Below are 51,183 nucleotides of genomic sequence, written 5' to 3' on the forward strand. Positions count from 1 at the left end.
CCCTTCAGAAGAGCCGCACCCGAAGGCGTTGACCGTCCGGACGGCGGTCGACGTGTCCCGTCTCATGCGAATTGGCCCTGTCTCAGGTGGTCTGGTCCGATTCGCTCGTCGTCTCAGGCGATCTGGTCCGTTGGCGGTACTCATGTCACGCGAGACCTCGACCTGCGCGGCGATGACACCCTGGGGGGCGCTGAGCAGCACGCGCCAATAGGGTGGCCCGATGATGTCGATCAAGAAGTTCCAAGTCACCTTCGACTGCGCAGAACCTGAGCGCCTCGCTCGTTTCTGGTGCGAGGTGTTGGGGTACGTCGTACCGCCGCCACCGGAGGGGTTTGCCACTTGGGACGATTTCAAGCGCTCGCTGCCACCTGAGCAGCAGGACGCATGGTTTGCCTGCAGTGATCCCTCAGGCGTGGGCCCGCGACTGTACTTCCAGCGCGTCCCCGAAGGGAAGGCCGCCAAGAACCGGCTGCATCTTGACGTGCGGGTTGGCACCGGACTTGTGGGTGAAGAGCGCCTCGCCGCGCTTGAGGCCGAGTGCGCACGACTGGTCCCGCTCGGCGCGGTACATGTGCGAACGCTGTATGCCGATGACGACAACGAGTCGTGCATCCCGATGCAGGACATCGAGGGCAACGAGTTCTGTATCGACTGAGGGGCCGCGAACGTGTCCTCCCAGATCAACTGAGACGGCACCGGACAACCGTGCGTCCGGGACCAGGTCCACTGAGATTTCCAATCACAGTGTCTCAGTTCTTCTGGTCGCTGCAGGTCACAGGCATCACCAGGGACCAGATCATCTGAGACGGGACACGACGTGTTCCTCGACTCGCTCGGCAATCCGAACACGGTCCGGAACTACGGAATTGGGGTCGGCAAGACCGCCGAGCGGATCGGCGAGGGCCGGCCGCTGGCGTCGGTCGCGGACGACGAGATCGGCGAGGCCCTCGAACTGCTCTGGGGCCGGTCGGCGGTCAACACCTGGAACTCCCGCCGAGCCGGGGTGCTGTCCTGGCTCGGCTGGTGCCGCGAGCGCGGCTACGAGGGTCCGGCGGTCCCGGCCTGGGCGAAGCGGCTGGCGGTGCCGGACTCCGAGACCCCGGCCCGCTCGAAGATGGCCATCGACCGGCTGGTCGCCCGGCGCGAGGTCCATCTGCGGGAGAAGACGCTGTGGCGGATGCTGTACGAAACCTCGGGGCGGGCGGAGGAGATCCTAGGCGTGAACATCGAGGACCTGGACTTCGCCGGGCGCCGCTGGCCGGTGAAGGCGAAGGGCGCCCGGACCAAGGTCCGCCGTCGCGGCCAGGTCCGCGAGGACTACGTGCTGGAGACCGTGTACTGGGACGCCGGCACCGCCCGGCTCCTGCCGCGGCTGTTGAAGGGCCGTACCCGCGGGCCGGTGTTCGTCACCCACCGCCGCCCGGGGCCGGGCAAGGTCGTCAGCCCGCGCGACGTGTGCCCGGATACCGGGTTCGCCAGGCTGTCGTACGGTCAGGCACGCGCCCTGCTCGACGAGCACACCGCCGTCCGCGGGCCCGGAACGGGCTGGGACCTGCACGAGTACCGCCATTCCTCACTGACTCACCTCGGCGAGCAGGGGGCGTCGCTGTTGATGTTGATGGCGAAGTCCCGGCACAAGAAGCCGGAGAACGTCCGCCGCTATTTCAAACCGTCCCCGGAGGCGATCGCCGAGCTCACCAGCCTGCTCGCCCCGGGTGGCAGCCGCCGCTGGACGGCTCCTGCCGAGGCGGAGAGGGGCCTATCGCGAGGCGCCTCCCATGCCGGGAAACAGAGCTTGGGCGTGCTCGGGGTCCGGTGAGACGAAGACTCCTTCCGCCGCCACCAGGACCGTGGAGAGGTCGTCTTCGATGGTGATCGAACCAGTCACATACACCTTGCGGCCCTCGGTGCCTGTGACATGGGCGAGCACCCGCAGCGGGGATTCCAGCGGAACGGGGCGGTGGTAGCGCATCTGGAGGGAGACGGTCATCCCCGGCATTCCCGCGGCCGCGCACGCCCATCCCATCAGCTCGTCCAGCAGCATGGCGCTGATGCCGCCGTGCCCGTAGCCGGGCGGCCCTTCGTGTGCGATGCCGAGGACGCAGGTGCCGGCCGCGCCGCGGTCGAGCCGTGTCACGCGCAGGGGCGGCGCGAGCGGGCTGCCGGTACCGGTGACGGGGCTGTACATCCGCACTCCTCCCGGAAACTCGTCCACCGCAGGGATTTCCGCGCGTGCGCGGAGGTGCCCGGTCAACTGTGCGGCGAGGCTGCGGACGCCGTCCGCCACGCGGTGCAGGGTGTCTGGTGCGGCTGCGGTGCGGACGGCCGCATCGACCAGGACGCGCAGCTCGTGGCCGAGCGCGGCGATCGCCGTCCGCTGCAGATGCGGGTCCTCCTCGTCTGATTGCTCGGGAGCGGTACTGGCGGCGGAGTGGTGGGGCAGAGGCGTTTTCATCGGGCATCTCGCTGCAAGGCGGCGGGCCGCGGCCGGGGTGGAGTGGGTCAGCTCGGGGCCGGGGACGGGGTGAGGTCGCGTACGAAGACGGGCTTGAGGTGCTTCTGCGGCAGCGCGTCGGGCAGTTGCTCCCAGTCGAGGACGTGGGAGACGACGCGTTCGGGTGAGACCTTGCCGGAGGAGGCGAGGTCGAGGGCGTCGGGGATGTGGGCGCGTACGTTGTCCCGGGCGATGCGCAGGGTGACGCCGGTGAGGTACATGTCGAGCAGGGGGAGTTCGCCGGGGCGGAAGTGGTTGCCCGCGGACTCGCAAATGCCTTCGGGGGCGAGGGACCGTACGGCAAGGGCGAGCTGGTCGACGCGGCCGGTGGCCTCGACGGCCAGGTCGAAGCCGTGGCGGATTGGCTCGATCGTCTCGGCGGTGCGGGCGCCGTAGCTTTCGGCGAGACGGCGGTGTTCGGCGTCGGGGTCGACGTAGAGGACATCGGAGGCGCCGAGCGCGCGGGCGATGTTGCACACGTACAGGCCGATGCTGCCGCGGGCGACGACCAGGACCCGGGCGCCCGGGCGGGCCTTCAGGTGCGGGGCGACCAGGCGCCAGGCAAGGGACCAGTTGTCGCTGGCGGAGGCCATGGCGACCGGGTCGAGGCCGGTGGGCAGCGGAACCAGCATGGCGTCCGCGTACGGGACGCGGACCAGGTCGGAGAAGAGCCCGCCCCAGCTGCCGCCGATCGGCGCGCCGAACATGGCCATGTGCGGGACCGAGGTGCAGTGGGCGGTGAGCCCGCCGCGGCAAGGGGCGCAGGTACCGCAGTTGATGGACCAGGGCACCACGACCAGGTCGCCGGGGGCCACGCTGGTCACGTGGTCGCCGATGTCGGTGACGCGGGCCACGCATTCGTGGCCGAGGGCGAACGGCGGGTCGATGAAGCCGTGCCCGGCGAGGATGGAGGAGTCCACGTCGCAGGAGGTGGCGGCGACGGGGGCGACGATCGCCTCATGGGCGGACTGGATCTCGGGGTCGGGTGCCTCGCGCCATTCGACCGTGCGCCGTGCGATGTAGGTCAGTTCACGCATCGGCCTGCTGCCCCTTCGCCAGGGCGACGAGGTCGGCGTACCGGACGACGGAGCCGCCCGCGCCCCAGGTGCCGTCGGGCTGCTCGTGCACCAGCACCCACACCCGCAGCGCCTCGGCCGGGGACAGGCCGGCGGCCGCGAGCACGGTGGCGGTGGCCTCCTTGACCAGGCCCGCCTTGCGCCGCTCCGACAGCGCCCCCCGGGGAACCGTCACCTCCACCAGGAAGCGGGGCGCGTCGTCCTCGGCCGTCGCCTGTGCGCCCTCGGGCAGCTCGGTGAGGTAGCTCTACGCCTGGGCCCGGAAGAAGGCGGTGTCGGACGCGCCCTCCCACCGCAGCATTACGGCGGCGAGATCTCGCTGAATCGTCGCGCGCCCCTGATCGGTCAGGGCGCCGGTCGGGACGGTCAGCCGACATTGCAGCCGCGCGACCAGGAGCGCGGCGATCGTGACGTGCAGGTCCTTCAGCCTGGCCTCGCCGGTGACCGATGTGAACGCCTGGTCGGCGCCGGTCCAGGAGAACACCTCCAGCAGCACCTCGGGCAGGTCCACGCGGGGCAGCATCGCGTTCACCGCGGCCCGCAGGTCCAGCAGCGAGGCCGGTTCGGGCTCCGGCTCCAGCGCGGCGAAGTGCAGCCGCCCGTCGTCGTCGAAGACGATCTGCGCGTTGTCCGGCAGGCGCCCGGCGACCTCCCGGTACGTGCCGTCCAGCAGCGCGGCCCGCGCGGCCAGGTGCTCGCAGGGGTGGGCCGGTAGGTCAGCGGCGGTACGCCACGTAGAGGTCGCCGTCGTGGGAGGCGAGGGTCGGCTCACCCGTCATCGCGCCCTCGACGACCACCTCGCGGTTCCAGCTCGCCTGCTGCTTGCGGTGGAGCCAGATCTTCTTGTCTGCGTCGCGGTGGGCGACCCACACGGTGCGTCGTGGGCCGTGTTCGCTGGGCTGTCCGCGGGAGGCTTGGTCGCGGCGAGCGTGGAGGCCGAATAGGTGTTCCCCACACGGTGGCCGACCCTGAGCACACCGTCCGGTGTGCGCGCTGCTGACGACCAGGGAGCCGTTCATGGCGGTGATGGCCGCGTAGAGCTTGCCCTTGAACTCGGCCAGAGCGGGCCGGTGCTGGCTCGCTGCCGGTCATGACCGGTCCGCCCAGGCTGCGGATATATGGCTGACGGTGCGATCACTTCCTCCGCTCGGCGACGCCTGGGGCGCTTTCATCGAGCCAGCTCGGTCGCGCGGGCGGCCCCGGCAGATCGGGATCGGGATCAGTCCACTCGTTTCCCCAGGCGACCAAGGCGGCGAGCACCGGTACCAAGGCGCGCCCCCTTTCGGTGAGGAGGTACTCGAAGCGGGCGGGTTTGAGGCTGTACTGCGTGCGCATGAGGACGCCCGCGGCGGTCAACTCCGCCAGCCGTCGGGCGAGCGTGTTCTCGCTCATCCGCAACCGATCGCGGAATTCGTCGAACCGGCGGGCTCCACCGAGGGCTTCACGCACCACCAGGAGCGCCCATCGTTCGCCGATCACGTCCAGTGCTCGGGCGGCGGGACAGTTGTCGAGGGCGAGGGGCGAACGCATGTCCTCAGCCTAGCGGCTTCCATGATGGAAGTGAATTGGTAGCATCCCCCAGTGGCTTCCATAGTGGAAGTCGTCAAGGAGGGGTGCTCCAGATGCAGAGACTTCGTCAGGCCGGTATCGAGGTCGCCCGTGGGGTGTTCCGTTTCGGAGACGGCCATGTCAACTGGTACGTCATCGAGCAGGAGGGCGCGCTGACCGTCGTGGACGGCGGTATGCCCGATCACTGGCCCGCACTGATGGACTGGCTGAAGAAGCGGGGGCAAGGTCTGGACGCGGTTCGGGCCATCGTGCTCACCCATGGACACGCCGATCACCTGGGCATCATCCGCCGGCTTTCCGACGCCACCGGCCGGCCGGTGCACGTACACCCGGACGACGAGGCTCAGGCCAAAGGCGCCGGACTCCACATCCCACCCCGCCGCATTCGACGAAACGTGTGGAAACCTCACGTCTTTGCCCTCACCGTGAACTGGGGACGCGCGGGCCTGTTCACCGTCCCACCGATCCTGCATGCCGAGTCCTACGCCGACGGCCGGCGCCTGGACATACCGGGATCGCCTCGGGCGATCCACACGCCCGGCCACAGTCCGGGCAGCAGCTGCCTGCTGCTCGCCGACCGCGATGTCCTGATCACGGGAGACGCCCTGGTGACCCTCGACGTCGTCACCGGCCGTCGTGGCGTCGGGATCATGCCCGGCACCCTCAACGACGACCCCGAACAGGCATTGGACAGCCTGACCTCTCTGGCCGGAATCACAGCCACGACGCTGCTGCCCGGCCACGGCGAGCCCTACTCGGAAGGCGTGCCCACAGCTCTCGCGGCGGCCCGTCGACACGGCATCGACTGGAGGAAGCCGACGGCAGGCGCCCACGGCCACGCCCATTGACCGCAGCCCGTTCTGTCGAGCCCTCCGAGAGACCACGGATCTCCATCGGGCCATGTGTTGGATTCCGTAGCCGCCTGCACGCCCGCTGGGTGAGGCCGGCGTGGGCGGCGGCGGTTGTGCTCGTCGTTCTTGGCGGTGACGCGGGCGGAGGTCTCCTCACCGAGCTTGAGGTAGTGACCCAGAGTCGCCAGGCGCTTGTGCCGGGACTTGGCTCGGAGGTCTTCCCCGGGCTGGGGTCCCCGTGGTGGGGGTGGGAAACTGGCGGCCGAGAACGCCGACGGGGCGGCGTATGCCGACGCGGTGTCGGAGTACGCCGCCCTGGGGCGGGACGAGTTGCGGGAGGTGGCCCGCGCTGTCATGGGCGGTTACTTCGGGTCGTGGTTGAACTTCGCGGTCGACCAGAAGTAGCCGAGCACCGCGAGACCCAGGCACCAGGCGATCGCGAGCCACCCGTTGTTGCCGATCTCGGTGCCGAGGAGCAGGCCGCGGAGGGTCTCGATGGCGGGCGTGAACGGCTGGTACTCGGTGATCGGCCGGAACCAGCCGGGCATCGCGTCGACCGGGACGAAGGCGCTGGAGAGGAGCGGCAGCAGGATCATCGGCATCGCGTTGTTGCTGGCGGCCTCGGCGTTCGGGCTGATCAGGCCCATGCCGACCGCGATCCAGGTGAGCGCCATGGAGAAGAGCACGAGCAGCCCGAACGCCCCCAGCCACTCCAGGACCGTGGCGTCCGTGGAGCGGAAGCCGATGGCCACGGCGACGGCGCCGACGAGGACCACGCTCATGATCGACTGCAGCACGCTGCCGACGACGTGTCCGACGAGCACCGAACCGCGGTGGATCGCCATCGTGCGGAAGCGGGCGATGATGCCCTCGGTCATGTCGTTGGAGACGGACACCGCGGTCCCGATCGTGGTGCTGCCGATGGTCATCAGCAGGAGGCCCGGGACGAGATACGCGATGTAGTCGGAGCGGTCGCCGCCGCCGATGCCCGCGCTCATCGTGTCTCCGAAGATGTAGACGAAGAGCAACAGCAGCATGATCGGGGTGAGCAGCAGGTTCAGGGTGAGGGACGGATAGCGCCGGGCGTGCAGGAGGTTGCGGCGCAGCATCGTGGACGAGTCGCGCACGGCCAGGGACAGGGAGCTCATCGGACAGCCTCCTTGGGCTGGTTGGGGATGTCGGCGCCGCCGGTCAGAGCGAAGAACACGTCGTCGAGGTCGGGGGTGTGCACGGTCAGCTCGTCGGACTCGATGCCGGCCGCGTCCAGCCCGTCGAGGATGGAGCGCAGCTCGCGCTGGCTGCCGCCGCTGGGAATCTGCAGTGCGAGGGATTCGTCGTCCCGGGTGGCGTCGCGCAGGGCGAAGGCCGCGGCCTGATACGTGGCCGGGTCGGTGAAGCGGAGCCGGACGTGTCCGCCGGGGATGAGCCGCTTCAGCTCCTCGGCGGTGCCCTCGGCGGCGATCTTGCCGTCGTTGAGCACGGCGATGCGGTCGGCGAGCTCGTCGGCCTCCTCCAGGTACTGCGTGGTGAGGAAGACGGTGACGCCGTCGGAGACGAGCTCGCGGATGATCTGCCACATGTTGTGGCGGGCGCGCGGGTCGAGGCCGGTGGTCGGCTCGTCGAGGAAGATGATCCGCGGGTTGCCGACCAGGGTCATCGCGATGTCGAGGCGGCGCTTCATGCCGCCGGAGTAGGTGGAGGCGGGCTTCTTCGCGGCCTCGACCAGGTCGAAGCGCTCCAGCAGCTCAGCGGCGGTGCGGCGGCCCTCGCTACGGGACAGGTGGTGCAGGTCCGCCATGAGGAGCATGTTCTCCTCGCCGGTGATCAGGCCGTCGACGGCGGAGAACTGGCCGGTGACGCCGATCGCGGCGCGCACCGCCTGAGGGTCGGTGGTCAGGTTGTGGCCGCCGATGTGGATGTCGCCTGTGCCCGGGTCGGCGGAGATGAGGGTGGAGAGGATCTTCACGGCGGTGGTCTTGCCGGCGCCGTTCGGGCCGAGCAGGGAGAAGACCGTTCCTTCGGGGACGGCCAGGTCGACGCCGTCGAGCACGAGCTTGTCGCCGTAGGACTTGCGCAGCCCGTTCGCCGCGATCGCCAGGTTGGTCATGATGGGTGCTCCTCAGAGGCTGCGGGTCAGAGGCTGCGGGCGGTGATGTCGCCGTAGGAGGTGGTCGCGTGGATGTTCAGGCCGGCGGTGCCTTCGGTGTTCTTGAGCGCGTTGTGGATCCGGCCGTAGGTGGTGCCGGCGTCCAGGGAGGCGGAGACTCCGCGGGCGGCGCCGACCGACACGTCGCCGGCCTGGGTGCGCAGTTCGACCGTCCCGCGCAGGGCCTCGGCGATGTGGATGTCGCCCTTTTGGGTGCTGATCTCCGCGGGGCCGCCCAGGCGGCCGACCGAGACGTCGCCGGCGAGGAGGGTGAGGCGGGCGCTCGCGGTCTCGTCGAGCTTGACCGAACCGTGCGCGCCCTCGAAGGCGACGTCGCCGAGCCGTCCGACGCCGCGGAACTCGGCGCTGGCCGCCTTCGCCTCGATGTGCGAGCCGGCGGGCAGCTGGATGGTCACCTCGATGGATCCGGAGTTGCCGAGGATCCGGTTCTTCGCCGGTGAGGCCTCGATCCGCAGGACGCCGTCGCCGTATTCGACCGTGATCTGCTCCGCCGCCTTCACATCGCGGCCCTTCGAGGCGTCCGCGGGCAGGACCTCGACCGTGGTGTCAGCCCGGTCGGCGGCGATGAACCGGACGCGCCCCGCGGGGATGTCGAGGACGGCGGAGACCGGGGCGGGGGTGTCGAACTTCTGCATTGTGTTCTCCTGCTTGCTCGTTGTTTCCGATGAGGGAAAAGCTACGTTGCGTTCATGAATCGTGCAACATCATCGTTGCGCAGAATCTGCATTAGTGCAGGTAGAGGTGCAGATATCGTTGCAACAGTCTTGGTTTTAACGCAACGACAGTCGCCCTGGTCGTTGCATTGGATTGGAAGTGAACGCTATGCTGGGGGCATCAAGGACGCACGAAGGGAGATCACGATGCCGGGAGGCAGGCTCACCCAGCAGGAACGCCAGCAGATCGCGCTGGGGGTGGCCGACGGCCTCGCCTACGCGGAGATCGCCAGACGTCTCGACCGTCCCACCTCGACGATCACACGTGAGGTGATGCGCAACGGCGGCCCCACCGCCTACCGCGCCGACCTGGCCCACCGCGCCACCGAACGCCGCGCCCACCGGCGCAGGCAGGCCGCGCCCCGGGGACCGGAGGCGCCCCCGCAGGCCGGACCCGACGCCGAGGCCGTGCGCGAGTACGAGGAGACGTTCACCACCCTCCTCATGCAACAGGGCCTGCCCAAGATGATGTCCCGGGTGCTGACCTGCCTCTACACCACCGACACGGGCAGCCTCACCGCGTCCGAACTCGTCCAGCGCCTCCAGGTCAGCCCGGCGTCCATCTCCAAAGCGATCACGTCCCTCGAAAGCCAGGGCCTCATCCGCCGGGAACGCGACGACCGTCGCCGCGAGCGCTACCTCGTCGACGACGACGTCTGGTACCAGGGAATGATCGCCGCCGCCCGATCCCACGCCCAGCTCGCCGAGACCGCACGGCAGGGCGTCGGCATCCTCGGCCCCGACAGCCCGGCCGCCACCCGCCTGGAGAACATCGCCCGCTTCGTCGACTTCGTCGGCGAGAGCATGACTCGCGCCGCCGAGCAGGCCCGCGAGGTCCTCTACACGAAAGCCGAAGCGGCCTCAGGCGGCACTGCCACGCCAGGTTCAGATCGCGGATAGCGCCGGACAGCACATGGACAAGCGGCTCGACCTGGCGCCGGCCGCTGCCGTGCCCCGCCCCCGCACCGCGACGGACGACCCCGGTTCTCGACCGAAGATCACCAAGCAGTAGGCTCATTCCGCAACACGACGCGAAGGGGAATCAGTGGCGCGGGTTGCGGTGATCGGTGGGGGTATCAGCGGGCTGGGGACGGCGCTCATGCTTGGCCGGCGGGGCCACACGGTCACGTTGTTCGAGCAGGACGCGCGGCAGGCCGGAGAGGACCTGAACCGGGACTTCTTCCACTGGGACAGGCCCCGAATCCCGCAGGCCACCCAGCCCCACTCGCTCCTCGCGCCCGTGCGCACCGTGTTGCTTACCGAGACCCCTGATGTCTACGCGGACCTGCTGGCACGCGGAGCCCGGGAGTACCACGACTTCGACTGGTTCGGTGAGCATCCGCCGCATCGGGCCGGCGATGAGGACTTGGTGACCCTGCGCACCCGCCGCATCGTGCTGGAGGCCGCCTTGACCGCGGCCGTACGGCGGGAACGCACCGTTGATGTGCGGCGAGACTGCCGGGTGCGCGCCCTCACCATCGAGGGGGGCCGCCCTCCCCGGGTCACCGGCGTGCAGGTGGGCGCGGAAACACACCAGGCGGACCTCGTCGTCGATGCGTCCGGTCGTCGCTCGCCGGTTCCCGCCTGGCTGATCGCGGCCGGCTGCCGCCCGCCCGTGGTCGACAGCCACCGCACCGGGATCGCTTATCTGTGCCGCTGGTACCGCCTGCGTGCCGACGGCCCGCGTGACCCCGGGCGGGTGAAGACCGGCTCGGCCGCGCCGTTCGCGCTCGCCGGCGTCTTCCCTTCCGACAACGACACCTTCGCGGTGAACCTGGTGCTCTCCACGGGTGATCCGACCCGCGGCGCGCTCACCGACCCCGCCGTGTTCGAGGCCGCCGCACGCCACTTCCCCGCCACCGCCGCCTGGCTCGACCTGGCCCCCGAACCACAGTCAGCCGTCCTGGCGATGGCCGGCCTGGACAACCGCTGGACCGCCCTCGCCGACGATGACGGACCCATCGTCACCGGCCTGGTCAACGCCGGGGACAGCCTCATCCACACCAACCCCACCTTGGGCCATGGCGCGGCCCTCGGCCTGCGCGCCGCCCAGCACCTCGCCACCCATGTCGACGAGATCGCCGCGGACCCCATCGGCTACCACACCTGGACAACACAGGCCCTCCGCCCGTGGTTCGACGCGCAGGTGACGGCCGACCGCGCCAACGAGCAACGCCTCGCCGAGAGCTCACCACCCTCAGATCGGCGGGCTGCCGCCCTGGCTGCCTGCGCCTTTGACGATCCCGTCGTCATGAGAGCCCGGGCCCAGGTACGCCATCTCCTGCGACCGGCCCACGACGCCTACGGCACCGACGAAGTGGACCGACACGTCACCGCCTGGCTGGCTGCCCGCCCGGACTTCTCGCCCCAGCACGACGGCCCGACCCGAGATCAGTGGGATGCACTCATCCCAGGCTGAGCGCGCTACTTGTTCCCTGGTGTCCGAGCTGGCACCACAGGGCCGGATCGGGTGCCTTGGTCAGGTGCCGACGTAGGCCGCGAGGTGCTCGCCGGTGAGGGTGGAGCGGGCGGCGACCAGGTCGGCGGGTGTGCCCTCGAAGACGATCCGGCCGCCGTCGTGGCCGGCGCCGGGGCCGAGGTCGATGATCCAGTCGGCGTGTGCCATGACCGCCTGGTGGTGCTCGACGACGATGACCGACTTGCCGGAGTCGACGAGCCGGTCGAGCAGGCCGAGGAGGTGCTCGACGTCGGCGAGGTGGAGGCCGGCGGTCGGCTCGTCGAGTACGTAGACGAGCCGGTCGCCGCCCTTCCCGGCCATGTGCGTGGCCAGCTTGAGCCGTTGCCGTTCGCCGCCGGACAGTGTCGTGAGCGGCTGGCCGATGCTGAGGTAGCCGAGCCCGACGTCGGCGAGCCGGCCGAGGATGCGGTGCGCGGCGGGCGTGTGCGCCTCGCCGGCGCCGAAGAACTCCTCGGCCTCGGTCACCGGCATCGCGAGCACCTCGCTGATGTCGCGGCCGCCGAGGTGGTAGTCCAGCACCGATGCCTGGAACCGCTTCCCCTCGCACTCCTCGCAGACGGTGGAGACGCCGGCCATCATCGCCAGGTCGGTGTAGACGACGCCGGCGCCGTTGCAGGTGGGGCAGGCGCCCTCGGAGTTGGCGCTGAACAGCGCCGGCTTCACGCCGTTGGCCTTCGCGAACGCCTTGCGGATCGGGTCGAGCAGTCCGGTGTACGTCGCCGGGTTGCTGCGTCGCGAGCCGCGGATCGGGGCCTGGTCGACCGACACCACACCATCGCCGGCGGGGATCGAACCGTGCACGAGTGAGCTCTTGCCGGAGCCGGCGACGCCGGTGACGACGGCAAGCACCCCGAGCGGGATGTCGACGTCGACGCCCCGCAGGTTGTGCGCCGTCGCGCCGCGGATCGCCAGCGTGCCGGTGGGTGTCCGCACCTTCTCCTTGAGGGAGGCCCGGTCGTCGAAATGGCGGCCGGTGATGGTGCCGCCGGCCCGTAGCCCCTCGACGGTGCCCTCGAAGCAGACGGTGCCGCCCGCCGTACCCGCGCCGGGGCCGAGGTCGACGACGTGGTCGGCGATGGCGATCGCCTCCGGCTTGTGCTCCACGACCAGCACGGTGTTGCCCTTGTCGCGCAGCTGCAGCAGCAGGCCGTTCATCCGCTGGATGTCGTGGGGGTGCAGCCCGATCGTCGGCTCGTCGAAGACGTAGGTGACGTCGGTGAGCGAGGACCCGAGGTGGCGGATCATCTTGGTGCGCTGCGCCTCGCCGCCCGAGAGCGTGCCCGACGGGCGGTCGAGGCTCAGGTAGCCGAGGCCGATCTCGACGAACGAGTCGAGGGTCTGGCGGAGCGACGTGAGGAGGGGCCCGACGGACGGTTCGTCCAACTCCCGCACCCACGCGGCGAGGTCGCTGATCTGCATCGCGCAGGCGTCGGCGATGCTGATCTTCTTGATCTTCGACGAGCGGGCCGCCTCGCTGAGCCGGGTGCCCTCGCACTCGGGACAAACGGCGAACGCGATCGCCCGCTCCACGAAGGCGCGGACGTGCGGCTGCAGCGCGTCGACGTCCTTGGACAGCATCGACTTCTGGATCTTCGGGATCAGACCTTCGTAGGTCAGGTTGATGTTGTCGACCTTGATCTTGGTCGGCTCCTTGTAGAGCAGATCCTGGAGCTCGCGCTTGGTGTACTTGCGGATCGGCTTGTCCGGGTCGAAGAAGCCGCAGCCCCTGAAGATGCGGCCGTACCAGCCGTCGACGCTGTAGCCGGGGATCGTGAGCGCACCCTCGTTGAGCGACTTGCTGTCGTCGTACAGCGCGGACAGGTCGAAGTCGGTGACCGAGCCCCGGCCCTCGCAGCGCGGACACATGCCGCCGGTGCGGTGGTAGGTCCGCTTCTCGGCCTTGGTCTTGTCGGCGCCGCGGTCGACCGTGATGGCACCGCTCCCGCTGACCGAGGCGACGTTGAAGGCGTACGCGCTGGGCGGGCCGATGTGCGGCTTCCCGAGCCGGCTGAAGAGGATGCGCAGCATCGCGTTGGCGTCGGTGGCGGTGCCGACCGTGGAGCGGGGGTCGGCGCCCATCCGCTGCTGGTCGACGATGATCGCCGTCGTCAGCCCTTCGAGTACGTCGACCTCGGGCCGCGCCAGCGTCGGCATGAAACCCTGAACGAAGGTGCTGTACGTCTCGTTGATCATCCGCTGCGACTCCGCGGCGATCGTGTCGAACACCAGCGAGCTCTTGCCCGAACCGGAGACGCCGGTGAACACCGTCAGGCGGCGCTTCGGGATCTCGATGCTGACGTCCTTGAGGTTGTTCTCGCGCGCGCCGTGCACGCGGATCAGATCGTGGCTGTCGGCATCGTGCGGCGCAGGCGACTGCGAGTCCGTCCTCGGGGCCATGCTTATCGTGTCTCCATCTGTTGGGCCTGTTGGGCGGGGCCGCCTTCGCGGTCTCCGTCGGCGTCGCCTGACTGGATCCGATCAGCTGCGAGCAGTATGCCTGGACGTGTCCTTCCGCTCATCGGCACCGGCCTCGGGTGCTGTGGGAAACTCATCAGGTGAAACGGCCCGACCTCGACGACCTCGTCCGGCTGCGGCGCGTGCGCGACCGGATGGACCGCGACTACGCCGAGCCGCTCGACGTCCCGGCGCTGGCGCGTGACGCCCTGATGTCGGCGGGCCACTTCTCCCGCAGCTTCCGCGCCGCTTACGGCGAGACGCCGTACAGCTACCTGATGACCCGCCGCATCGAGCGGGCCAAAGCGCTGCTGCGGCGCGGCGACCTCACGGTGACCGACGTCTGCTTCGCGGTCGGCTGTACGTCGCTGGGGTCGTTCAGCTCGCGCTTCACCGAGCTGGTCGGCGAGAGCCCGAGCGCCTACCGGGCCCGGAGCCATGACCAGGGCGCCGCCATCCCGGCATGCATCGCCAAGATTCACACGCGGCCGGTCAGGAACGGAGAAGCGCGCCAGACCGCTCAGTCGTAGCGTGAACGGCATGGACATCACCCTTTCCCAGACCTTCATCGCCGTCGACGACCACGACAAGGCGATCGCCTTCTACCGCGATGTGCTCGGCCTTGAGGTGCGCAACGACGTCGGGTTCGAGGGGATGCGCTGGGTGACCGTCGGGGCGCCCTCGCAGCCGGACGTGAACATCGTCCTGGAACCGCCCCTCGCCGACCCGAACGCCTCACAATCCGACAAGCAGACGATGGCGGAGCTGATGGCCAAGGGTCTGCTGCGTGGTGTCATCTTCGCGACGGACGACTGCGACGCCACCTTCGAGCGCATCAGCGCCGCGGGCGGTGAGGTGCTGCAGGAGCCGGTGGACCAGCCCTACGGCGTCCGCGACTGCGCGTTCCGTGACCCCTCCGGCAACATGCTGCGCTTCACCCAGTCCCTCGGGAAGTGAACGCGGGCCCGGAATGGGCGCGAAATGGACGCGTCCGGATCGTGCCGAAGATGATCTAGCCGGTGTCGGCGGGCGTGAGTACCTTGCTCGAATGGACCAAACGGCTGGCGATCCCAGAACCGATCATCGTGCCCTGATAGCCGCTTCCCTCACCGTTGCGCTGTGGGCCTCCGCATTTGTCTCCATTCGCGCCTCAGCTGCCTATTTCGGCCCCGGGGCCCTGGCCCTGGGCAGGCTGCTGACGGCTTCTGTCGCCCTCGGTGTCGTGCTCCTGGTCAAGCGGGTGCCGCCGCCGCCACGCCAGGCCTGGCCCGGCATCCTGGGCTCCGGGGTGCTGTGGTTCGGGCTCTACATGGTGGCGCTGAACTGGGGCGAGCAGGGCGTGGACGCCGGTACCGCGGCCATGGTCGTCAACATCGGCCCGATCGTGATCGCCCTGCTCAGCGGCTGGCTGCTGAAGGAGGGGTTCCCGCCCATGCTGCTGGCGGGGATGGGCGTCTCCTTCGCGGGGGCCGCCGTGGTGGGACTGTCCACCTCGAACGGCGGCTCCTCCTCGGTCACCGGCGTGCTGCTGTGCCTGGTCGCCGCGCTCGCCTACGGGGCGGGGGTGGTCTCGCAGAAGCCCGCGCTCAAGTACGCGAGCCCGATCCAGGTGACGACGTACGGCTGTTTCGTCGGCACGGCGGTCACGCTGCCCTTCGCCTGGCAGCTCGCCGACCAGCTGCCCGAGGCGCCGCTCACCGCCATCCTCAACATGCTCTACCTGGGGCTCTTCCCGACCGCCCTCGCCTTCACCACCTGGACGTACGCGCTGTCGCGGACCACCGCCGGGAAGATGGGGGCGACCACCTACGCGGTGCCCGCCGCCGTGGTGCTGATCGCATGGATCGCCCTCGACGAGGTCCCCGGCTGGCTGACCCTGCTGGGCGGCGCGATCTGCCTGGCCGGTGTCGCCGTCTCCCGCCGGCGCGGCGGCCGCCCCGCGGCGCCGGCCGAGCAGCCGAGTGGCGAGCAGCCGGTGCGCGCCGCGGACTGACGCGGGCTGCCGGGGCCGCCGGGGCGGTTGTGCCGGAGGGCGGCGGGGTGCCTTCCCCGCCGCCCTCCGGCATGTGGTGAGCGGGCGTCCTCAGAGCAGGAACGTGGCCTCGTTGCGGCCCAGGAGATAGCCGAGCTGTAATCGGTTGAGCGCTCCGAGCTCCTGCTTGATGGCCGCGATATGGGCCTGGAGGGAGCGCTCGCTGATGCCGATCCTGCGTGCGATGGCCTTGTCCGAGTAGCCCTCCACCAGCAGCCGGCTGATGGACTCCCGGATCGCCGGGACCACCTCGTCGGCCGCCTTCGCGGCGTGCAGGGGCACGAAGGGAAATTCCTTCGCCCGGTCCCAGGCCTTGTCGAAGGTGTCGCGGAGAAAGCGCACGATGGTGGGCTCGGTAATGGATATCGCGGTGGTCCGGTCCTCGTTCGCGGAAATGAACGCGATATCGTCCACGATGATCAAACGGTCGAAGAATTCCTCCAGCGTGCGTACTTGGGCGCCGTATTCGGTAACCGCGCGGACGTATTCCTTGGTCGCCTCGTCGAAGCGCGTGGTGTGCTGATAGAGCGTCCGCATGGCGATGCCCGCCGCGATGTGGCGGCGTACGGATTCCAGCGCGTCCTTGAGCACCGCGCTCGGCCGCGCCCCGTCGGGCTGCGCGGTGAGGATGTCCCGCCGGACCGATCCCAGGGCCTCGTTGATGGCGGTCGCGATCGTGCCCAGGCCGTGCAGATAGCGGACTCCGGGGCCGACCACCTCCTCATCCGGACCGGCCGCGGCCACCGCGGCGGGGGCGGGGTGCGCGGCCTGCTGTGCGGCTTCCTCGGCCAGCTTGCCGAGGTGCGTTGCGAGTTCCCGCAAGAACGCCTGCGGTTCCCCCGCCGCGGCCGCCGACAGCGCTTCAGGTGCACCGCTCTGTGCGGTTTTGACGTATTTGACTACGTCCACATCCCCACCCCTGTCTGTCCGGTATGTAGATATACGTGCCGATTGAGACCCCGTGGATTCCCGCAATGCGGAAACCGGAGCCATCGTAGGTCTACCTCGCCGTGACCCGGCAGGGGAGATTTGGTCTCACCGAAGGAACGAAGGCCGCGAAGGCGCCCGGCGGACCACTCTCGCCAGGAACCGGAATATCAGCCTCCGATCCTTGGACGACCAAAGGCGAAACGACGCGAGGGGAATGATCAAAATGGGGGAGAACAGCATGGTGACTCGGGAGACCGGCCGGAATTCGGGAATCCGCGGCCGCGTGGGACTCGCGGCGGCGGGCGTCGCCCTCGCCCTGGGCGCCGCGGTCTCCGGACTGGCCATCGGCGCCCTCTCCGACGGCTCCGGCAGCCACCTGCGGCTCGGCGACGTCGGCTGGAACAGCGAGCAGCCCCACGTGGTCGCCGGCGACGTCGGCTGGAACAGCACGCAGCCCGGCCCGGCCGGCGACGTCGGCTGGAACTGACCGGTCCGCCAGCCCGCTCTACCCACTCCCCTCGGCTCCACCCCCCGATCCCGCACTTCCCCGCCGCTCCCGACCGGCAACAGAAATGGCTGATCTCCCGTGGTCTCCTCCCCCTGGTTCCTGTCCAGCGACAGCAACAGCGACAGCAACAGCGACAGCGCCGCCGGCCCTGACCCCGCCGCCCGCGTCTACTGCTTCCCGCACGCCGGCGGGAACCCCCGTACCTTCCTGAACTGGCAGAACGACATGGGCCAGGACGCCCGGATCCTCGCCGTCTGCCCCCCGGGCCGCGGGCACCGCTTCCGTGAACCCGCCGCCACCTCCGTCGCCCAGCTCGCCGACGGCGCCGCGGCCGCCATCGCCGCCACCGCCGACGACCGCCCGTTCCTCCTCTTCGGCCACAGCTTCGGCGCGGCCCTCGCCTTCGAGGTCGCCCGCCGCCTCGACGGCCTGACCGGCTTCACCGACCTGGTCGTCTCGGGCTGTTCGGCCCCCTCCCTGCTGCCGACGCCGCGCGTGGTCGAGGCCGCCCGGCTGGAGGGCCGCCAGTTCACCGAGGCCGTCGGGTTCTTCGGCGGACTGCCCCCCGAGGTCATGGAGGACGAGGTGATGCAGGAGCTCCTCCTGCCCAACCTCAAGGCCGACTTCCGCATGGTCGCCGGCTACGAGTACCGCCCGGCCGGCCCGCTGAGCGTGCCCGTCACCCTGATCAACGGCATCGACGACCCGCACGTCACCAGCGCCTCGCTCGCCCCCTGGGCCCGCGAGTGCCCCGGCGAGCCGGCCCGCCACTGGGTCGACGGCGGCCACTTCTACTTCGAGGGCAGGCCGCACACCGTCACCGGCCTGCTGCGCCCGCTGGCCCGCGCGGCAAGCGGAGTAACCCGTACCGCGGATGAGTACGTTGAGCTGATCTGACCACCGGCCAGCCACCGCGGCCCGCCGCGGCGCACCGCGGCCCGCCGCGGCGCACCGCGGCGCACCGCAGCTCACCCATCGAGGAAACCCCATGAACCACACCGCAGACGAGGCCCAGCACCGCAGGGCCGTCGCCTTCCGGGACCTGCACACAGGTCCCCGCCCCTTCGTCGTCCCCAACCCCTGGGACGCGGGAACCGCCACGCTGCTGGCCGGCTTCGGCTTCGCCGCCCTCGCCACCACCGGCGCCGGCCTCGCCTACAGCCTCGGCCGCCCCGACGGCACCGTCAGCCGCGCCGAGATCCTCGACAACGCCCGCTCGATCGTGGAAGCCACCGGCCTGCCGGTCACGGCCGACCTGGAGAGCGGCTTCGCGGACAAGCCCGCGGACATCGCCGAAACCATCCGGCTCGCCGCCGCGGCGGGACTGGTCGGCGGCTCGATCGAGGACTCCAGCGGACGCGCCGACGACCCGATCCGGCCGCTGGACGAGGCCGTCGAGCGGGTGGCCGCCGCCGTCGAAGCGGCCCGGCGCCTCGACTTCCCCTTCACCCTCACCGCCCGCGCCGAGAACTTCTTCCAGGGCAGGCCCGACCTCGACGACACCATCCGCCGCCTCAAGGCCTACGAGGAGGCCGGCGCCGACGTGCTCTACGCCCCGGCCCTGCCCGACGCCGAGGCGATCCGCGCCGTCTGCTCCGCTGTCGACCGGCCCGTCAACGTCCTGATGGGCGGGGCCCTGAAGCTCTCCGTCACCGAGCTCGGGGCGCTCGGCGTACGCCGCGTCAGCACCGGCTCGGCCCTGTCCCGTGCGGCGCTCGGCGCCCTGACCCGGGCCGCCCGCGAGATCAGCGAACTCGGCACCTTCGGCTTCGGGGCGGACGCCCTCCCGTACGCCGAGGCCAACGGGCTCCTGGCCCCCGCCCCTTCCGCCGACCGAGAGAGCGATCCGGCACCGTGAGCCTTCAGCCTTCCTCCGTACCCGTGCACCTGTCCGCGCCGCGCTACGTACTCGGCGAACAGGAGGCCGACCACACCACCGTCGACAACCTCCTTGAGCGGGCCCGCCAGTTCGGGATGCCGCCCAAGGCCGCGCTGTGGGGCTGGGGGACCGTCCGGCGCACCGCGAAGAGCCTGGAGACCCTGGCCGTGGAGAGCGGCCGGGCCACCCTGGACGCGGCGGGCGCCGACCCCGCCGGCGTCGACTGCCTGATCCTGTGCTCCACCCGCTTCCCCGGCGGCCCCCGCACCCACGGGAACTTCGTGGAGCGCGTCATGTCCGGGATCGGCCTCGGCGAGGGCACCGCCTTCACCGGCCTCACCCTGGGCCGCTGCACCAACCTCCTGGGGGCCATCCGCACGGCCCAGGCGCTCGTCGCCGCCGGAATGCACCGCCGGGTGCTCGTCGTCACCACCGACCGGGTCAGCGACGAGTCCGTGCGCATGGAGAGCTTCGCCCTCTTCAGCGACGGCGCCGCCTCCTGCCTGGTCAGCGCCGAACCGCTCGGCACGCAGGCCTACGAGCTCGTCGCCGGCGCCAGCGCGCAGAACCCCGGGGCCCTCGACTGGTCCAACGAGATCAGCTCCGACCTCGGACGCGCCGTCAACGAGCGGATCCTCGAGGCCGCCGGGATGAAGCTCGGCGACATCCACGGCGTCCTGCACCCCAACCTCTACAAGCCCGTCGTCGTCCTCAAGGAACGCCAGGCCGGCTTCACCAGGGAGCAGCTCTTCCTGGACAACATCCAACGCTTCGGGCACTGCTTCGCCGCCGACCCGCTGATCAACCTCGTGGACCGGGCCGCGGCGGGCGCCGTCAAGCCGAACGGGCACTACCTCCTCGCGTCGAGCGTCCCGGGCGTCCGGGTCGGCGTACTGCTCCGGAAACTGCCGACCGCCGACCAGACCACCACCGAGGGGGAGTACTGAGATGACCGCACCGACCATGGACAGCGCGCGTACCGCCCCGTCGGCCGCCTTCCCGCTGCCCGACCTGACCACCTCGCTGCCCCGCGCCCCCTTCGAGGCCTCCCCGGCCGCCGCCGCCGAGGCCGCGGACACGGCCGCCGCCGAACCCGGCACGCTGTTCCGCCGGCTGCTCGCCGACCAGGAGAGCGAGAGCGCCCTGCTCGCCGCCCGCCGGGTGCTCGCCGCCTTCCTGGCACCCGACGCCGATGACACCGAACCCGAGTTCACCGGCGCGGACGCGATCGCCGGGTACGTCCTGGCCGCCCGCGCCGAACTTGCCGCCGCCCTCACCCCGCTGCGCGAGGCCGAGGACCCCGAGATCCGGGACGCCGTACTGCGCCAGCGCGCCCCCCTCGCCCTGATCGGCGGCTGCTGGCTGGACACCGTCTCGCAGGCCGCGACGCAGCCCGCCGAGATCGTGGGCCGCCTCTTCGGCCAGCACTGGCTGCTCCAGGGCGAGGGCACCGCCGGGCGCGGGACGCTCGCCCGCCGCCGCCGGGCCCTGGCCGAACAGGGCGTGTTCCTCCCCGAGGTCGAGGCCGCCGGCTTCCTCGACGCGGCCGGAGCCCGCCCGCTCACCGCCCTGCACGGCGCCTTCCGGCTGGCCCTGTCGCGGCTGCCCGCCGCGTTCCTCCCCGAGGTCGTCGGCGTCCACTACGCCGCCCACGCCCTGGGCCTCGACGAACTGCTGCTCGGCATCGAGCCCATGCTGGCGGAGGCGGACGTACGGCCCCTGCTGGCCGAGTACCTCGTCCTCACCGGGCAGTCGCCCACCGGTGCCGAGGACCGCCGCCGGCTGCTGGCGGCGATACGGCTCCTGGTGCGCCTGGAGCGCGAGCACACCGGGGCGCTGGCCGAACTCGCGGCCTGGCAGGGCGGGCAGTCGCTGGACGCCAAGGTCGCCGCGATCGTGGCCCGGCACGCCCCGCACGCCGGACGCCAGCACCGCTCGGTCCGCCTCGGCAAGCAGAAGCTCACGGACTGGCTGGACGACGAGAACCTCGACGCGGCCGCCTTCGTCCGGGAGTTCCGCACCTCGCGCCAGATGCAGCCGGCCCGCGACGGCGGCCCCTGCCGCTTCCTGAAGTCCATCAAGTTCGGCGGCCCGATGTTCGGCATCTTCGACGAGCGGGAGGCCGCCGTCTTCGCCGCCTGGGCGCGGTCCATCGCCGCGGGCGAGCCCGCCGGAGCCGATTTCAGCCCCGCCACCGCGGGCGACGAGCCGGCCCGCGCCTGGGCCGGACGGCTCGCCAACGTCGAGCCCGGCGACCTGCTGCTGCGCGAGAGCGACCCGGACCTGGACGACCGGCACCTGTTCCACCGCGTCGTCAACTTCGAGCACTACCCCAACATCCTGCCCACCGCCCGCGCCCGGGCCGAGGCCGGCCTCGCCGACGCCGAGCTGCTGTTCACGCACGGCGCCGGGGGCCTGCTCACCGACGCGGAGTACTTCGACTACACGCCCGAGGCCCTGATGGAGCGGGTCGAGCGGATCTACTGGGACAAGCTCGTGGACCCGTACCAGCCGCTCACCGAGATCCCCGACCGCGACGAGGTGATCTTCGAGCAGTCGACGTACGCGCTGGGCAGCCTCATCGACGGCACCTGGGCCCACCGCATCGGCAACCTCGGCCGCCGCCACCGGCAGAGCGACGACATGCTGTTCTCCATCTACGCCGACGAGATGGGCCGCGGCGACATCGCGAAGAACCACATCACGATCATCCACAAGGTGCTGGCCAGCATGGACATGGACCTGCCGCACATCCGGCAGGAGGCCTTCCTCGACCAGGGCGACCTGCCGGACGGGCTGTACGGGTTCTCCATCCACCAGGTCTGCCTGTCGCTGTTCCCCGACACCCTCTACAACGAGATCCTCGGCTACAACCTGGGCATCGAGATGTTCGGCCTCGGTGCGATGCGGCTGCACGAGATCCAGAAGCTGCGCCGGCACGGCCTCGACATCTCCTACGAGGAGGCCCACCTGTCGATAGACAACTTCTCGGCGGGCCACGCCCGCCAGTCGGCCGAGATCATCGTGTCCTACCTGGACGACGTACGCCGGGCCTCCGGCGAGGAGGCCGTACAGCGCGAGTGGCGCAGGATCTGGCGCGGCTACGCCTCCTTCGCCTACTTCGTCGAGCACGGCCTGGTCAAGCGGGTGCGGGCCGAGGCCGAGACCGCCGAATCCCTCGCCGAATCCCTCACCGACGCCGACCTGGTCATCTGAGGAGGCCCGCAGTGGAACTGACGACGAGTTTCGACCCCGAGATCCTCGATCTCCCCTTCTACGAGGACGCCCACCGCCGCCTCGCCACCTCGGCCGGCGCCTGGTGCGACAGCCAGAGCGTGCTGTGGGAGGAGGTCCGCGCCCTGGACCCCGACACCGCCGGCCGGCGGATCGTACGGACGCTGGGGGAGGCGGGCTGGCTGGCATCGCTGGACCCGGCCGCGGGCCCGCGCGATCTCCCCGGCGACTACCGGGGGCTGTGCCTGCGGCGCGAGGCCCTCGCGTACGCCGAGGACCTGGCGGACTTCGCCTTCTCCATCCAGGCCCTGGCCGCCACACCGCTGCTGCGTTTCGGCAGCGAGGCGCAGCAGCGGCGCTACCTGCCGGGGATGGCGGCGGGCACCCTGATCGGGGCGTTCGCCGTCTCCGAGAAGGAGGCCGGGTCGGACGTGGCCTCGGTCGGGCTGGCCGCGGCCCGGACCGAGGAGGGCGCCTACGTCCTCAACGGCCGCAAGGCGTGGATCGCCAACGGGACCATCGCCGACGTGTTCGTGGTCATCGCCCGCACCGGGGAGGGCCCCGGGCCGCTGGGGCTCTCGGCCTTCCTGGTCCCCGCCGACACCCCCGGGCTGCGGGTGGAGCGGATCGACGCGATCGCCCCGCGCTCCTTCGCCCACCTGGACTTCGAGGACTGCCGGCTGCCCGCCGACGCGGTGCTCGGGCGGCCGGGCAAGGGGTTCGTGATCGCCGTGGACCTGCTGGAGCGGTTCCGGATGACCGTCGGCGCGGCGGCCCTCGGCTTCGCCCGGCGGGCCTTCGACACCGCCCTGGCCCACGCCCGGACCCGGGAGGCGTACGGGGCCACCCTCTTCGACCTCCAGCTGGTCAAGGCCTCCCTGGCGGACATGGAGGTCCAGCTGAACGCCGCCGCGCTGCTGGTGGCGCGCGCCGCCTGGGAGACCGACCGGGGCAGCCGCCGGTTCGCCCGGCACTCCAACATCGCCAAGGTCCACGCGACCGAGGCCGCCCAGGGAGTCGTCGACGCGGCCGTGCAGTTGCTCGGCGCGGCCGGCATCGTCCAGGGCGGCGTCACCGAGCGTCTCTACCGCCAGATCCGCTCGCTGCGCATCTACGAGGGCACCTCCGAGGTGTTGAGGATGGCCATAGCGGGCTCGCTCGACATGCGCCGGGCCGCCCGCGCGGCGGCCTGACCTCATGAGACCTGACTTCATGAGCCCTGACTTCATGAGACCTGACCTCATGAGCCCTGACCTCATGAGCCCTCAGCCCGCGATCCCGTGACCCGTAGGACCGTACGACCAGCAAGGAGCCAGCAGTGACCACCACCGCGAACCCGATCGAGGCAGTACGGCTGCCGGACCCCTACCCCGTCTACGCGCGCCTGGTGGCCGAGGATCCCTTCGCCTACGACGAGGCGCTGCGGGCCTGGGTGGCCGCCGACGCGGCCGCGGTGCGCAAGGTACTGGGCAGCGGCGCGCTGCGGGTGCGTCCGCCGGCCGAGCCGGTGCCGGCCGGCATCACCGGGACGGCGGCCGGGGAGGTCTTCGGGGAGCTGGTCCGGATGACCGACGGCGATCTGCAGCGCCGGCTCAAGGTGGTGGTGGTCGACGCCCTGGGCCGCGCGGACATGGTCCGGGCCGCCGGGCTGGCCGCCGGATTCACCCGCGAAGTCCTCGCGGCGGGCGGCCGGATCCCGTACGAGGAGCTGATGTTCGGGGTTCCGGCGCGGGTGGTCGCGGCGCTGTCCGGCCTGACGGACGGCGCGGACGTGGAGGCGGCCCGGGCCATCGGGGACTTCGTCCAGTGCATCCCGGCCTCGGCGACGGCCGAGCAGCAGCGCGCCGCCGCCGTGGCGGCCGGCCGGCTGCGGGAGCTGCTGCGGCCCGGCTTCCGGGCGGGCGGTACCGGCCTGTTGGGCGAGCTGGTCCAGGCGGCCGACCGGGCGTCGTGGCCGCACATGGCGCCGCTGCTCTCCAACGCGGTCGGGTTCCTCTCCCAGACCTACGACGCCACCGCGGGCCTGATCGGCAACACCCTGGTCGCCCTGGCCCGGGGGGCCGCCGTGCCGGGGACCGCGCAGGCGGCCGAGGCGCTGGTCCGCGAGGTGGTCCGGCACGACGCCCCGATCCAGAACACCCGGCGCTTCGCCGCCGAGCCGTTCGCCCACGCCGGCTCCAAGGTGGAACCCGGCCAGCAGGTGCTGGTCGTGCTCGCCGCCGCCAACCGCGACCCGGCCGTCAACCAGGAGCCGCACTTCCTGCGCCCCGGCCGGGTGAATCCCGTCGTGTTCACCTTCGGCGGCGGGGCCCACCAGTGCCCGGGCGGGAACCTCGCCGTCACCCTCGCCACCGCGGTCGTCACCGAACTCCTCGCGGCAGGCTTGACCCCCGCCGAGCTGCCCGCTGACCCCGCCTACCGACCGCTGGCCAACGCCCGGATCCCGCTGATCTAGTGCCGTGGCCGGAAGGGTTTGCCGGGGCCGCGGCGTCCGGTGCGGTGCANNGCCTGGGGGCACCTCCCAGCGATAGCTGGGGGAGCGCCGCGCCCCGGTGAACCTTGCCGGTCACCGCACTAGCCACCCCTCCCGCCCGCAGGCCTTCGCCGTACCACCGAACACCCCGCCAACGCGTAAGGGCCGGGTGCCACCCACCCGCATGTCGCCAGACAGGACAAAACATCTCATGCCGGACACCCCGCACCTCTGGATGCGACACGAGTCCCGCCCCACCGAACGCCGCGCCCCACTCACCCCCGGGGACGCCGGACACCTCGTCAGCCAGGGCGTACGCATCACCGTCGAGGAGTCGGACCAGCGCGTCTTCCCGCTGGCCGACTACGCCGCCGCCGGCTGTGCGACCGCGCCCACCGCGAGCTGGGCCGGACAGGCGCCCACCGACGCCTACGTCCTCGGCCTCAAGGAACTCCCGGACGGCCCGGACGCCCCCGCCCTGCGCCACCGCCACATCTACTTCGGGCACGCCTACAAGGGCCAGGCCGGCGCCACCGAGCTGCTCGCCCGGTTCACCGCCGGGGGCGGGGCCCTGCTCGACATGGAGTACCTCACCGACGACGCCGGCCGGCGCGTCGCCGCCTTCGGCTACTGGGCCGGCTACATCGGCGCGGCCCTCGCCGTCCTGCACCGCCGAGGCCGCCTGACCACCCCGCTGGCCCCCATGGACCGCCCGGCCCTGGACGCCCTGCTCGGCTCCGGCGCGGCCGGCGACACCACCGCCGCCCTCGTCATCGGCGCCCTCGGCCGCAGCGGCCGCGGTGCTTGCGACGCCCTCACACGGGCCGGGCTCACCCCGACCCGCTGGGACGTGGCCGAGACCCGCGAGATCGACCGGGCCGCCCTCCTCGGACACGACCTCCTCGTCAACACCGTCCTCACCGTCCGCCCGGTCCCGCCGTTCCTCACCCACGCCGACCTCGACGAACCCGGCCGCCGGCTCTCCGTCGTCTCGGACGTCACCTGCGACGTCACCTCCGAGTGCAACGTCCTGCCGGTCTACGAGGAGACCACCACCTGGGAGAGCCCGGTGAGCCGGCTCCGCGAGGGCGGGCCCGGTCAGAACCCCGCGGACCTGATCGCCATCGACAACCTGCCCTCCCTCCTCCCGGCCGAGGCCAGCACAGCGTTCTCCGCCGAACTCACCCCGCACCTCGCCCGCCTGACGGACACCGACCCGGTCTGGGCCCGTGCCCTGCGCCTGTTCGAGGCAGCGGCCGCCGACACCGCCCAGGAGGCCTCCCTTGTCCGCTGACCCGTCCGCCATAGCTGCCGCCACCGCGCCCGCCATAGCTGCCGCCACCGCGCCCGCCATCCCGCCCGCCGCCGCGTCCGGCACCGTCCACTGGATAGGCACCGGCCTCTCCACCGGCCGCTCCGGCCTGGGCCTCGTCTGCGAGCGCGCCCGCCGCGTCGTCCTGTGGGACCGCACCGCCGAGCGCGCCGCCGACCGCCTCGCCGCCCTCGGCCTGGCCGGCCGCGCCGAGGTCCGCGCCCTGACCCCGCAGGCCCTGGCCGCCGAGGTCGGCGCGGGCGACGTGCTCGTCTCCATGCTCCCGGCCGCCGAGCACGCCCCGCTGCTGCGCCTCGCCATCGACCGCCGGGCCCACTTCGCCTGCACCAGCTACGTCTCGCCGGAGCTCGCCGCGCTGGCCGACGAAGCGGGCGCGAAGGCCCGTACCGTCGTCCTCACCGAGGCCGGACTCGACCCGGGCATCGACCACCTGATGGCCCACGACGTGGTCGCGCGGGGCCGCCAGGCCCTGGGCGAGACACCGGCCACCGCCGTGTTCACCTCCTACTGCGGCGGCGTCCCCGCGGTCCCGAACGAGTTCCGCTACCGCTTCAGCTGGGCCCCGTACGGGGTCCTCGCCGCCCTCGGCTCCCCGGCCCGCTACATCGAAGGCGGCGCCGAACTCACCGCCGCCCGCCCCTGGGAGGCCACCCGTACGCAGACCCTCGCCGGGGAGGACTTCGAGGTCTACCCCAACCGCGACAGCCTGCCCTTCACCGCCCAGTACGGCATACCGGACCACTGGCGCCTGGACACCTTCGTCCGCGGCACACTGCGCAACGCCGGCTGGCGCACCGCCTGGAAGCAGGTCTTCGAGACCGTCTCCGCCGGGGACACCGAAGCCGTCCGCGCGCTGGCCGCCGAACTCGCCGCCCGCCACCCCACCACCGCCGACGACCGCGACCGCGTCGTCCTCTCCGTCGCCCTGGAACTGCGCACCGACGACGGCGCGTACTGGCGCGGCTCCCACCTCCTCGACCTGACCGGCGATCCGGCGGAGTCCGCGATGGCCCGCTGCGTCTCCCTCCCGCTCGCCTACGGCGTGACCCGCATCCTCGACGGCGCCCTGCCCGCAGGCCTCGGCCGGGCCGCCGAATCCCCCGAAGAGACCGGCCGCTGGCTCACCTTCCTCGGCGCCCACGGCCTGCGCGGAACCTACGCCGACAGCAACCGCGACGACACGTCCTCCCCCACCTCTTCAGGAGAACCGGCATGACGCTCGAATCCCCGCCCGAAGCCTTCATCCTCACCGGCGCCTTCTGGGTCGTCTGCCGCAACCCCCGCTACCTGGAGGAACTCTCCGCCCGTGGCCTGAAGATCCTCCTGATCACCCCCGAGAGCTACCGCGAGGCCGCCCAGAGCGCCCGCAAGGACCCCGACCACCCGGCGTCCCTGATCGACGAGATCGCCTACGTGGACGGCTCCCTCGACCAGGAGGGCTCCTTCACCCCCGGGTTCGTCGCCCAGGCCCGCGGCTGGCGCGGCAAATACACCGTGCGCGGCGCCTACGCGGTCGGCGAGACCCTCGTGGAGCAGACGGGCCTGCTGTGCGACGCGCTGGGCCTGCGCGGACCCGGCCTGCGCGCGACCCGGGTCTGCCGCAGCAAGTACCTCCAGCGCTGGTACCTCGAGGAGTTCAGCCCGGCCACCCTGGTGGTGCCGCCCGGCGGCCGCGAGGACGCCGACCTGGCGGTCCTGGCCTACCCGGTCGTCGCCAAGCCGGCCACCCGGCATTCCAGTTCCGGCGTGGTCGCCGTCGAGGACGAGGCCGCCCTGCGCGAGCTGCTGCTCGGCTACCCCGACCACGAGACGCTGCTGATCGAGCAGAAGGTCACCGGCCAGGAGTACTCGGTCGAATCCCTGGTGCAGCACGGCGAGCCGGTCTTCACCTCGGTGACCCGCAAGGAGACCACCGAGTCCGGCGCCCAGACCTTCGTGGAGCTCGCCCACTCGGTGCCCAACGCCTCCACCGAGGCCAACGGGGCCCTGCTGGCCGCCAACCGCCGGATGCTCGACGCGCTCGGCTTCCGCGACGGCATCGCGCACGCCGAGTGGCGCATCGGCGCCGACGGCCGCCCGTACCTGATGGAGGTCGCGGCCCGCACCCCCGGCGACGGCCTGCTCGCCCTCTACCACCTGGCCACCGGAGCGCCCATGGAGCCGGAGATCGTCCGCATCGCGCTGGGCGAGACCGCCTCCTACCCGGCCCCGCGCCGCTACACCCGCCAGGTCTACCTGGAGCACGAGGCGGGCCCCCTCGGGGACGTCACCCTCGACTGGCCGGGCGTGGCCCCGGTGTGGGTCGGTGACGGCGGGATGTGGCCGCAGACCCTCCCCGGCGCTGCCGAGGACCCGGGCGCCCTGCGCGCACTGCTCGTACTCAAGGAGGCCGGGGCCCCGCTCCAGCCGCTCACCAGCTCGGACGACCGGGCGGTGACCTTCCTCATCGACGCCCCGACTCCGGCCGAGCTGAACGCGCTGGAGCAGCGGGTCCGGGCGGCCGTTACCCTCACCACCGATCCGGCGGCCGGCGATGAGCACTGACACCAGGCCGGCCGCGGCCGAGACCGAGGCCGACAACGCCGCCACCGCCGACAACGCCACCGCCGCCACCGATGCCGCACCGCGGGAACGGGCCGCCGTCTGGGCCACGTTCAAGGAGGCCCCGCTGGCGGTGAAGACCGTACTGGCCGGCGTACTCGTCAACCGGCTCAGCGGCTTCCTGCACGTCTTCCTCGTCCTCTTCCTGACCGACGCGGGCCACTCCAAAGGCCACACCGTCATCGCGCTCGGCGTGTACGGCGCCGGCGCCGTCGCCGGATCGCTGGTCGGCGGCACCCTCGCCGACCGGCTCGGCATCCGCCACGCCACCGTGCTCTCCATGAGCAGCACGGCGGTGCTGACCGCCGCCCTGCTCTACCTGCCGGACTTCACCCTGCTGCTCGGTGCGATCGCCCTGGTCAGCCTCGGCGCCCAGCTGTTCCGGCCGGCGTCGGCGACCCTGCTCGCCGACCAGACCGACGGCGACCGGCAGATCATGATCTTCGCGATGTACCGCTTCGGCCTCAACGTCGGGGCGACGGCCGCCCCACTGCTCGGCTACGCGCTCTACAACGCCGGCGGACACGAGTACACCCTGCTGTTCTGGGGCGAGGCCGCGATCGCCCTGCTGTACGCGCTGGTGGCGCGGGCCACCCTGCCGGCCAAGGCGCGGCGGCAACCCGCCGCTGCGGTCGCCGCTGCGGTCGCCGACGCCACGGCCCCCGCCACGCCGGGCGGCTACGGCGCGGTCCTGCGCGACCGCCGCTACCTCCTCTACCTGGCCGCCGCCTTCTTCCACTCCGCGGTCTACATGCAGTACCTGTCCACCCTCCCGCTGTACATGAAGGACGCCCAGATGGCGCTCTTCTGGTACACCTTCGCGGTCGCGCTCAACGGCTTCATCGTCATCGCCTTCGAGCTGCTGGTCACCAAGCTCTCCCAGCAGTGGCCCCTGAAGATCACGGTCGGCCTGGGCTTCGCCCTCGTCGGCGCCGGAGTCGCCTGCTACGGGCTCCCCATCGGCCCGGCCGCCGTCGTCATCGGCACGCTCGTCTGGTCCCTGGGCGAGATCCTCGGCGGTCCCGCGGTGTTCGCGTACCCGGCGAGCGCCGGCCCGGAGCACCTGCGCTCCCGCTACATCGGCAGCTTCCAGTTCATGTTCGGCCTGGGCTCGGCCCTCGGACCGATGGCCGGGACCTGGCTCTTCCTCCAGTTCGGGTCCCTGGTCTGGCCGCTGGTCGGGGCCTGCTCGCTGCTCGCCACCCTGTTCGGCCTGATCGCCGTACGCCCCCGCCCGGCCGCACCCGAACCCGTCACCGCGGCCTGACCACCCCCACCCCATCCCATCCTCACCCGTTCCAAAAGAAAGGTTCCGACCATGGGGCACGAGAGCATCCGGCCCGGCGCGGCGCACTACCGCTGTGTAGGAGTAGGCGTGGGCCCGGCCAACCTGAGCCTGGCATCCCTGCTGCACGGGCGGCCCGACGCACCCAGTCTCTTCCTCGACCGCAAGGAATCCTTCAGCTGGCACGACGGCCAGCAGATACCCGGGACGACCCTCCAGGTCTCCCAGTTCAAGGACCTGGTGAGCCTCGCCGACCCCGGCAGCCCCTTCTCCTTCCTGTCCTACCTGCACGAGAAGGGCCGGGTCTACCACTTCCTCAACGCCCAGTTCGACGACGTCCCGCGGCTGGAGTTCCGCAACTACCTGGCCTGGGCCAGCCGCCGCAACGAGAACATCTCCTTCGGTGAGTCCGTCCAGGAGGTCTCCTTCGACGACGCGGCCGAGGTGTTCACCGTCCGCACCGACCGCCGCACCGTCACCGCCGACAACGTCGTGGCCGGCGTCGGCAGCCGCCCATGGGTCCCGCCGCAGGGCGAGGGACAGCTCGGCCCCACCCAGTTCCACGTCGCCGACTACCTGGACGCCGCCAAGGACCTCGGCGGCAAGCGGGTCGTCGTCATCGGCGGCGGCCAGTCCGGCGCCGAGGCCTTCCTCGACCTGATCTCCCGCAGCGGCGGCGAACTGCCCCGCCGGGTCTCCTGGATCTCCCGCCGGCACAACTACTTCCCCATCGACGACTCGCCGTTCACCAACGACTTCTACATGCCCAGCCACGCCGACTACTTCTACGGACTGCCGCGCGAGCGCCGCCAGGAGCTGAACTCCCGCCACATCCTGACCAGCGACGGCATATCCGAGTCCACCCTGCGCGACATCTACCAGGGCATCTACGTCCACCGCTTCGTCGAGGGCAACGCCGACCTGGTCGCCCTGCACCCGGGCCGCGAGGTCTTCGACGTCAGCCCCGGCCAGTACGGCGGCTGGGAGGTCGGCGCCCGCCACAACGGGGAGCCCGGCTCGGCCGAGAAGTTCGAGGCCGACGTCGTCATCTGGGCCACCGGCTACCGGCCGGCCGGCATGGACTTCCTCGCCCCGCTCGCCGGCCGCCTGGAGCGCGAGGGCGAGGAACTGCGCGTGGACGAGGACTACGCCGTCCGCTGGGACGGCCCCGACGACCGCCGGATCTTCGTCCAGAACGGGGTACGCGGCCAGCGCGGCCTCGCCGACCCCAACCTCAGCCTCAACGCCTGGCGCAGCCGCCGGATCGCCGACCGCCTGTGCGGCGTACGCGGAGACGAACAGCTGGCCTCCTTCATCGAGTGGTCCTCCAAGCCCGCCCCCCAGGACCAGCGGTGGAGCGCCTGATGGCCACCACCACAGACACGGACGTCGCCATAGTCGGGGCCGGCATCCTCGGCGTCCTGACCGCCCGCGAGATCCTCGCCCGCGCCCCCGGCACCTCGGTCACCGTCCTGGACCGGGACCTCATCGGCTCCGGCGCCACCCGCCGCTCCGCCGGGCTGCACTTCCCGCGCGGAGCCTCCGCCGAGGTACGGGAGCTGGCCGCCGAGAGCCAGCAGTTCTACGCCGACCTCCACACGGCCCGCCCCGGCCTGCCCATCCACCCGCTCGGGATGACCGTCGTCGCCCCCGAGTCCGCCGGGGAGCGCCTCGGCGAGGTCTACCTGCCCGAGGCGAAGCTCCGCCGCGGCGACGAACTGCCGCCGGTCGTCCCCGCGCTGCCCGAGGGGTACGCGGCCTGGGACGGCGACGGCTGCCAGTACGCCGACGTCCACTCCCTCACCCAGCTCCTGGCCGCCGAACTGCGCCCCGCCGCCGACTTCCGTGAAGGGGTCGCGGTCACGGGACTGGCCGCCACCGCCGAGGGCGTACGGCTCACCCTGACCGGCGGCGCCACCCTGACCGCCGGGCACGTGGTCCTGGCCCCCGGCCCGTGGCTCGCCGACCCCGCCTGGCGCGAGCTCGTCGCTCCGCTCGGCGCCCGGGTCAAGAAGATCGTCGCCCTGCACATCGAGGTGCCGCCGCTCCCCGGGGACCGGGCCGTCGTCTTCCACGAGGAGGACACGTTCCTGCTGCCCTTCCACCACCGCGGCCACTGGCTGTTCAGCTACACCTGCCAGGAGTGGGACGTCGACCCCGCCACCGTCGGGTCCTCCGTCACCGCCGGCCATCTGCGCGAGGCCCGCGCGCTGCTCTCCCGCTACACCCCGGACCTGGCCGAACGCTGCGTCTCGGGCCGGGTGTTCTGCGACGCCTACGGGCCCGCCGGCGCCCCGCTGGCCGCCCCGCTCACCGAGGACGGCCGCGTCGTCTTCGCGGGCGCCGCCTCCGGCTCCGGCTACCGCCTCGCCCCGGCGCTGGCCGCCCGCACCGCCGACCTGATCCGCTCCCTCCCGTCCCCGCGAAAGGCCACGACATGATCATCGCCAGCTATGACGCCGACGTCCTGGAGCAGGCGTTCGGCATCGACATGAGCGGCGTCGAGGGCCTGGGCACGGGCGCCGGCTGGGGCCGGGTCGCGCCGGGTCGCGCCTCCGAGCGCCACCAGCACGACGAGACCGAGCTGTTCGTCATCGTCACCGGCCGCGGCGAGTTCCTCGTCGACGGCGAGCGCCACACCGCCGAGCCCGGCACCGTGGTCCTCTTCGAGCCGTTCGAGCCGCACGTCCTGGAGAACACCGGCGAGGGGGACCTCGTCTTCTTCACCCAGTACTGGCGCGACGCGGAGCGCGCGATGACCTCCGCCGGGAACCCCGTGCGCAAGGGCTTCGGCGACCGCCCGGTCTTCGTCTTCTCCACCCCGCCCACCCCCAACGGGGACCTGCACCTGGGCCACCTCTCCGGCCCCTACCTGGGCGCCGACGCCTTCACCCGCTTCCAGCGCATGACCGGCGCCGAGGCCTACCACCTCACCGGCAGCGACGACTACCAGAGCTACGTGGTCGGCGCCGCCCGCAAGGAGGGCCGCACCCCCGCCGAGACGGCCGCGCACTACAGCGCCGAGATCGCCGAAACGCTGCGGCTGATGGACATCCCGCTCGACCAGTACACGGTGACCGACCAGGACCCCGCCTACCGCGAGGGCCTCCAGGACTTCTTCAGCCGGGTCGTGGACTCGGGCCAGGTCGCCGTCACCGAGCAGGAGGCCCTCTTCGACGCCGAGAGCGGCCAGTACCTCTACGAGGTCGACGTCAAGGGCGGCTGCCCCGGCTGCGGCGGCGGCACCTCCGGCAACATCTGCGAGGAGTGCGGTGAGCCCAACACCGTCGCCGACCTCACCGACCCGCGCTCGGCCTCCTCCGAGGCGGCCCCGCGCACGGCCCCCGCCGCCCGCTGGTCCCTGCCGCTGCACGCCTTCGCCGCCGATGTCCGCGCCCACCACAAGCTCGGCCGGGTCCCCGCCCGGCTGCGCGAGCTCGCCGACCGGCTCTTCCGCCGCCCGAGCATGGACATCCCGATCACCCACCCGTCCGCCTGGGGCGTCGAGCCCCGCGAGAACTCCACCGAGGGCCAGGTCATCTGGGTGTGGCCGGAGATGAGCTACGGCTTCCTGCACGGCATCCAGTCCCTCGGCTCCCGCCTCGGCCGCCCCTGGCAGGCCGCGAACCCCGCCCAGGACTGGAAGATCGTCCACTTCTTCGGCTACGACAACAGCTTCTACCACTCGGTGCTCTACCCGGTGCTCTACAAGCTGGCGTTCCCCGGCTGGACCCCCGACATCGACTACCACGTCAACGAGTTCTACCTGCTGGAGGGCCAGAAGTTCTCCACCAGCCGCCGCCACGCCATCTGGGGCAAGGAGATCCTGAACCCGGACACGGTGGACGCCGTCCGCTACTTCCTCGCCTCCACCCGGCCCGAGGGCCTGCGCACCAACTTCCAGCGCGCCGCCTACGAGAACACCCTCGACGAAACCCTCATCGGCACCTGGCAGGCCTGGCTGAACAGCCTCGGCGCCCGCATCGACAAGCAGTACGGGGGCACCGCGCCCGACGCCGGCAACTGGACCCCCGAGCACTCCGCCTTCCTGGCCCGGCTCGGCGCCCGCCTCACCGCCGTCACCGGGGCGCTCGGCAACGACGCCTTCTCCCTCAACCAGGCCGCCGCCGAACTCGACGGCATCGTCTGCGACACCGTCCGCTTCACCCGCGCCGAAGGCCTCCTCGCCGACACCGCGGGCTGGGAGAACGAGAACCGCACCGCCATCGCCCTGGAGCTGGCCGCGGCCCGCCTCCTCGCGCACGCCGCCTTCCCCGTGATGCCGCGGTTCGCCGCCCGGCTGGCCGCGGCCCTGGGGATGGACGCGCCAGGCACGTGGCCCCGTACGGTCGAGCTCGTCGCCGCCGGCAGCGAGATCGCCCTGGCCGACGCGGTGTTCTTCCGGCCGTCCGACCTCGCCGACCTCGCCGCCCCCGCCGCGCCGGCCGCGCCGGCCGCCGACGCGGAGCCCGCACTGACGCCCTGGCTGACCGGCATCGTCCGCACCGCCCTGCGCCTCGACGCGGACGAGCCGATCGCCGGGCGCACCCTGCCGCAGCTGGCCGCCGGCTCCCTCCAGGCCGTCACCGTCCAGTACCAGATCCTCGACGCCCTCGACGTGGACCTGTCCATGGACGAGCTGCTGCACGGCGGAACCCTCGCCGAACTCGCCGCCGTCGTCGCCGAGCGCGCCGAGCCGGCCGCCGTCGCCGCGCTGACCGCCGACCTGACCGCCGACCTCACCGAAGGGGAGCCCCGATGAACCACCGCGACGTGCTGCGGGAGATGGCCGAACGCGGCCTGTGCGTCTCCCTCGTCGACGGCGACCTGCGCCTCCAGGGCAGCCGCGACCGCATGGACGCGGCGTTCATCGCCCGCGTCAAGGCCGCCAAGGCCGATCTGGTCGCCCACCTCGCCCAGGAAGCCGAACACGGCCCCGGCTTCCCGCTCACCCCGCTCCAGCGCAGCTACTACCTCGGCCGCAGCGGCATCTTCGAGATCGGCGACGTCGCCAGCCACGTCTACCACGAGATCGAGGGCGCCTGGGATCTCGACCGCCTGCAGACCGCCCTCGACACCGTCGTCGGCGCGCACAGCGCCCTGCGCTCCCGCTTCCTCTCCGACGACCGCCAGATCACCGAGTACGGGCACTTCCTGCCCCGCATCGGCCGGCTCGACCTGCGCGGCCGCAGCGCCGAGGAGCAGCGGCGCATCCGCGCCGAGCTCCGCGAGCACCGCTCGCACCGGGTGCTGCCCGCCGACGAGGCGCCGCTGCTCGCCGTGGACGTGACGGTCCTCGCCGAGGACAAGATGGTGCTGCACGTCGGCCATGACGGGCTCGTGATGGACGGGATCAGCATGTTCCTGTTCTTCCGCGCCTGGTGGCACGCGTACCAGAGCGGCCCCGCCGACACACACGAGGAACTGCCCTACGAGGAGTACCTCGCGGCCCTGGAGACAGGCCGGACCCGCGCCCCGGCCCGGCGCTCGCGCGACTACTGGATGGACCGCGTCGAGGACCTCGCCCCGCACCCCGACCTGCCGCTGCGGACCAGCCCGGCCGCCCTGGTCCGCTCCCGGTTCACCCAGCGCCAGGTACGGCTGGACCGCGCGGCCTGGACGCAGCTAAAGGAGCAGGCCTCGGCGAGCGGGCTGACCCCCTCGGCGCTGCTGCTCGCCGCCTACGCGGAGGCGCTGGCCACCTGGGGTGCGGGGGAGAAGTTCACCCTCACCGCCACCATCGCCAACCGGCCCCCCGTGCACCCGCGGATCTTCGAGGCGATCGGCCAGTTCTCGGACACCCTCCTCGTCGAGGCCGAGGTCGACCGGACGCTGCCGTTCGCCGAGCGGGCCCGCGCCCTGCAGAACCGGCTGCACGCCGACATCGACCACCGCCACTTCTCCGGGATCGAAGTCATGCAGGAACTGGCCCGGCGCCGCGGCGGGGTGGCCGGCGCGCGGATGCCGTTCACCTTCAACAGCGCCATCGGGCACGTCAGCAGCGAGGTGGACGGCTCCGCCCTGGAGCTGTTCGGGCCGGAGGTGTACTCCGTCAGCCAGACCCCGCAGGTATGGCTGAACGCCTTCGCGATGGAGCAGCACGGGGCACTCGTCGTCCAGCTCGACGGGATCGACGAGCTGTTCCCCGAGGGGCTGCTGGACGACCTGGCCCACGGCTACCGCACCCTGCTCGGCGACCTCGTCGGCGCCGACGCCTGGCAGCGCCACAGCTTCGACCTGCTGCCGCCCGCCCAGCGCGAGCGCCGCCGGGCCGCCAACGACACCGCCGTGCCGCTGCCGGCCGAGATGCTCGGCGACGCCATCGCCGCCCGCGCCGCCGCCACCCCGGACGCCGCCGCGATCCTCACCGCCGACCGCACGGTCAGCTACGGCGAGCTCCTGCACCGCGCCGCCCGCGCCGCGACCTGGCTGCGCGAACACGGTGTGGGCCGGAACGAGCTGGTCGGCCTGGTCATGCACCGCGGACCCGAGCAGATCATCGGCATCCTCGCCACCGTGCTGGCCGGCGCCGCGTACCTGCCCGTGGACGCCTCGCTGCCCGCCGCCCGGCGGGACTACATGCTGAGCGACGGCCGGGTGCGGTGCGTGCTGACGAACACCGGTTGGGCCGCGACCGGTTCGATCGCCTCCTACGACCTGACCGCCGCGCCCTTCGACGGCCCGGCCGAGGTCCCGGCCGAAGTCCCGGCGCGGCTCACCGGATCCGACCCGGAGGACCTCGCGTACGTCCTCTACACCTCCGGCACCACCGGCGCCCCCAAGGGCGTCATGGTCACCCACCGCAATGTGGCCAACGTCGTCGCCGACTGCCACACCCGCTTCCGCATCAGGCCCGAGGACCGCTTCTTCGCCATCAGCGCCTTCAACTTCGACCTGTCGGTCTGGGACGTCTTCGGCGCCCTGTCCGCCGGCGCGGCCCTCGTCATGCCCGACCGGGACAAGGCGGTCGACCCCGCCCACTGGCTGGACCTGTGCCGCGCGCACGGGGTCAGCGTGTGGAACTCCGTCCCCGCGATCGTCAGCCTGCTCCACGACCAGGCCCAGGCGGACGGCGACGTACCGCCCGCCCTGCGCCTGGTGATGATGAGCGGGGACCGGCTCCCGCCGGCGCTGCCCGCGGCCCTGCGCACCCTGAAGCCCGGCCTGGAGGTCGTCTCCCTCGGCGGCCCCACCGAGACGACGATCTGGAACATCCTGCACCCCGTCCGCGAGGACGAGGACGGCAGCGAGTCCATCCCGTACGGCCGCCCCAACGCCAACAACCGCGCCTACGTCCTGGACCGCGACGGCCTGGACGCCCCCGACTGGGTCACCGGCGAGATCGTCGCCGCCGGGACGGGACTGGCGCGCGGCTACTGGCGCGACGAGCAGCGCACCGCGGAGCGGTTCTACGAGGACCCCGCGCGCGGCGAACGCCTCTACCGCACCGGTGACCTGGGCCGCTATCTGCCCGACGGCAGCATCTCGATCCTGGGCCGCAGCGACTTCCAGATCAAGGTCAACGGCTACCGGATCGAGGCCGGCGAGGTCGAGACGCGGCTCGCGGTCCTCGACGGCGTCGCCAAGGCCGTGGTCGCCGCCCGCGGCGGCCAACTCGTGGCGCACCTGGTCCCGCAGGGCGCCGCCCGGCCGGAGCTCGCCGAACTGCGCCAGGCGCTGCGCGGCGACCTGCCGGACTACATGATCCCGTCGGTGGTCGTCTGGCACGAGGCCCTGCCGCTGACGAAGAACGCCAAGGTGGACCGTACGAAGCTGGCCGCCCTCGCCGCCGAGGAGCCGGACGCCGCTCCCGCCAGGGCCGCGGGCGCCAGCGCCCCCGCCACGGAGGCGGAGAAGATCCTCGCCGACATCTGGGCCACCGTCCTGCGCCGCACCGACATCGGCGCCCAGGACACCCTGGGCTCCCTCGGCGGCGACTCCATCGCCGCGGCCCGCATCCTCACCGCGGCCCGCAAGCGGTTCGGGATCACCATCACCCTCGACCAGTTCGCCGAGATCGACACCGTCCGCGCGATGGCCGCCGTTCTCGCCCCACAGGAGACCCGATGACCACCCCGGCGGACCTCGGTCCCGTCAACCGGATCGTCCGGACCGAACCCCTGGCCGGCCACCTCCACGTGGCCCGCCTCGACGGCACCCGCAGCCTCCCGCTGAGCGAGCTGTACGAGCGATCCGGCCGCCTCGCCCACCACCTGCGCGCACGGGGCATCGGGCCGGGCGACCGGATCGGGATCCTCGCCGCCAACAGCCTGGAGTGGGTGCTGCTCGACCTGGCCGCGCTGCGCCTGAAGGCGGAGACCGCCGGCCTGGAACCCGGCAAGTTCACGCCGTCCCGGGACCTCATGGACCGCTACGGCATCGGCCTCCTCTTCACCGACCACCCTGAGGCCACCGCTGCCCCGGACACCGTCCGGATGGCCGACGTATGGGCCCTGACCGAGCCGGGCGACGGGCCCGACCAGCCCCTGCCCCCGGTCACCTGGGGCCCGAAGGACGTCACCACCATCAAGTTCACCTCCGGCAGCACCGGCACCCCCAAGGGGCTCGGCGCCACCGCCGGCAGCATCGACAGCTCCCTGACGGCCGTCCAGGAGATCTTCGAGCACAAGCCCGACGACCACCTCTTCGTCTTCCTGCCGCTCTCCCTCCTCCAGCAGCGCTACTGGGTCTACTCCGCGCTCCTGCACGGCCACGACGTCACCGTCACCACCTACGAGGCGGCCTTCGCCACACTGCGCCGTGTCCGCCCCACCGTGGTCATGGGCGTCCCGGCCTTCTACGAGACCGCCCGCCGCCAGATCGAGGCCCGCCTGCGCCGCTCCGCCGGCCGCACCCCTCAGGAGGTGGCCCAGGGCCTGTTCGGCGACCGGATCCGCTACATGTGGACCGGATCGGCCCCCGCCTCCCCGGCGATGCTCCGCTTCTTCACCGAGGCCGGCCTGCCCCTCTTCGAGGGCTACGGCCTCAACGAGACCTGCATCGTCACCAAGAACCACCCCGGCGCACACCGCGAGGGCAGCGTCGGCCGGGTGCTGCGCGGCAAGGAGGTGCTGATCGGCGAGGACGGCGTGATCAGCGTCCGCAGCGAACATCCCGTCAACACGCGGTACACGTACGCCCGCCCAGGGGACTCCGAACGGGTCTTCGGCCCCGACGGCACCGTCCGCACCGGCGATCTCGGCCACCTCGACGAGGACGGGTTCCTCTTCGTGCACGGCCGCGCCGACGACGTCATCGTCCTCGACAACGGCAAGAAGGTCATCGTCCGGCCCGTCGAGGAACTGATGAAGACCGACCCGGCGATCGCCGAGTGCGTGCTGTTCAGCCCCACCCAGACCGACCTGGTCGCCGTGGTCTCCCCGGCCGCCCTGCCCGCCGACCTCGACGCCATCGCCGCCCGGCTCGCCGCCACCAACGCGGCGACCACCCCCGACGAGCTGATCAGCCGGGTGCTCGTCGCCGATGCCCCGTTCAGCATCGAGAACGGCCTGCTGACCTCCCAGTACAAGCCCAAACGCCCCGCCATCCAGACGACGTACGCCACTTCGCTGCACAACCAGGAGGCCGGAATCCATGCCTGACACCTCGCACCTGATCGAGTCCGCGGCCCGTGAACAGCTCTCGCTGGTCCTGATATCCGAGGTCGCCGCCGAGGCCATCGACCTCGACGCCGACATGGTCGCCGCCTACGGGCTGACCTCCCTCAACAAGGTGCTCTTCCTCACCGAGGTGTGCGAGGAGACCGACGTCGACCTCGCGCACTTCACCGAGCACGACCTGGCGGCCATGCGCACGCTGCGCGATGTCACCGACGCCCTCACCCGCCACCACGCCACCACCGGAGTCTGACGATGAAGACGATCAACTGGACCCAGAACGCCGCCGCCACCCTGGAGAACGACCGGGTCCTGCTGCGCCCCGTCGCCGAGGCCGACCGCGAGGGCGTGCGCGCCGTCGCCATGGACCCCGACATCTGGCGCTACTTCGTCTCCGCCGTCGAGACCGACACCGACTTCGAGGCCTTCTTCGACGCCAACCTCGCCGACCACGCCGCCGGCCGCCGCGCCGTCTACGTGATCACCGACAAGAAGAGCGGCCGCATCGCCGGGAGCATGAGCTTCGGCAACATGGCCGAGGCCGACCGGCGCCTGGAGATCGGCTGGTCCTGGCTCGGCCGGGACTTCCGCGGCCAGGGCGTCAACCACTGGGCGAAGGCCCTGCTGCTGGAGCACGCCTTCGAGGTGCTGGACGCCGAGCGCGTCGAGTTCAAGACCGACATCCTCAACGTCCAGGCGCGCCGGGGCCTGTCCAACATCGGCGCCACCGAGGAAGGCACCCTGCGCAGCTTCAACTTCATGCCCGGCGGGCGCCGCCGCGACGCCGTGTTCTACAGCATCCTGCGCGCCGAATGGCCCCAGGTGCGGGCCGCCCTCGCGGCCGGCCGGAAGGCGGCCACCAAGGCGGCCGTCCCCGCATGAGCATCACCCGTATCCCGGCGTCCGGCACCCCCCGCGAGATCGGCCGCGTTCACGGCGAGGCCCTCGCCGCGCCGCTGCGGGCCTTCCTCGACGACGGGCTGGCCCGCCTGAACCACCTGACGCCGAAACCCCTTTCACACGACACCCTGCTGCCGTCGATCGCCGCCTACCGTGCGGCGGTCACGGCGGCCCTGCCGGACCTCGCCGAGGAGGTGACCGGCCTCGCCGAGGGCGCCCGTATCACCGAGGACGAGGCCTGGCTGCTCCAGCTGCGCCGGGAGATCATGGGCTACTCCAAGATCCCCACCGCGGGGGACTGCACCACATACGCCCGCACGGCGGCCCCCTGCGCCCGGACCCCCGTACTCGCCCAGACGGTCGACCTCAACGGCAACCTGGACGACCACATCAGCGTCCTGGAGATCGCCCGCGCGGGCTCCCCGCGCCGCTCGCTGGTGCTCAGCTTCGCCGGGCTCCTCGGCTACCTGGGGCTCAACAGCGACGGCCTCGCCATCGGCCTGAACCTGGTCCTGGGCGGCGACTGGCGCCCGGGCGTGCCCCCGTACCTCGCGATCCGCCACCTCCTGGACACCGCCCGGAACGTGGACCAGGCCCTGAAGATCCTCGCCGGGCTCCCGCTGGCCAGCTCGCGCTCGCTCATGCTGTGCGACCGGGAGCGGGCCCTGTACGTGGAGGTCCTCGGCGGCGAACTGCGGGTGACGGAGCCGGAGACCGGGGAGGCCGCGCACGCGAACCACTTCCTCCACCCGGACTTCGCCCCGGCGGACGAGCTGAACGTCTTCGCCCGCAACTCCTCGCTGCGCCGCCTGCGCGCGGCCACCGACGGGCTGGCGGCGCTCCCCGCGGACGCCGGTGCGGAGGAGCACTTCGCCCTCCTGTCCCGGCCGCCGATCTGCGTCCCCGACCGCGGGGACATCCGCGCCGAACGCACCGTCGCCGCCGCGGTACTGCTGCCCGCCGCCGGCGCCCTGCACATACGCCCGGGCGACCCCTCGCGCTCCGGCACGCAGGTGTTCAGCCTGTAGCAAGGAAGGACCACGATGGACGCATGGCTGGTCGACCTCGACCAGGTCGCCCCCTCCGACATCACCGAGCACTACCCAGAGGGCCTCACCGAGGACGAACTGCGGCGCGGCGCCGAATTCGTGCACGCCCGGGCGGCGCACCGCTTCTACCGCGCCCGGCTCACGGTGCGCAGGCTGCTCGCCGACCGCCTGGGCCTGGCCCCGCACGAGCTGCGCATCCACTACGACCCGGCGGGCAAGCCCTACCTGCCGGACCATCCCGGCACCCACGTCAGCTGGTCCCGCTCGGACGGGCTGCTGCTGCTCGGGGCCACCGAGACGGGACCCGTCGGGGTGGACGTGGAGCTGGTCCGCCCGGCCACCACCAGCATGGACGTACTCGCCTTCGTCTACCCGGACATGCCGGCCACGGCAACGCCGGAGACCTTCTTCCACGCCTGGACCCTGCTGGAGGCGGCCGTCAAGGCCACCGGCCGGGGGCTGGCCGAGGGGGCGAAGGAGGTCGACCTGGTCTTCGGCCCGGACGGCGGGGTCCGCCTGCGCGGCATCACCGGCCACGGCGCCCCGCCCTGGCACGGGCACACCGCCCTCCAGCCCGTGGTGCAGGACGTCCCCTGGGCGATGACGGCCTTCGTCTCCCGCGAACTTCCCCCGGTCACGGTCCTGCCCTGGCCGCCGCGCGGTGCGTCGATGCGCCCGGGCGCTCGCTCCCTGGTCAAGACCGGGTCCACGCGGGGTTGAGCCGTTCGGGGGGCCTGACTCACCGGGGGAGCGACTGAAGGACAGCGACTGAGCGATCCTTCAGTCGCTCCGGCGAGATCCGTAAAAGGCCAGCTCATAGGCCCTGTCTGAGCCAATCAGCGACTGAAGCGACTCAAGTACCGGGTATATGACGTCCAACGTGCGCGCGTGCGTGTGCGCGTGTGGGCGTCATATATAGGGACCTTGAGTCGCTTCAGTCGCTGTTTTGTGTTGCGTACCTCTGTGACCTGGTGTTTTGTGAGCAGCTCTACGAGCGACTGAAGCAGCGACGGTAGCTGTACGGTTGAACGCTCAGTCGCTGGCGCCGCCTGACGATGCGTAGGCCTGTGCTGACACACCGGCCTCTCGTCTCCCACCGGTTTCGCTAGTCTGGTTTGGGCGTTGAGTCGCTTCAGTCGCTGATGGGGGAAGTGGATGGCAGCTGAGCAGACTGCCAGGTGGTGTGCGGGGCAGGGGTGGCCCGTTCACCCGCTGGCGCCGGGCCTCAAGACGCCCGTGGGCAACTGCGAGGTGTGCCGTTCACCCGGTCACCACAGAGGGGCGTGCGACTGCCTGCGGGCGGGCCGCTGGTGCCACGGATTCCACGCGGCCACGCTCGACCCCGCCCGGATCGAGCAGTGGTGGGGTGCCCACCCGGATCTCGGCATCGGTGTCGCCTGCGGCCCCGCGGACCTGGTGGTCATCGACATCGACGCACACGAGCGACCGCTGCCCGAGCGGGACCGGCTGCTGCCCGGCGTCGGGATCTCCGACGAAGTCGACCTGACGGGACTGGCCAACGGCTTTCACACCATGGGTGTGCTGGCCGCGCTGCGCGGCGCCGTAAGCCCGGCGGACGACACCTCGACCCTGCGCGTGCGCACGCCGTCGGGGGGCCTGCACGTCTGGTACCGGAGCCACGGCGGACACCGCTGGCAGTGCTCCACCGGATCCGGCGGCGGCCGCGCCCTCGCCTGGCAGGTCGACGTACGCGCTCACGGCGGGTACATCGTCGCCCCCGGGACCGTGACCCGCGCGGGCGTCTACCGGCCCGTGGGACCCGTACGCGAGCCCGCGCCGCTGCCCGCCTGGCTCGCCCGCGAGCTGGAGCGCACCGGGCACCTGCCCACGGCGCGGGTGCCCGCGCCCCGGCCCGTACCGCCCCGCGCCCGGCAGGCCGTCATCGCGGCGGGCGGCGGTCGCGGCGCCTCGGGCCGGCTGCTGGCCGGAGTCCTCGCCGAGGTCGCCGCCTGCGCCGCCGTGCCCGAAGGGGCCGCGTTCTCCGAGAAGCTGAACCGCGCCGCGTACACGGCCGGCGGCCTGGTCGCCGCCGGGCACGTCACCGAGGCCGAGGCGACCCGTACGCTCCAGGCAGCGGCCGAACAGGCCCGCCCCGGGCAGGAGAGCCGCTGCCGCGCCATCATCCGCGGCGGGCTGAGGGCGGGTTCCATGCGACCGCTGGCCCTGGGAGGCCGCACGTGAGCGTGGACAACGACAGCCGGCTGTTCGAGTTCGACGTCCAGGCCGTCGCCGCGCAGATCCTCGCCCAGCCCGTCCCCGCCCAGCCCGTCCCCGCCCCCCGGCAGGGCGGCGTGGGCCCGGCTCAGGACGCCCCCGCCCCCGTCCCGGGCTCGGACGGCGAGGCCACGGCGGACGGGCTGCTGCCCGACACGCTCACCGACCGCGGCAACGCCAAACTGTTCGTCAAGCTCTATGCCGACGACTACCGGCACGTCCCCGGGATCGGCTGGTTCCGGTGGGACAGTACCCGCTGGCAGATCGACGAGGACGACACCGTGATCTGGGCCGCGGGCGACCTCGCGGAGAGCATCGCCACCACCGACCCCCGCGGCGTGTACACCCCTGCCGCGTTGCAGCAGCACCGCCGCCGCGCGCTGAGCACCAGCGGCATGAACGCGATGCTCGCACAGGCGAAGTCCGCCCCGGGCATGGTGCTCAACGCCTCGCGGCTGGACGCCGACCCGTACGCCCTGTGCACGCCCGCGGGCGTCGTCGACCTGCGTACCGGGCACATCCGCGCTGCCCAGCCCGCGAAGGACTTCCACTCCCGTTCCACCACGGCCGCTCCGCAGCCCATGCCCACGCCGCGCTGGAACCGCTTCCTGACCGACACCTTCGGCGAGGGGCCGGAGGGAGCGCAGATGATCGACTTCCTCCAGCTGCTGCTCGGATACTCCGTCACCGGGGACGTCGGCGCGCAGGTCATGCCGTTCCTGTTCGGCTCCGGCAAGAACGGCAAGTCCGTACTGCTGGACGTCCTGATGAAGCTGCTCGGCGACTACGCGGACGCGGCGCCGCCCGGGTTCCTGATGGCGCGGCCCTACGAAGGCCACCCGACCGACCTCGCCGAACTGCACGGCCGACGGGTGATCGTGTGCAGCGAGGTCAAGCCGGGCGACCGCTTCGACGAGGCCCGCGTCAAACTGCTCACCGGCGGCGACCGCATCAAGGCCCGCCGGATGCGGCAGGACTTCTTCAGCTTCGAGCCGACGCACAAGCTGTGGCTGCTGGGCAACCACCGGCCCGAAGTGGGCACCGGCGGCTTCGCGTTCTGGCGGCGCATCCGGATGATCCCGTTCGAGCGGGTCGTCTCCGACGACCGCAAGATCGACAACCTGGCGGACATCCTGGTCACCCAGGAGGGCCCGGGCATCCTCAACTGGCTCATCGAGGGCGCCCGCCGCTACCTGGGAGGTGACAAGGACCTCTCGGGGCCCGAGCGCGTCCGCATTGCGACCACGGCGTACGCCGAGACCGAGGACCACACAGGGCGCTTCATCGGCGAAACCTGCCGGTTCGAGCCCGATCTGCGGGCGGAGCAGGCGCAGCTCTACGCGGCCTACAGGAGCTGGTGCCAGAATGAGGGGGCCCCGGCGATTTCCTCCCGGGCCTTCGCGGCACGCGTCCGCGAGGTGGTGGGACTGGCGTCGCCCAAGGAAATGATCCTGTCCAACCAGCGCAAGTACTACCCGGGCATCGGCCTGCTCGCGCACGAGGAGACGACAGCATGAGCGCCCTCATCGCAGAGGACGAGATCATCCACGAGGCTGACCTCGTCTGGCTCGAGGACATCAGCCGGCTCGACTACGTCCGCCAGAGCCTGGACCGGCTGCCGACGCGGCGCGGCAGGCCCGCGTACCACCGCGGCGGGCGGATGGTCGGCTACGCCCTGCTCGGCCCGGGGGCCAAGCCGTCGCGCTCCTCCGGCACGTTCCGCAGGCGGGTGTTCTGGCTGCTCCCGCACGACCGGGACAGCGAGCCCGACGGGCTGTACGCCACCGGGGCGCCCGCGGAGGCCGTGGACGCGCGGACCCTGGCGCCGGGCAGCAAGGGGCGCAAGACCGAACGGTCCGAAGGCGGGCCGATGTCCTCGGCCCGCCTCGGGAGCGTCAGCTGACGTTGTGACGTTGTGACGTTGTGATCAGAAGCCGTTGTCTTTCCGGTCGGTCCCGCCTGGCGGGCCATATCCCCGACAGCCCTTTCCTTGCAGGTCAGAGCCGTGTGACGTGGTCTGCATGGTGGACACGAAGATCATTAAGGCCGGTCAGATGCACCGGTACTACACGCGCGAGATGGTGGTCGGTGACGGCCGCCGCCCGGCCCGGACGCCGCTGAGGAAGGCTCAGGAACGCGGCCGCTCAGGCCCGCAGGACGATGGATCGGTACGCCGACCGGGAGGACGCCACCGCGCCGCGTCCGGTGCGCGAGGACGACCAACGCGCACACCGCCCCCATCCCGACCCACACCGCACTCCGGAAGCCCGCCGCTGAGCCCAGCCGGTGCGGTGCACTCGGTGCACGTCGACGATGTCGTGCACTCTCCGCACGGATGCCCGACATCCTCGAGCAGTGCACAACGTCAGCTTGAAGCTCAGTTTGCAGAATGGGAGCGGCTCGCGGGCGGTGACCGGATCGACGACGGGGCCGACCCGGCGTGGGCGGGTCGGCCCCGTCGCATGTGGCACTCACGGGGTAATCGCAGCGCTGCTGCATTCCTGTGCTGCGAAGCCACCAGCATGCAAAGGGGTGCGCTGGTTCTGGACCCCACGGTGGTGTCTGGTGTGCTCGCAGTGGGCAATCAGGGCCGGTCAGGCCGGCGGGGAGATCATCCGCTCGGTGCCGAGGCTGTTCATGCGGGTGTCCTGGTACATGGTGGTTTCGCGGTGAGTAGCACGGTGCTGGTGCCGAGCGCGAGTGCGGTCAACCATTTTGATCTCAATGACTTGCTTCCTGAGTGCAGTGATGACGCCTGGCATCGCAGTGTGTTAGTGCGTCAGTTCGACGAAGGGGGCAGAGTAGGCAGTGGTGTGAAAGATCGTCAACGAATCCAGATAGGCGACAAATGAAGCGATTACGGGCAGGGATCGGCGTGGCAGTCCTGACGATTCCGCTGTTCATGTCACTCGGAGCGGAGGGCGTGCAGGCCGCTCCGCTTACGGATGTGCCATTGCCGCTTCAAAGTGGCGCCGACCAGCTGGTTCGGCCTGGAGAGCAGGTCAGCGTCTCAGTGGGCCTGCAGGACGCCGTCGGCAATGGCGACAGGGTCTTCTCCGAAGCGTTCACCGCCGATGGCCGGATGAGGATGAACGATCCGCACGTCACCGCGGTCATGACGATCTCCTGCACCGCTGCGCCCGGGTCCTACGAGGTGCGCATCGGATCAGGTGGGGACCGGAACCCCTCCGAGGTCACGCGGCTCTGGGGGAGTGTCCGGGTGGCTCCGGCTGAAGAGACGGAGCGTGCGGCGTGCGCGAGGCGGGTCTCCGAGCTGCCGCCTGAGCCCCAGGAGGAGCGCTGGCCTGCGGATGTGGAGTGGCCCGCGAGCCCATGGGACGTGCGGTCGGTGCGGGCTGGCGGGGAGATGACGGCCACCGATGGCCTGGAGATGGGCGGCGACGGAGGCGTCACGTTGACCTCGTCGGTGTTCACGCGACCAGTGGTCATGTACGGAGCGAAGAGGGTCTCCGCGGTCGTCCGTATCAGGTGCGACGCGAAGCCGGGTCTCTACACCGTGGTCTGGCGAGAGAAGGGGACGCCGTCAAAGGTCTGGGCCCGACTGCGGGTGGAACCCGCAGCCCCTGACTGCCACGACCCTGCCCCTACGCTGGCCGACATGGTCAAGCGCACGGCCTCCTGGCTGGCGGCAGGTATCTGTGCTGCCGCGCTTGCAGTGGGGGTACATGCCCTGAAGCGGAGGCGGCGTGCCCATCCTCCCCTGTGATTGTGAAGCGTAGGCGCCGCGCGCTCCGGAAACGAGTGGTAGATGCAGTACGCCCGAGCGTTCCGGTTATTCCTGCCAAACCGTGAGAAGGGTGCACGGTTCTCTTTCTGGAAGCAGTCGAGTCGGCGATATAGGCGCGTCGTTCACCGTGGCTGAAACGATTCTAGAAATGACTTGAAACGCAGACCCAGGGGCAGGTCGGCCAGGCCGCTGGGGCAGACCAGGCCGATGGCCCGCCGGATCGTGGCGGGTGCAGCGGTATTCATTACGCCACAGCGGCTTGAAATCACCCATCTTTTCACGCTCGCCTGGCAGGTGGTTGGGTAAGGGAACCTCAATAAGGCAAAAGACGCGAACGGCAACCCCGTCCCCACGAGCTACAGTCTCGACGGCAACGCCCTCGTCCAAACCATCCAGACCGGCCCCGACACCGCCTACCCCGTGGTGGCCGACCCCCACTACACCTGAGGCGTGATCAGTGGCACCGTGTGCTTCAACAAAGCTGAGACTAAGGTCCTCGCCCTCGGCGGAACTGTTGTGTCCTGGATACCGCACCCGGCCGCGGTCGTCGGGGGCCGAAGCCTCGCGGGGTTCGCGGGGGTCGCGGTCGCGACCGATCGGTGCGTCAAGATAAAGGTCAGCCCGGGGCTCGGGGTCCTTTCGCCAGCAGCAACCCTGGCCGGAAGCGGCTATTACAGCGGCAGTGGCGGCGACGGATATTGCAGGTAAACGGACCGGCAGCCAAGTAATCCCGAAAAGGGACTACGGCCGACCGTGGCGGCCGGAGAGAGACATATCGGCTTCTGATTTTGAAAGGGTTGCGGAGTGAATGCTCTAACCGCTCTGGCGTCGGCCGCTTTCGGCTCCACCGTGTATCTCGTGACTTTCTCGACTGTGGGCTGGCTGAACCAGCTAGCCCCGCGTGTTAAGGTCACGGGCCTAGTTGTGACCGGCATGGTTCTGTGCGCAGTTATCGGAATTGTCGCGTTCGCGAGCCGGAGTGTCACGCTCGGGTTCATCGTAGGCGCCGGCCTGACACCGCCCGTACAACGGTGGATCCTGCAACGACGCAAGCAATAGCGCAGCCAGTCGCTGGTTCTTGACCTTCCGGCTCATGGCCTTGCACAGGGGGATTGCAAAGTTCGTTGATCGTGCGTCGGCGCAGGTCAGTTGAGGCCGAGGAGGGCCAGTGGCCGCTCGTAGGGGCGGAGGGCTGTGGTGCGGAGTCCGGCGGCGATGTTGGTGTGGCCGGCGTCGCGGAGTTGGTTGATGGCGAAGCTGCGGAGGGTGGCCATGTTCTCCGAAGCTCCGCCATCTTGATTCTGGCTGGTCAGGGCCTCTGGTGTGATGGCGGGTGAGGCTGCTCGGGCTGGTGGTGGGGCAGTGTCTAGCATGTAGATCGTCGGGCAGGGCGGTTCGCCTGTTCCGGTCCGCCGCCTCGTTCTCCTCCCTACGATCCGGCGCATGGTGGATCCCGAGGTGCAGGAGCGGATCGCGGTACGCCGCGCGGAGTTGGACGATCTGGAAGAACAGCTGGTCAAGCAGTTGGCCGAGGTACGGGCCGAACGCGAGGACCTGGTGGCGGCGGAGCGGGTCCTGGCCCGGATGGGCGAGCAGGTCGCCGCCGAACGGGCCGCGACGGCGCCGGCTGTCGCGCAGGTGGGCGGGAAGGGAGTGCTGCTGATCCCGCACCGCGCCCCGGAGATGGCCGAGACCGCGCTCCCGCCGGAGTACCAGCGCATTCTCGCTTCCGTCCGCGCTGCTGGCGGGCCGGTCATGGTCCGGCAGGTGGGCGAGGCGCTCGGGCTGGACACCGGGGTGCGGGGCAAGCTGGAGCCGCTGCGCGGGAAGCTGACGAAACTGGCCGATCGCGGCTGGCTGCACAAGCGTCCCGACGGGCGGTTCACCGTCCGCCCGTGACCCGCAGTTCCCTGGGGCGGACGTAACTCCGGTGCCCCCGGGGCTCGTTGGGAATGTGTGAGCAAAACCGAAGAGCACATCGGGGACACCGTGTCCCTTGTCTACCAGTGCCGTCTGCCGCTGTCCACGAGCACCGTCAACCACCTCGCCGGCCTGCTGCGGCGTCACCTGAAATCGATAGGTTCGCGCTGGCGGTCGCTGCCGCCGGGGAAGATCGCGGTGATCGTCCTGGCCGTGCTCCGCCACGATCAGCGCCTGACCGACATGGCCGGCGGCAACAACATCGCCGAGTCCACCGTCCGCCGCTGGCGCGACGAGATGATCCACCTGCTCGCCGCCCGCGCTCCGCGCCTGGACCGGGCCCTGAAGAAAATCGCGAAGCGGGGCGGGGAAGTCGTCCTGGTCGACGGCACCCTCATCGCCACCCAGCGCCGCACCGGCCGCGACAACCGAAAACACTTTTCCGGCAAGCACCACCGTCACGGCCTGCACTTCCTCGCCCTGACCGACGAGAGGGGCCGCCTGATCTGGATCTCCGCCGCGCGGCCCGGCCGCACCCACGACGCCACCGCCGCCCGCCACGACCATCTCGTCGAACATCTCAAGGCGGCCGGCCTCGGCGCGCTCGCCGACCTGGGCTTCCTCGGCGTGGACAAGCCCGACGACCCCGATGACCTGGTCATCGTGACCGGTTTCAAGGCCACCCGCTACCGCAAGCTCACCCCCGGGCAGAAGACGGCGAACCGGGCTCTGGCCGCCGGACGCGCGCCCGTCGAGCGCGGGTTCGCCCACCTGAAGAACTGGCGGATCCTCACCAAGCTCCGCACTGACCCCGCCCGCGCCACCCACCTGCTTCGCGCGCTGCTCGTACTGACGAACATCGAGGCCACTACAGGAAATTGATCTCTACCGCAGGCAGCCCGCGACCAGCACAAGCACCCCGGAGCAGCGTCACTGAGCCGGGATCGGCTGGGTGAGGTTCACCGGGTTGCCGTCGGGGTCCTGGATGTGGGCGACGCGCTGTCCCCACGGCATGTCGTTGGGGCCGCCGTGGACCGAGCCGCCCAGCGCCGTCACCCGGCCGAGCGTCTCGTCGACGTCGTCGACACCGATGCTGAGCAGGATCCGCGGTGCCGCCCCGGTCCCCGGGTTCGTCTTGGCCACCAGCCCGAGGTCGGTGTCGCCGATGCGCAAGCCGAGGTAGAAGGCCGGGCCTTCCGCCGGTACCCGGAAGATCTCCTCGGCGCCGAACAATTTCGTATAGAAGCCGACCAGGACGTCTTGGTCGGCAGTGATGATCACTGGCTGGATGGTGGACATGGCACTCCTGTCGAGAACGGTCGTGTCGCTGGCTAGACCGTTCGAGGACGGTGAACTCATCGGCAAAACCACCCCGCCGGACGATCTACACCTCAGACTGCCGCCCACGACCAGCACGAGCACCCCGAAACGGGGTCACGCCACCCCTGCTGACCAGCCACTTCAAGATGGCGCAGCCACTCCGGACTGTGCCCGGTGCGGATCTTGGAGGCGTCCTCGCGGAAGGCGGTGTCCCGGACGAAGTGGAGCCTGTTTTCGATCACCCAGTGTGCCCTCAAGATCTTTGCGATCCGTTCGGGGGACGCTTGTCGGCTGGTCAGGTCGGTGATGACGTAGA

General features: G+C 71.3%; 47 protein-coding genes and 2 pseudogenes. 35 read left to right on the forward strand and 14 right to left on the reverse strand.

The genetic code is table 11. The features are described from left to right. Positions 1-220: 220 nt before the first annotated feature. Both J7I97_RS28095 and J7I97_RS28100 read left to right on the forward strand, forming a co-directional pair. Positions 221-655, forward strand: coding sequence for a VOC family protein (locus J7I97_RS28095; RefSeq protein ID WP_214940169.1), 435 nt, complete (start codon positions 221-223; stop codon positions 653-655). 162 nt (positions 656-817) lie between these two features. Continuing rightward, positions 818-1,819, forward strand: a complete 1,002-nt coding sequence (locus J7I97_RS28100) for a site-specific integrase (RefSeq protein WP_308369161.1) — start codon at positions 818-820, stop codon at positions 1,817-1,819. Here the strand turns inward: J7I97_RS28100 and J7I97_RS28105 are convergent. From J7I97_RS28105 to J7I97_RS28130, 6 genes and pseudogenes are all read right to left on the reverse strand, one after another. Next, positions 1,760-2,455 carry a PaaI family thioesterase gene (locus J7I97_RS28105; protein WP_214940171.1) on the reverse strand — a complete coding sequence of 232 codons (696 nt, stop codon included), beginning with the start codon at positions 2,453-2,455 and terminating at the stop codon, positions 1,760-1,762. The two genes, J7I97_RS28100 and J7I97_RS28105, sit on opposite strands and share 60 nt — an antisense overlap. A gap of 47 nt (positions 2,456-2,502) precedes the next feature. Then, on the reverse strand, positions 2,503-3,531 hold the full coding sequence (locus J7I97_RS28110) for a zinc-binding dehydrogenase (RefSeq protein WP_214940173.1): 1,029 nt from the start codon (positions 3,529-3,531) through the stop codon (positions 2,503-2,505). Then, positions 3,524-3,952: pseudogene (locus tag J7I97_RS28115) on the reverse strand (4-oxalocrotonate tautomerase family protein). Before J7I97_RS28115 ends, J7I97_RS28110 begins: the two are co-directional and overlap by 8 nt. Further along, positions 3,940-4,267 (reverse strand): annotated as a pseudogene (locus J7I97_RS40470) (Tn3 family transposase); the annotation flags it as partial. The pseudogenes J7I97_RS40470 and J7I97_RS28115, both read right to left, overlap by 13 nt. A 19-nt stretch (positions 4,268-4,286) precedes the next feature. Continuing rightward, on the reverse strand, positions 4,287-4,442 hold the full coding sequence (locus tag J7I97_RS28125) for a hypothetical protein (RefSeq protein WP_214940175.1): 156 nt from the start codon (positions 4,440-4,442) through the stop codon (positions 4,287-4,289). 262 nt (positions 4,443-4,704) lie between these two features. After that, the gene (locus J7I97_RS28130; RefSeq protein WP_214940178.1) at positions 4,705-5,100 is read right to left on the reverse strand and encodes a helix-turn-helix domain-containing protein; all 396 of its coding nucleotides are present in this window, start codon (positions 5,098-5,100) and stop codon (positions 4,705-4,707) included. A 92-nt stretch (positions 5,101-5,192) separates the two neighbouring features. Here J7I97_RS28130 and J7I97_RS28135 point away from each other — a divergent pair, with 92 nt between their 5' ends. Next, the gene (locus tag J7I97_RS28135) at positions 5,193-5,987 is read left to right on the forward strand and encodes an MBL fold metallo-hydrolase (RefSeq protein WP_214940181.1); all 795 of its coding nucleotides are present in this window, start codon (positions 5,193-5,195) and stop codon (positions 5,985-5,987) included. A 365-nt stretch (positions 5,988-6,352) separates the two neighbouring features. Here the strand turns inward: J7I97_RS28135 and J7I97_RS28140 are convergent, their stop codons facing one another. From J7I97_RS28140 to J7I97_RS28150, 3 genes are read right to left on the reverse strand one after another with little or no spacing between them, the layout of a single operon-like run. Continuing rightward, positions 6,353-7,138 carry an ABC transporter permease gene (locus tag J7I97_RS28140; protein ID WP_214940183.1) on the reverse strand — a complete coding sequence of 262 codons (786 nt, stop codon included), beginning with the start codon at positions 7,136-7,138 and terminating at the stop codon, positions 6,353-6,355. After that, a complete protein-coding gene (locus J7I97_RS28145; RefSeq protein ID WP_214940186.1) occupies positions 7,135-8,097 on the reverse strand; it encodes an ATP-binding cassette domain-containing protein in 963 nt (320 codons plus the stop codon). Before J7I97_RS28145 ends, J7I97_RS28140 begins: the two co-directional genes overlap by 4 nt. 26 nt (positions 8,098-8,123) lie before the next feature. After that, the gene (locus J7I97_RS28150) at positions 8,124-8,792 is read right to left on the reverse strand and encodes a DUF4097 family beta strand repeat-containing protein (protein ID WP_214940189.1); all 669 of its coding nucleotides are present in this window, start codon (positions 8,790-8,792) and stop codon (positions 8,124-8,126) included. Between the two features lie 225 nt (positions 8,793-9,017). Between J7I97_RS28150 and J7I97_RS28155 the strand changes: the two genes are divergently transcribed. After that, positions 9,018-9,770 (forward strand): helix-turn-helix domain-containing protein, encoded by a 753-nt coding sequence (locus J7I97_RS28155; protein WP_214940192.1) that lies wholly within the window; start codon positions 9,018-9,020, stop codon positions 9,768-9,770. A gap of 145 nt (positions 9,771-9,915) precedes the next feature. Then, positions 9,916-11,289: an FAD-dependent oxidoreductase gene (locus J7I97_RS28160; protein ID WP_214940195.1), complete on the forward strand. Its 1,374-nt coding sequence runs from the start codon at positions 9,916-9,918 to the stop codon at positions 11,287-11,289. A 60-nt stretch (positions 11,290-11,349) separates the two neighbouring features. On the opposite strand, the gene J7I97_RS28165 is transcribed toward J7I97_RS28160, so the two are convergent. After that, complete coding sequence (locus J7I97_RS28165) at positions 11,350-13,746, reverse strand: excinuclease ABC subunit UvrA (RefSeq protein ID WP_214940198.1); 2,397 nt, start codon at positions 13,744-13,746, stop codon at positions 11,350-11,352. A gap of 212 nt (positions 13,747-13,958) precedes the next feature. Between J7I97_RS28165 and J7I97_RS28170 the strand changes: the two genes are divergently transcribed. The 3 genes from J7I97_RS28170 (at position 13,959) to J7I97_RS28180 (ending at position 15,796) form a co-directional block, all read left to right on the forward strand. Further along, positions 13,959-14,333: a helix-turn-helix transcriptional regulator gene (locus J7I97_RS28170; RefSeq protein ID WP_214940263.1), complete on the forward strand. Its 375-nt coding sequence runs from the start codon at positions 13,959-13,961 to the stop codon at positions 14,331-14,333. A gap of 10 nt (positions 14,334-14,343) precedes the next feature. Further along, positions 14,344-14,760, forward strand: coding sequence for a VOC family protein (locus J7I97_RS28175; RefSeq protein ID WP_214940201.1), 417 nt, complete (start codon positions 14,344-14,346; stop codon positions 14,758-14,760). A 91-nt stretch (positions 14,761-14,851) separates the two neighbouring features. Further along, positions 14,852-15,796 carry a DMT family transporter gene (locus tag J7I97_RS28180; protein WP_214940204.1) on the forward strand — a complete coding sequence of 315 codons (945 nt, stop codon included), beginning with the start codon at positions 14,852-14,854 and terminating at the stop codon, positions 15,794-15,796. Between the two features lie 90 nt (positions 15,797-15,886). On the opposite strand, the gene J7I97_RS40030 is transcribed toward J7I97_RS28180, so the two are convergent. Further along, entirely contained in the window at positions 15,887-16,744 is an 858-nt protein-coding gene (locus J7I97_RS40030; RefSeq protein WP_214940207.1) for a helix-turn-helix transcriptional regulator, read from the reverse strand. Between the two features lie 259 nt (positions 16,745-17,003). Here J7I97_RS40030 and J7I97_RS28190 point away from each other — a divergent pair, with 259 nt between their 5' ends. From J7I97_RS28190 to J7I97_RS28310, 25 genes are all read left to right on the forward strand, one after another. Beyond that, on the forward strand, positions 17,004-17,252 hold the full coding sequence (locus J7I97_RS28190; protein WP_214940209.1) for a hypothetical protein: 249 nt from the start codon (positions 17,004-17,006) through the stop codon (positions 17,250-17,252). Between the two features lie 99 nt (positions 17,253-17,351). Beyond that, entirely contained in the window at positions 17,352-18,170 is an 819-nt protein-coding gene (locus J7I97_RS28195) for an alpha/beta fold hydrolase (protein ID WP_308369159.1), read from the forward strand. 91 nt (positions 18,171-18,261) lie between these two features. Beyond that, positions 18,262-19,131, forward strand: a complete 870-nt coding sequence (locus J7I97_RS28200) for an oxaloacetate decarboxylase (RefSeq protein WP_214940212.1) — start codon at positions 18,262-18,264, stop codon at positions 19,129-19,131. Continuing rightward, positions 19,128-20,099 (forward strand): 3-oxoacyl-ACP synthase, encoded by a 972-nt coding sequence (locus J7I97_RS28205; protein WP_214940215.1) that lies wholly within the window; start codon positions 19,128-19,130, stop codon positions 20,097-20,099. The genes J7I97_RS28200 and J7I97_RS28205 overlap by 4 nt, the downstream gene beginning before the upstream one ends. Position 20,100: 1 nt before the next feature. After that, the gene (locus J7I97_RS28210) at positions 20,101-22,368 is read left to right on the forward strand and encodes an iron-containing redox enzyme family protein (protein WP_251059242.1); all 2,268 of its coding nucleotides are present in this window, start codon (positions 20,101-20,103) and stop codon (positions 22,366-22,368) included. 11 nt (positions 22,369-22,379) lie between these two features. Next, positions 22,380-23,579, forward strand: coding sequence for an acyl-CoA dehydrogenase family protein (locus J7I97_RS28215; RefSeq protein ID WP_374103571.1), 1,200 nt, complete (start codon positions 22,380-22,382; stop codon positions 23,577-23,579). A 125-nt stretch (positions 23,580-23,704) separates the two neighbouring features. Further along, entirely contained in the window at positions 23,705-24,841 is a 1,137-nt protein-coding gene (locus tag J7I97_RS40035; protein WP_214940218.1) for a cytochrome P450, read from the forward strand. Positions 24,842-25,070: 229 nt separating this feature from the next. Continuing rightward, a complete protein-coding gene (locus J7I97_RS28225; protein ID WP_214940221.1) occupies positions 25,071-26,153 on the forward strand; it encodes a saccharopine dehydrogenase in 1,083 nt (360 codons plus the stop codon). 34 nt (positions 26,154-26,187) lie between these two features. Beyond that, positions 26,188-27,408, forward strand: a complete 1,221-nt coding sequence (locus tag J7I97_RS28230; RefSeq protein WP_374195521.1) for a saccharopine dehydrogenase family protein — start codon at positions 26,188-26,190, stop codon at positions 27,406-27,408. Beyond that, a complete protein-coding gene (locus tag J7I97_RS28235) occupies positions 27,405-28,736 on the forward strand; it encodes an acetyl-CoA carboxylase biotin carboxylase subunit family protein (RefSeq protein ID WP_214940224.1) in 1,332 nt (443 codons plus the stop codon). The genes J7I97_RS28230 and J7I97_RS28235 overlap by 4 nt, the downstream gene beginning before the upstream one ends. Continuing rightward, positions 28,726-30,060, forward strand: coding sequence for an MFS transporter (locus J7I97_RS28240; RefSeq protein WP_214940227.1), 1,335 nt, complete (start codon positions 28,726-28,728; stop codon positions 30,058-30,060). The genes J7I97_RS28235 and J7I97_RS28240 overlap by 11 nt, the downstream gene beginning before the upstream one ends. A 51-nt stretch (positions 30,061-30,111) precedes the next feature. Beyond that, entirely contained in the window at positions 30,112-31,443 is a 1,332-nt protein-coding gene (locus J7I97_RS28245; RefSeq protein WP_214940230.1) for a lysine N(6)-hydroxylase/L-ornithine N(5)-oxygenase family protein, read from the forward strand. Continuing rightward, positions 31,443-32,519, forward strand: a complete 1,077-nt coding sequence (locus J7I97_RS28250) for an FAD-binding oxidoreductase (protein WP_214940233.1) — start codon at positions 31,443-31,445, stop codon at positions 32,517-32,519. The genes J7I97_RS28245 and J7I97_RS28250 overlap by 1 nt, the downstream gene beginning before the upstream one ends. Beyond that, positions 32,516-34,840 (forward strand): class I tRNA ligase family protein, encoded by a 2,325-nt coding sequence (locus J7I97_RS28255; protein ID WP_214940236.1) that lies wholly within the window; start codon positions 32,516-32,518, stop codon positions 34,838-34,840. The genes J7I97_RS28250 and J7I97_RS28255 overlap by 4 nt, the downstream gene beginning before the upstream one ends. Continuing rightward, positions 34,837-38,148, forward strand: a complete 3,312-nt coding sequence (locus J7I97_RS28260; protein ID WP_214940238.1) for a non-ribosomal peptide synthetase — start codon at positions 34,837-34,839, stop codon at positions 38,146-38,148. The genes J7I97_RS28255 and J7I97_RS28260 overlap by 4 nt, the downstream gene beginning before the upstream one ends. Further along, positions 38,145-39,680, forward strand: coding sequence for an AMP-binding protein (locus tag J7I97_RS28265; RefSeq protein WP_214940240.1), 1,536 nt, complete (start codon positions 38,145-38,147; stop codon positions 39,678-39,680). Before J7I97_RS28260 ends, J7I97_RS28265 begins: the two co-directional genes overlap by 4 nt. Beyond that, positions 39,673-39,948, forward strand: a complete 276-nt coding sequence (locus J7I97_RS28270) for an acyl carrier protein (RefSeq protein ID WP_214940242.1) — start codon at positions 39,673-39,675, stop codon at positions 39,946-39,948. Before J7I97_RS28265 ends, J7I97_RS28270 begins: the two co-directional genes overlap by 8 nt. 2 nt (positions 39,949-39,950) lie before the next feature. After that, positions 39,951-40,577 (forward strand): GNAT family N-acetyltransferase, encoded by a 627-nt coding sequence (locus tag J7I97_RS28275; RefSeq protein ID WP_251049628.1) that lies wholly within the window; start codon positions 39,951-39,953, stop codon positions 40,575-40,577. Further along, positions 40,574-41,623 (forward strand): C45 family peptidase, encoded by a 1,050-nt coding sequence (locus tag J7I97_RS28280; protein WP_214940244.1) that lies wholly within the window; start codon positions 40,574-40,576, stop codon positions 41,621-41,623. Before J7I97_RS28275 ends, J7I97_RS28280 begins: the two co-directional genes overlap by 4 nt. A gap of 15 nt (positions 41,624-41,638) precedes the next feature. Next, the gene (locus J7I97_RS28285; RefSeq protein ID WP_214940246.1) at positions 41,639-42,364 is read left to right on the forward strand and encodes a 4'-phosphopantetheinyl transferase superfamily protein; all 726 of its coding nucleotides are present in this window, start codon (positions 41,639-41,641) and stop codon (positions 42,362-42,364) included. Positions 42,365-42,799: 435 nt separating this feature from the next. Further along, the gene (locus J7I97_RS28290; RefSeq protein ID WP_214940248.1) at positions 42,800-43,846 is read left to right on the forward strand and encodes a bifunctional DNA primase/polymerase; all 1,047 of its coding nucleotides are present in this window, start codon (positions 42,800-42,802) and stop codon (positions 43,844-43,846) included. Then, on the forward strand, positions 43,843-45,396 hold the full coding sequence (locus tag J7I97_RS28295) for a phage/plasmid primase, P4 family (protein ID WP_214940249.1): 1,554 nt from the start codon (positions 43,843-43,845) through the stop codon (positions 45,394-45,396). The genes J7I97_RS28290 and J7I97_RS28295 overlap by 4 nt, the downstream gene beginning before the upstream one ends. Then, positions 45,393-45,782, forward strand: coding sequence for a DUF6009 family protein (locus J7I97_RS28300; protein ID WP_214940252.1), 390 nt, complete (start codon positions 45,393-45,395; stop codon positions 45,780-45,782). The genes J7I97_RS28295 and J7I97_RS28300 overlap by 4 nt, the downstream gene beginning before the upstream one ends. 397 nt (positions 45,783-46,179) lie before the next feature. Further along, positions 46,180-46,731, forward strand: coding sequence for a hypothetical protein (locus J7I97_RS28305; RefSeq protein WP_214940255.1), 552 nt, complete (start codon positions 46,180-46,182; stop codon positions 46,729-46,731). Between the two features lie 23 nt (positions 46,732-46,754). Next, on the forward strand, positions 46,755-47,606 hold the full coding sequence (locus tag J7I97_RS28310) for a hypothetical protein (protein ID WP_214940257.1): 852 nt from the start codon (positions 46,755-46,757) through the stop codon (positions 47,604-47,606). 1,166 nt (positions 47,607-48,772) lie between these two features. On the opposite strand, the gene J7I97_RS39680 is transcribed toward J7I97_RS28310, so the two are convergent. Next, positions 48,773-48,901: a hypothetical protein gene (locus J7I97_RS39680; RefSeq protein ID WP_277627661.1), complete on the reverse strand. Its 129-nt coding sequence runs from the start codon at positions 48,899-48,901 to the stop codon at positions 48,773-48,775. Positions 48,902-49,070: 169 nt separating this feature from the next. On the opposite strand from J7I97_RS39680, the gene J7I97_RS28315 reads away from it, so the two are divergent. Both J7I97_RS28315 and J7I97_RS28320 read left to right on the forward strand, forming a co-directional pair. Next, a complete protein-coding gene (locus J7I97_RS28315) occupies positions 49,071-49,526 on the forward strand; it encodes a hypothetical protein (RefSeq protein WP_251049629.1) in 456 nt (151 codons plus the stop codon). 57 nt (positions 49,527-49,583) lie between these two features. Then, positions 49,584-50,429 carry a transposase family protein gene (locus tag J7I97_RS28320; RefSeq protein WP_214940259.1) on the forward strand — a complete coding sequence of 282 codons (846 nt, stop codon included), beginning with the start codon at positions 49,584-49,586 and terminating at the stop codon, positions 50,427-50,429. A 48-nt stretch (positions 50,430-50,477) separates the two neighbouring features. Here J7I97_RS28320 and J7I97_RS28325 read toward each other — a convergent pair whose 3' ends face one another. After that, positions 50,478-50,846 carry a VOC family protein gene (locus tag J7I97_RS28325; protein ID WP_214940261.1) on the reverse strand — a complete coding sequence of 123 codons (369 nt, stop codon included), beginning with the start codon at positions 50,844-50,846 and terminating at the stop codon, positions 50,478-50,480. 92 nt (positions 50,847-50,938) lie between these two features. Then, positions 50,939-51,183: transposase (locus tag J7I97_RS38995; protein ID WP_251059244.1), on the reverse strand; the 245-nt coding region annotated here is incomplete at its 5' end.

Source organism: Streptomyces sp. ISL-87, from assembly GCF_018614095.1.
Taxonomy (GTDB): domain Bacteria; phylum Actinomycetota; class Actinomycetes; order Streptomycetales; family Streptomycetaceae; genus Streptomyces.

Excerpts from the sequence above, each read along its gene's own strand:
- J7I97_RS28095 (WP_214940169.1), top strand. The coding sequence starts at position 221 with ATGATGTCGATCAAGAAGTTCCAAGTCACCTTCGACTGCGCAGAACCT.
- J7I97_RS28105 (WP_214940171.1), bottom strand. The coding sequence starts at position 2,455 with ATGAAAACGCCTCTGCCCCACCACTCCGCCGCCAGTACCGCTCCCGAG.
- J7I97_RS28110 (WP_214940173.1), bottom strand. The coding sequence starts at position 3,531 with ATGCGTGAACTGACCTACATCGCACGGCGCACGGTCGAATGGCGCGAG.
- J7I97_RS28130 (WP_214940178.1), bottom strand. The coding sequence starts at position 5,100 with ATGCGTTCGCCCCTCGCCCTCGACAACTGTCCCGCCGCCCGAGCACTG.
- J7I97_RS28135 (WP_214940181.1), top strand. The coding sequence starts at position 5,193 with ATGCAGAGACTTCGTCAGGCCGGTATCGAGGTCGCCCGTGGGGTGTTC.
- J7I97_RS28140 (WP_214940183.1), bottom strand. The coding sequence starts at position 7,138 with ATGAGCTCCCTGTCCCTGGCCGTGCGCGACTCGTCCACGATGCTGCGC.
- J7I97_RS28145 (WP_214940186.1), bottom strand. The coding sequence starts at position 8,097 with ATGACCAACCTGGCGATCGCGGCGAACGGGCTGCGCAAGTCCTACGGC.
- J7I97_RS28150 (WP_214940189.1), bottom strand. The coding sequence starts at position 8,792 with ATGCAGAAGTTCGACACCCCCGCCCCGGTCTCCGCCGTCCTCGACATC.
- J7I97_RS28155 (WP_214940192.1), top strand. The coding sequence starts at position 9,018 with ATGCCGGGAGGCAGGCTCACCCAGCAGGAACGCCAGCAGATCGCGCTG.
- J7I97_RS28165 (WP_214940198.1), bottom strand. The coding sequence starts at position 13,746 with ATGGCCCCGAGGACGGACTCGCAGTCGCCTGCGCCGCACGATGCCGAC.
- J7I97_RS28170 (WP_214940263.1), top strand. The coding sequence starts at position 13,959 with ATGGACCGCGACTACGCCGAGCCGCTCGACGTCCCGGCGCTGGCGCGT.
- J7I97_RS28175 (WP_214940201.1), top strand. The coding sequence starts at position 14,344 with ATGGACATCACCCTTTCCCAGACCTTCATCGCCGTCGACGACCACGAC.
- J7I97_RS28180 (WP_214940204.1), top strand. The coding sequence starts at position 14,852 with ATGGACCAAACGGCTGGCGATCCCAGAACCGATCATCGTGCCCTGATA.
- J7I97_RS28190 (WP_214940209.1), top strand. The coding sequence starts at position 17,004 with ATGGTGACTCGGGAGACCGGCCGGAATTCGGGAATCCGCGGCCGCGTG.
- J7I97_RS28200 (WP_214940212.1), top strand. The coding sequence starts at position 18,262 with ATGAACCACACCGCAGACGAGGCCCAGCACCGCAGGGCCGTCGCCTTC.
- J7I97_RS28210 (WP_251059242.1), top strand. The coding sequence starts at position 20,101 with ATGACCGCACCGACCATGGACAGCGCGCGTACCGCCCCGTCGGCCGCC.
- J7I97_RS28225 (WP_214940221.1), top strand. The coding sequence starts at position 25,071 with ATGCCGGACACCCCGCACCTCTGGATGCGACACGAGTCCCGCCCCACC.
- J7I97_RS28235 (WP_214940224.1), top strand. The coding sequence starts at position 27,405 with ATGACGCTCGAATCCCCGCCCGAAGCCTTCATCCTCACCGGCGCCTTC.
- J7I97_RS28240 (WP_214940227.1), top strand. The coding sequence starts at position 28,726 with ATGAGCACTGACACCAGGCCGGCCGCGGCCGAGACCGAGGCCGACAAC.
- J7I97_RS28245 (WP_214940230.1), top strand. The coding sequence starts at position 30,112 with ATGGGGCACGAGAGCATCCGGCCCGGCGCGGCGCACTACCGCTGTGTA.
- J7I97_RS28250 (WP_214940233.1), top strand. The coding sequence starts at position 31,443 with ATGGCCACCACCACAGACACGGACGTCGCCATAGTCGGGGCCGGCATC.
- J7I97_RS28255 (WP_214940236.1), top strand. The coding sequence starts at position 32,516 with ATGATCATCGCCAGCTATGACGCCGACGTCCTGGAGCAGGCGTTCGGC.
- J7I97_RS28260 (WP_214940238.1), top strand. The coding sequence starts at position 34,837 with ATGAACCACCGCGACGTGCTGCGGGAGATGGCCGAACGCGGCCTGTGC.
- J7I97_RS28265 (WP_214940240.1), top strand. The coding sequence starts at position 38,145 with ATGACCACCCCGGCGGACCTCGGTCCCGTCAACCGGATCGTCCGGACC.
- J7I97_RS28270 (WP_214940242.1), top strand. The coding sequence starts at position 39,673 with ATGCCTGACACCTCGCACCTGATCGAGTCCGCGGCCCGTGAACAGCTC.
- J7I97_RS28275 (WP_251049628.1), top strand. The coding sequence starts at position 39,951 with ATGAAGACGATCAACTGGACCCAGAACGCCGCCGCCACCCTGGAGAAC.
- J7I97_RS28280 (WP_214940244.1), top strand. The coding sequence starts at position 40,574 with ATGAGCATCACCCGTATCCCGGCGTCCGGCACCCCCCGCGAGATCGGC.
- J7I97_RS28285 (WP_214940246.1), top strand. The coding sequence starts at position 41,639 with ATGGACGCATGGCTGGTCGACCTCGACCAGGTCGCCCCCTCCGACATC.
- J7I97_RS28290 (WP_214940248.1), top strand. The coding sequence starts at position 42,800 with ATGGCAGCTGAGCAGACTGCCAGGTGGTGTGCGGGGCAGGGGTGGCCC.
- J7I97_RS28300 (WP_214940252.1), top strand. The coding sequence starts at position 45,393 with ATGAGCGCCCTCATCGCAGAGGACGAGATCATCCACGAGGCTGACCTC.
- J7I97_RS39680 (WP_277627661.1), bottom strand. The coding sequence starts at position 48,901 with ATGGCCACCCTCCGCAGCTTCGCCATCAACCAACTCCGCGACGCCGGC.
- J7I97_RS28315 (WP_251049629.1), top strand. The coding sequence starts at position 49,071 with ATGGTGGATCCCGAGGTGCAGGAGCGGATCGCGGTACGCCGCGCGGAG.
- J7I97_RS28325 (WP_214940261.1), bottom strand. The coding sequence starts at position 50,846 with ATGTCCACCATCCAGCCAGTGATCATCACTGCCGACCAAGACGTCCTG.